The 54,892-nt window shown below is 70.4% G+C and carries 54 protein-coding genes, 1 rRNA gene and 1 pseudogene (1 of these 56 cut by a window edge); 27 read left to right on the forward strand and 29 right to left on the reverse strand.

Features of this window, described 5'->3' with window-relative positions; translation table 11 throughout:
• Together BFN33_RS47215 and BFN33_RS47220 are read right to left on the reverse strand one after the other, a co-directional pair.
• Positions 1-188: ribosomal RNA gene (locus BFN33_RS47215) — 16S ribosomal RNA — on the reverse strand; the annotation flags it as partial.
• Positions 189-681: 493 nt separating this feature from the next.
• The gene (locus BFN33_RS47220) at positions 682-1,323 is read right to left on the reverse strand and encodes a DNA-3-methyladenine glycosylase (RefSeq protein WP_069766402.1); all 642 of its coding nucleotides are present in this window, start codon (positions 1,321-1,323) and stop codon (positions 682-684) included.
• Positions 1,324-1,465: 142 nt separating this feature from the next.
• Here BFN33_RS47220 and BFN33_RS47225 point away from each other — a divergent pair, with 142 nt between their 5' ends.
• The 3 genes from BFN33_RS47225 (at position 1,466) to BFN33_RS47235 (ending at position 3,489) form a co-directional block, all read left to right on the forward strand.
• Complete coding sequence (locus BFN33_RS47225; protein ID WP_069766403.1) at positions 1,466-2,248, forward strand: sporulation protein; 783 nt, start codon at positions 1,466-1,468, stop codon at positions 2,246-2,248.
• A 43-nt stretch (positions 2,249-2,291) separates the two neighbouring features.
• Positions 2,292-2,831, forward strand: a complete 540-nt coding sequence (locus tag BFN33_RS47230; protein ID WP_069766404.1) for a YbhB/YbcL family Raf kinase inhibitor-like protein — start codon at positions 2,292-2,294, stop codon at positions 2,829-2,831.
• 151 nt (positions 2,832-2,982) lie between these two features.
• Positions 2,983-3,489, forward strand: a complete 507-nt coding sequence (locus BFN33_RS47235; RefSeq protein ID WP_069766405.1) for an HNH endonuclease — start codon at positions 2,983-2,985, stop codon at positions 3,487-3,489.
• Between the two features lie 154 nt (positions 3,490-3,643).
• Here the strand turns inward: BFN33_RS47235 and BFN33_RS47240 are convergent, their stop codons facing one another.
• The 3 genes from BFN33_RS47240 to BFN33_RS47250 form a co-directional block, all read right to left on the reverse strand.
• Entirely contained in the window at positions 3,644-4,582 is a 939-nt protein-coding gene (locus BFN33_RS47240) for an SPFH domain-containing protein (protein ID WP_069766406.1), read from the reverse strand.
• Between the two features lie 130 nt (positions 4,583-4,712).
• The gene (locus BFN33_RS47245; RefSeq protein ID WP_069766407.1) at positions 4,713-5,144 is read right to left on the reverse strand and encodes an NfeD family protein; all 432 of its coding nucleotides are present in this window, start codon (positions 5,142-5,144) and stop codon (positions 4,713-4,715) included.
• A gap of 94 nt (positions 5,145-5,238) precedes the next feature.
• A complete protein-coding gene (locus tag BFN33_RS47250; RefSeq protein ID WP_057618172.1) occupies positions 5,239-6,036 on the reverse strand; it encodes an ABC transporter ATP-binding protein in 798 nt (265 codons plus the stop codon).
• 139 nt (positions 6,037-6,175) lie between these two features.
• On the opposite strand from BFN33_RS47250, the gene BFN33_RS47255 reads away from it, so the two are divergent.
• The gene (locus BFN33_RS47255; protein ID WP_079141421.1) at positions 6,176-6,964 is read left to right on the forward strand and encodes a hypothetical protein; all 789 of its coding nucleotides are present in this window, start codon (positions 6,176-6,178) and stop codon (positions 6,962-6,964) included.
• A gap of 201 nt (positions 6,965-7,165) precedes the next feature.
• Here BFN33_RS47255 and BFN33_RS47260 read toward each other — a convergent pair whose 3' ends face one another.
• The 4 genes from BFN33_RS47260 to BFN33_RS47275 all read right to left on the reverse strand — a co-directional run bounded on the left by BFN33_RS47260 (position 7,166) and on the right by BFN33_RS47275 (position 9,777).
• Positions 7,166-7,405: a chaplin family protein gene (locus BFN33_RS47260; protein WP_069766409.1), complete on the reverse strand. Its 240-nt coding sequence runs from the start codon at positions 7,403-7,405 to the stop codon at positions 7,166-7,168.
• A gap of 192 nt (positions 7,406-7,597) precedes the next feature.
• Positions 7,598-7,840: a chaplin ChpE gene (chpE, locus tag BFN33_RS47265; RefSeq protein WP_069766410.1), complete on the reverse strand. Its 243-nt coding sequence runs from the start codon at positions 7,838-7,840 to the stop codon at positions 7,598-7,600.
• Between the two features lie 157 nt (positions 7,841-7,997).
• The gene (locus tag BFN33_RS47270) at positions 7,998-8,639 is read right to left on the reverse strand and encodes a response regulator transcription factor (RefSeq protein ID WP_069766411.1); all 642 of its coding nucleotides are present in this window, start codon (positions 8,637-8,639) and stop codon (positions 7,998-8,000) included.
• On the reverse strand, positions 8,632-9,777 hold the full coding sequence (locus BFN33_RS47275) for a GAF domain-containing sensor histidine kinase (RefSeq protein WP_069766412.1): 1,146 nt from the start codon (positions 9,775-9,777) through the stop codon (positions 8,632-8,634). The genes BFN33_RS47270 and BFN33_RS47275 overlap by 8 nt, the downstream gene beginning before the upstream one ends.
• Before the next feature lie 186 nt (positions 9,778-9,963).
• On the opposite strand from BFN33_RS47275, the gene BFN33_RS47280 reads away from it, so the two are divergent.
• The 3 genes from BFN33_RS47280 (at position 9,964) to BFN33_RS47290 (ending at position 12,783) form a co-directional block, all read left to right on the forward strand.
• Positions 9,964-10,659: an SDR family oxidoreductase gene (locus BFN33_RS47280; protein WP_069766453.1), complete on the forward strand. Its 696-nt coding sequence runs from the start codon at positions 9,964-9,966 to the stop codon at positions 10,657-10,659.
• Positions 10,656-11,729, forward strand: a complete 1,074-nt coding sequence (locus BFN33_RS47285; RefSeq protein ID WP_069766413.1) for an S-adenosylmethionine:tRNA ribosyltransferase-isomerase — start codon at positions 10,656-10,658, stop codon at positions 11,727-11,729. Before BFN33_RS47280 ends, BFN33_RS47285 begins: the two co-directional genes overlap by 4 nt.
• A gap of 298 nt (positions 11,730-12,027) precedes the next feature.
• Entirely contained in the window at positions 12,028-12,783 is a 756-nt protein-coding gene (locus BFN33_RS47290; protein WP_069766414.1) for a transglycosylase SLT domain-containing protein, read from the forward strand.
• A 75-nt stretch (positions 12,784-12,858) separates the two neighbouring features.
• Here the strand turns inward: BFN33_RS47290 and BFN33_RS47295 are convergent, their stop codons facing one another.
• The gene (locus tag BFN33_RS47295) at positions 12,859-15,423 is read right to left on the reverse strand and encodes an FHA domain-containing protein (RefSeq protein ID WP_069766415.1); all 2,565 of its coding nucleotides are present in this window, start codon (positions 15,421-15,423) and stop codon (positions 12,859-12,861) included.
• A gap of 239 nt (positions 15,424-15,662) precedes the next feature.
• Between BFN33_RS47295 and BFN33_RS55135 the strand changes: the two genes are divergently transcribed.
• Entirely contained in the window at positions 15,663-18,482 is a 2,820-nt protein-coding gene (locus tag BFN33_RS55135) for a streptophobe family protein (protein ID WP_305144245.1), read from the forward strand.
• 388 nt (positions 18,483-18,870) lie between these two features.
• Positions 18,871-20,085: a phosphoserine phosphatase SerB gene (serB, locus tag BFN33_RS47305; RefSeq protein WP_069766454.1), complete on the forward strand. Its 1,215-nt coding sequence runs from the start codon at positions 18,871-18,873 to the stop codon at positions 20,083-20,085.
• 73 nt (positions 20,086-20,158) lie between these two features.
• Here serB and BFN33_RS47310 read toward each other — a convergent pair whose 3' ends face one another.
• The 4 genes from BFN33_RS47310 to BFN33_RS47320 form a co-directional block, all read right to left on the reverse strand.
• Entirely contained in the window at positions 20,159-20,677 is a 519-nt protein-coding gene (locus tag BFN33_RS47310; protein WP_069766416.1) for a histidine phosphatase family protein, read from the reverse strand.
• Between the two features lie 65 nt (positions 20,678-20,742).
• Positions 20,743-20,949, reverse strand: a complete 207-nt coding sequence (locus tag BFN33_RS47315; RefSeq protein WP_069766417.1) for a hypothetical protein — start codon at positions 20,947-20,949, stop codon at positions 20,743-20,745.
• A 182-nt stretch (positions 20,950-21,131) separates the two neighbouring features.
• A complete protein-coding gene (locus BFN33_RS55140; RefSeq protein WP_088245544.1) occupies positions 21,132-21,248 on the reverse strand; it encodes an SGM_5486 family transporter-associated protein in 117 nt (38 codons plus the stop codon).
• Between the two features lie 48 nt (positions 21,249-21,296).
• Positions 21,297-22,655 (reverse strand): CynX/NimT family MFS transporter, encoded by a 1,359-nt coding sequence (locus BFN33_RS47320; protein WP_069766418.1) that lies wholly within the window; start codon positions 22,653-22,655, stop codon positions 21,297-21,299.
• Between the two features lie 70 nt (positions 22,656-22,725).
• Between BFN33_RS47320 and BFN33_RS47325 the strand changes: the two genes are divergently transcribed.
• Entirely contained in the window at positions 22,726-23,421 is a 696-nt protein-coding gene (locus tag BFN33_RS47325) for a FadR/GntR family transcriptional regulator (RefSeq protein ID WP_069766419.1), read from the forward strand.
• Here BFN33_RS47325 and BFN33_RS47330 read toward each other — a convergent pair.
• From BFN33_RS47330 to fabG, 3 genes are all read right to left on the reverse strand, one after another.
• Positions 23,396-23,749 (reverse strand): hypothetical protein, encoded by a 354-nt coding sequence (locus BFN33_RS47330; protein WP_069766420.1) that lies wholly within the window; start codon positions 23,747-23,749, stop codon positions 23,396-23,398. The genes BFN33_RS47325 and BFN33_RS47330 overlap by 26 nt on opposite strands.
• A 152-nt stretch (positions 23,750-23,901) precedes the next feature.
• On the reverse strand, positions 23,902-24,669 hold the full coding sequence (gene fabI, locus BFN33_RS47335) for an enoyl-ACP reductase FabI (RefSeq protein WP_057618187.1): 768 nt from the start codon (positions 24,667-24,669) through the stop codon (positions 23,902-23,904).
• A gap of 5 nt (positions 24,670-24,674) precedes the next feature.
• Complete coding sequence (gene fabG, locus BFN33_RS47340; RefSeq protein WP_069766421.1) at positions 24,675-25,379, reverse strand: 3-oxoacyl-[acyl-carrier-protein] reductase; 705 nt, start codon at positions 25,377-25,379, stop codon at positions 24,675-24,677.
• 250 nt (positions 25,380-25,629) lie between these two features.
• Here fabG and BFN33_RS47345 point away from each other — a divergent pair, with 250 nt between their 5' ends.
• Genes BFN33_RS47345 through tyrS form a run of 3 tightly spaced genes read left to right on the forward strand, consistent with a single transcriptional unit; the run spans position 25,630 to position 29,870 of the window.
• A complete protein-coding gene (locus BFN33_RS47345; RefSeq protein WP_069766422.1) occupies positions 25,630-27,153 on the forward strand; it encodes a TldD/PmbA family protein in 1,524 nt (507 codons plus the stop codon).
• Positions 27,150-28,544, forward strand: coding sequence for a metallopeptidase TldD-related protein (locus BFN33_RS47350; protein WP_062038808.1), 1,395 nt, complete (start codon positions 27,150-27,152; stop codon positions 28,542-28,544). The genes BFN33_RS47345 and BFN33_RS47350 overlap by 4 nt, the downstream gene beginning before the upstream one ends.
• Before the next feature lie 57 nt (positions 28,545-28,601).
• Positions 28,602-29,870, forward strand: a complete 1,269-nt coding sequence (gene tyrS, locus BFN33_RS47355) for a tyrosine--tRNA ligase (protein WP_069766423.1) — start codon at positions 28,602-28,604, stop codon at positions 29,868-29,870.
• Positions 29,871-29,933: 63 nt separating this feature from the next.
• Here tyrS and BFN33_RS47360 read toward each other — a convergent pair whose 3' ends face one another.
• Positions 29,934-30,215, reverse strand: coding sequence for a GlsB/YeaQ/YmgE family stress response membrane protein (locus BFN33_RS47360; protein ID WP_069766424.1), 282 nt, complete (start codon positions 30,213-30,215; stop codon positions 29,934-29,936).
• Between the two features lie 247 nt (positions 30,216-30,462).
• On the opposite strand from BFN33_RS47360, the gene BFN33_RS47365 reads away from it, so the two are divergent.
• A complete protein-coding gene (locus tag BFN33_RS47365) occupies positions 30,463-30,861 on the forward strand; it encodes a DUF3099 domain-containing protein (protein WP_176742658.1) in 399 nt (132 codons plus the stop codon).
• A 190-nt stretch (positions 30,862-31,051) separates the two neighbouring features.
• The gene (locus BFN33_RS47370; protein WP_069766426.1) at positions 31,052-31,270 is read left to right on the forward strand and encodes a hypothetical protein; all 219 of its coding nucleotides are present in this window, start codon (positions 31,052-31,054) and stop codon (positions 31,268-31,270) included.
• 2 nt (positions 31,271-31,272) lie between these two features.
• Here BFN33_RS47370 and moaA read toward each other — a convergent pair whose 3' ends face one another.
• The 3 genes from moaA to BFN33_RS47385 all read right to left on the reverse strand — a co-directional run bounded on the left by moaA (position 31,273) and on the right by BFN33_RS47385 (position 34,391).
• Positions 31,273-32,262, reverse strand: coding sequence for a GTP 3',8-cyclase MoaA (gene moaA / locus BFN33_RS47375; RefSeq protein ID WP_069766427.1), 990 nt, complete (start codon positions 32,260-32,262; stop codon positions 31,273-31,275).
• Positions 32,263-32,418: 156 nt separating this feature from the next.
• Positions 32,419-34,038 carry a cation acetate symporter gene (locus tag BFN33_RS47380; RefSeq protein WP_069766428.1) on the reverse strand — a complete coding sequence of 540 codons (1,620 nt, stop codon included), beginning with the start codon at positions 34,036-34,038 and terminating at the stop codon, positions 32,419-32,421.
• The gene (locus BFN33_RS47385) at positions 34,035-34,391 is read right to left on the reverse strand and encodes a DUF485 domain-containing protein (protein ID WP_057618197.1); all 357 of its coding nucleotides are present in this window, start codon (positions 34,389-34,391) and stop codon (positions 34,035-34,037) included. Before BFN33_RS47385 ends, BFN33_RS47380 begins: the two co-directional genes overlap by 4 nt.
• Before the next feature lie 253 nt (positions 34,392-34,644).
• Here BFN33_RS47385 and BFN33_RS47390 point away from each other — a divergent pair, with 253 nt between their 5' ends.
• The 4 genes and pseudogenes from BFN33_RS47390 (at position 34,645) to BFN33_RS47405 (ending at position 40,317) form a co-directional block, all read left to right on the forward strand.
• On the forward strand, positions 34,645-36,201 hold the full coding sequence (locus BFN33_RS47390) for a S8 family serine peptidase (RefSeq protein WP_069766429.1): 1,557 nt from the start codon (positions 34,645-34,647) through the stop codon (positions 36,199-36,201).
• A 47-nt stretch (positions 36,202-36,248) separates the two neighbouring features.
• Positions 36,249-37,814 carry a S8 family serine peptidase gene (locus BFN33_RS47395; RefSeq protein WP_069766430.1) on the forward strand — a complete coding sequence of 522 codons (1,566 nt, stop codon included), beginning with the start codon at positions 36,249-36,251 and terminating at the stop codon, positions 37,812-37,814.
• Positions 37,815-37,875: 61 nt separating this feature from the next.
• Positions 37,876-39,198: pseudogene (locus BFN33_RS47400) on the forward strand (CoA transferase).
• A 111-nt stretch (positions 39,199-39,309) separates the two neighbouring features.
• Entirely contained in the window at positions 39,310-40,317 is a 1,008-nt protein-coding gene (locus BFN33_RS47405; protein WP_069766431.1) for a CopD family protein, read from the forward strand.
• Between the two features lie 17 nt (positions 40,318-40,334).
• Here BFN33_RS47405 and BFN33_RS47410 read toward each other — a convergent pair whose 3' ends face one another.
• From BFN33_RS47410 to BFN33_RS47425, 4 genes are all read right to left on the reverse strand, one after another.
• The gene (locus BFN33_RS47410; protein ID WP_069766432.1) at positions 40,335-41,378 is read right to left on the reverse strand and encodes a zinc-dependent alcohol dehydrogenase family protein; all 1,044 of its coding nucleotides are present in this window, start codon (positions 41,376-41,378) and stop codon (positions 40,335-40,337) included.
• A 36-nt stretch (positions 41,379-41,414) separates the two neighbouring features.
• Complete coding sequence (locus BFN33_RS47415) at positions 41,415-42,116, reverse strand: lysoplasmalogenase (protein WP_069766433.1); 702 nt, start codon at positions 42,114-42,116, stop codon at positions 41,415-41,417.
• Positions 42,113-42,979, reverse strand: coding sequence for a sterol desaturase family protein (locus tag BFN33_RS47420; protein WP_069766434.1), 867 nt, complete (start codon positions 42,977-42,979; stop codon positions 42,113-42,115). The genes BFN33_RS47415 and BFN33_RS47420 overlap by 4 nt, the downstream gene beginning before the upstream one ends.
• 134 nt (positions 42,980-43,113) lie before the next feature.
• Positions 43,114-43,827, reverse strand: coding sequence for a VIT family protein (locus BFN33_RS47425; RefSeq protein ID WP_069766435.1), 714 nt, complete (start codon positions 43,825-43,827; stop codon positions 43,114-43,116).
• 88 nt (positions 43,828-43,915) lie between these two features.
• Between BFN33_RS47425 and BFN33_RS47430 the strand changes: the two genes are divergently transcribed.
• The 3 genes from BFN33_RS47430 (at position 43,916) to BFN33_RS47440 (ending at position 46,077) form a co-directional block, all read left to right on the forward strand.
• Positions 43,916-44,899, forward strand: a complete 984-nt coding sequence (locus BFN33_RS47430) for a DEDDh family exonuclease (protein WP_069766436.1) — start codon at positions 43,916-43,918, stop codon at positions 44,897-44,899.
• Between the two features lie 98 nt (positions 44,900-44,997).
• A complete protein-coding gene (locus tag BFN33_RS47435) occupies positions 44,998-45,231 on the forward strand; it encodes a hypothetical protein (protein ID WP_079141422.1) in 234 nt (77 codons plus the stop codon).
• A 48-nt stretch (positions 45,232-45,279) separates the two neighbouring features.
• Positions 45,280-46,077: an SURF1 family protein gene (locus BFN33_RS47440; protein WP_069766437.1), complete on the forward strand. Its 798-nt coding sequence runs from the start codon at positions 45,280-45,282 to the stop codon at positions 46,075-46,077.
• Between the two features lie 283 nt (positions 46,078-46,360).
• On the opposite strand, the gene BFN33_RS47445 is transcribed toward BFN33_RS47440, so the two are convergent.
• From BFN33_RS47445 to BFN33_RS47460, 4 genes are all read right to left on the reverse strand, one after another.
• Entirely contained in the window at positions 46,361-47,308 is a 948-nt protein-coding gene (locus BFN33_RS47445; RefSeq protein WP_069766438.1) for a hypothetical protein, read from the reverse strand.
• 62 nt (positions 47,309-47,370) lie between these two features.
• Positions 47,371-47,559, reverse strand: coding sequence for a YbdD/YjiX family protein (locus BFN33_RS47450; protein WP_069766455.1), 189 nt, complete (start codon positions 47,557-47,559; stop codon positions 47,371-47,373).
• Positions 47,560-47,567: 8 nt separating this feature from the next.
• Entirely contained in the window at positions 47,568-49,667 is a 2,100-nt protein-coding gene (locus BFN33_RS47455) for a carbon starvation CstA family protein (protein ID WP_256123082.1), read from the reverse strand.
• A 98-nt stretch (positions 49,668-49,765) separates the two neighbouring features.
• The gene (locus BFN33_RS47460) at positions 49,766-49,981 is read right to left on the reverse strand and encodes a DUF3311 domain-containing protein (protein WP_069766440.1); all 216 of its coding nucleotides are present in this window, start codon (positions 49,979-49,981) and stop codon (positions 49,766-49,768) included.
• Positions 49,982-50,147: 166 nt separating this feature from the next.
• On the opposite strand from BFN33_RS47460, the gene BFN33_RS47465 reads away from it, so the two are divergent.
• The 5 genes in view from BFN33_RS47465 to BFN33_RS47485 are tightly spaced (at most 33 nt apart) and all read left to right on the forward strand, a layout consistent with a single transcriptional unit that may run on beyond the window.
• Positions 50,148-51,680 carry a sodium:solute symporter gene (locus tag BFN33_RS47465; protein WP_069766441.1) on the forward strand — a complete coding sequence of 511 codons (1,533 nt, stop codon included), beginning with the start codon at positions 50,148-50,150 and terminating at the stop codon, positions 51,678-51,680.
• The gene (locus BFN33_RS47470) at positions 51,677-52,237 is read left to right on the forward strand and encodes a sigma-70 family RNA polymerase sigma factor (RefSeq protein ID WP_069766442.1); all 561 of its coding nucleotides are present in this window, start codon (positions 51,677-51,679) and stop codon (positions 52,235-52,237) included. Before BFN33_RS47465 ends, BFN33_RS47470 begins: the two co-directional genes overlap by 4 nt.
• Positions 52,237-52,512: a hypothetical protein gene (locus BFN33_RS47475; RefSeq protein WP_069766456.1), complete on the forward strand. Its 276-nt coding sequence runs from the start codon at positions 52,237-52,239 to the stop codon at positions 52,510-52,512. The genes BFN33_RS47470 and BFN33_RS47475 overlap by 1 nt, the downstream gene beginning before the upstream one ends.
• Before the next feature lie 33 nt (positions 52,513-52,545).
• Positions 52,546-54,330, forward strand: a complete 1,785-nt coding sequence (locus BFN33_RS47480; RefSeq protein WP_069766443.1) for a glycoside hydrolase family 15 protein — start codon at positions 52,546-52,548, stop codon at positions 54,328-54,330.
• A 5-nt stretch (positions 54,331-54,335) separates the two neighbouring features.
• On the forward strand, positions 54,336-54,892 hold the 5' portion of the coding sequence (locus tag BFN33_RS47485) for an SDR family oxidoreductase (protein ID WP_069766444.1). The gene runs 199 nt beyond the window's last position; the window shows 557 of its 756 coding nt (coding positions 1-557); the start codon lies at positions 54,336-54,338; its stop codon lies beyond the right edge, outside the window.

Consider the following 54,892-nt stretch of genomic DNA (forward strand, 5'->3'; position numbering starts at 1 on the left):
ATGCCTGCGGTAGTGGTATCCGGTATTAGACCCCGTTTCCAGGGCTTGTCCCAGAGTGAAGGGCAGATTGCCCACGTGTTACTCACCCGTTCGCCACTAATCCCCACCGAAGTGGTTCATCGTTCGACTTGCATGTGTTAAGCACGCCGCCAGCGTTCGTCCTGAGCCAGGATCAAACTCTCCGTGAATGTTTACCGGTAATCCGGTCGACACACACGAGAGCGGAGCGACCACCGGAATAAGGCGGTCGCTCACAGCGTCCTCGCTGTGTTTTCTTCAAAGGAACCTCGCCACCGGAACAAGTCCGATGGACGGGGTATCAACATATCTGGCGTTGATTTTTGGCACGCTGTTGAGTTCTCAAGGAACGGATGCTTCCTTTGTACTCACCCTCTCGGGCTTTCCTCCGGGCTTTTCCCTTCGGTCTTGCGTTTCCGACTCTATCAGATCCTTTCGGGCCTGATTCCCTGTCGGCGGGGCCTTTCGACATTCACTACGTTAGCCGACTCCCTCGGCAACTCATAATCGAGTCCGCGAGTTCGAATTCAAACGTGCGAGCACGCCGAAGTCGCCCCCGCTGAGGGGATGTCGTAGGTAGTGGTTTGGCCGCTCTCGGCTGCTGGCGATCGCCGTAACCGGTTCAAGCGGCTCGGGCCACGTTACGCATCTTCCAAGAGCGAGTCAACTTGAGCGGCGCCTCGGCACATGGGCCCGATAGGGGCTCACCGTCGGATCATTGGCGATCCGGAACCGCCAGGGGTGCACGCCCCCGTCGCCGGCCACTCCGGTCCGCGGACCGTTGAGTACCTGGTCGGAGGCGACCGGGGTGCCGGTGAGCATCCTCAGAGGGGTCTCACCGGACGCGCACGCGTCCGTGCCGTCCAGGGCCCGGTCCACGCCCAGGGCTGTGGCCAGGCGGGCCGGCCCTTTGGCCAGTTCCGTGTCATTTCGGGCCGAGAGTCGACGTTTGCGCGCCAGATCCGCCCCTTCGAGGACCTCGCCGGCGCGGAGCAGGACGGCGCTCGCCCGGCCCTCCGGCCCGCACACCAGGTTCATGCAGAACCACATGCCGTAGGTGAAGTAGACGTACACATGCCCAGGCGGACCGAACATCACCTCGTTGCGGGCCGTGCGGCCGCGATAGGCGTGGGAGCCCGGGTCGTTCGGACCGTCGTAGGCCTCGACCTCTGTGAGGCGCACGGTGATCGGCCCGTCCGGAGTCGTGCGGACAAGCGTGCGGCCGAGGAGGTCGGGGGCGACTTCCAGTACAGGGCGGTCGAAGAACTCTCGTGGCAGTGGCGTACGGTCCGGGGGCGTGATCATGGCGTACGAGCGTAGTCCAGACGGGTGTGTGCCAAGGGGTGGTCAAGGGTTCGTCCGCTTGCCAGGGTGATGGCGCGGAACCGACCACGGCCGGATCGCGTTTGTAGGGATCAGGAATCCGCGCGTTCTTAAGAGGAGAGACATGGCGTTCAAGAAGCTGCTCGCGAGCCTGGGGGCCGGCGGGGCTTCGGTGGAGACGGTGCTGACCGAGGTCAACGTCGTCCCGGGTGGTGTCGTCCAGGGCGAGGTCCGGATCCAGGGTGGGTCCGTCGACCAGGAGATCGAGGGGCTGTCGGTCGGGCTCCAGGCCAAGGTCGAGGTCGAGAGCGGCGACCAGGAGTACAAGCAGGACATCGAGTTCACCAGGGTCTCGCTCGGCGGTGCCTTCACGCTTCAGGCGAACGCGGTGCACGCGGTGCCGTTCGGTCTGGAGATCCCCTGGGAGACGCCGATCACGACGATCGACGGCCAGGCGCTGCGCGGCATGAACGTCGGTGTGACCACCGAGCTGGCGATCGCGCGAGCCGTGGACTCCGGTGACCTGGACCCGGTCAGCGTGCACCCGCTGCCCGCGCAGAAGGCGATCCTGGACGCGTTCGTCCAGCTGGGCTTCCGTTTCAAGAACGCGGATCTGGAGCGCGGCCACATCCGTGGAACGCGGCAGCAGCTGCCGTTCTACCAGGAGATCGAGTTCTTCCCGCCGCAGCAGTATCGCGGGCTCAACCAGGTCGAGTTGAGCTTTGTCGCGGACGGCAACGCGATGGACGTCGTGCTGGAGATGGACAAGAAGCCGGGGCTGTTCAGCGAGGGCAGTGACACCTTCCGGTCCTTCCAGGTGGGTCTGCACGACTACCAGAGCACCGACTGGGCCGCCTACCTCAACCAGTGGCTGTCCGAGGTCGGCAGCAAGCGCAACTGGTTCTAGGCTCGGAACTGCTGATTCCGGTAATCGACCAGGAGGTACCGAGGTGACCGAGCTCAAGCGGCGGCCGCTCCCCCATGACTTCCATCCGCCCGTACCGTCGTTCACGGTGACGAGCGAGGACGTGCAGGACGGCGGCAAGCTCAAGGACGCTCAGGTCTACGCGGCCGACAACACCTCTCCGCAGCTGCGCTGGGAGGGTTTCCCGCCGGAGACCAAGAGCTTCGCCGTGACCTGCTACGACCCCGACGCGCCCACGGGCAGCGGGTTCTGGCACTGGGTCGTGTTCGACATCCCGGCCTCGGTGACCGAGTTGCCGGTGGGCGCGGGCGGCGGCAAGTTCGAGGGGCTGCCGGAGGGTGCCGTACAGGCGCGGAACGACTACGGGTCGAAGGGCTTCGGTGGGGCCGCTCCGCCGGCCGGGGACGGGCCGCACCGGTACGTCTTCACCGTGTACGCGGTGGACCAGGAGAGGCTCGGGCCCGATTCCGATGCCTCTCCTGCCGTTGTGGGTTTCAACCTGCGTTTCCACGCGATCGCGCGTGCTCACCTGATCGGTGAGTACGAGGTGCCCGCCGAAGACTGACGTTCACTGAGCGTTTGCCCGCCTCTGGTCTTGGAATTGATCAGGGGCGGGCACTTTTTATTGCGTTGTCCATCTCGGCGTGCCCGGCCAGAGTTGATCCAAGCCCAAGCCCGCCAAGGGGTGGGCCGGTGCGCACGGGAGGTGGGCTGGTATGCGGGACACGCTGGTACTCAACGCGAGCTTCGAGCCGCTGTCGACGGTGACGTTGAACCGAGCCGTCGTTCTGGTGCTTCAGGACAAGGCCGTCGTCGAGCAGTCCCACCCCGAACTGCGCATGCGCGGGGCCGCGGTCGACATACCGGCGCCCCGGGTGATCAGGCTGTGCAGGTATGTACGGGTGCCCTTCCGAAGACAAGCCCCATGGTCTCGGCGGGGTGTTCTGGTGCGTGACCGGAACAGGTGCGCGTACTGCGGGCGGCGGGCGACGACCGTGGACCACGTGGTGCCGCGGTCTCAGGGTGGTCAGGACACCTGGCTGAACACGGTGGCCTCCTGCGCGGAGGACAACCACCGCAAGGCGAACCGGACTCCGGCGGAGGCGGGGATGCCGTTGCTGCGGGAGCCGTTCGAGCCGACTCCGGCCGACGCGATGCTGCTGTCGCTGGGGCACGAGGACTTCTCCGCGCTGCCGGAGTGGTTGGCGCGGGACGCCGCCTGAGCATCTGCCGGCATCGGTTTGTTGGCGCGGGTTCGTCGTGGCTTGTCGCGCCCCGCGGCGGAGCCGCATGTCGATACAGCCCCGCGCCCCCAAGTACGTTGGGGCCCGCCTTCGTTGGGAAGGCGGGCCCCTTTGTCGTACGGGAATTCCTGTTTCAGTCGATCTTCGGGGTCTCCCGGCGGTCCGAGCCGCCGTTGCCTCCGCTCGAACCACCGCCGAAGTTGCCGAAGTTGCCCATGGCTCCGGAGAGGCCCTTGAGGGCGTCGCCGATTTCGCTGGGGACGATCCAGAGCTTGTTGGCGTCGCCCTCGGCGATCTTGGGGAGCATCTGGAGGTACTGGTACGACAGGAGCTTCTGGTCGGGGTCGCCGGCGTGAATCGCTTCGAACACCGTGCGGACCGCCTGGGCCTCGCCCTCGGCGCGCAGGGCCGCGGCCTTGGCCTCGCCCTCGGCGCGCAGGATCTGGGACTGCTTCTCACCTTCAGCGGTGAGGATCGCGGCCTGTCGCGTACCTTCGGCGGTGAGGATCGCGGCGCGCTTGTCACGGTCGGCGCGCATCTGCTTCTCCATCGAGTCCTGGATGGAGGTCGGGGGCTCGATGGCCTTCAGTTCCACGCGGTTGACGCGGATGCCCCACTTGCCGGTGGCCTCGTCGAGGACGCCGCGCAGGGCCGCGTTGATCTCCTCGCGGGAGGTCAGAGTGCGCTCCAGGTCCATGCCACCGATGATGTTGCGGAGCGTGGTGACGGTGAGCTGCTCGATGGCCTGGATGTAGCTGGCGACCTCGTAGGTCGCGGCCCGGGCGTCGGTCACCTGGTAGTAGATGACAGTGTCGATGTTGACGACCAGGTTGTCCTGGGTGATCACCGGCTGCGGCGGGAACGGCACGACCTGTTCACGCAGGTCGATGCGGTTGCGGATGGTGTCTATGAACGGGACGACGATGTTGAGGCCCGCGTTGAGTGTCCGCGTGTAGCGGCCGAACCGCTCCACGATCGCGGCACTCGCCTGCGGGATGACCTGGATCGTCTTGATGAGGGCGATGAAGACCAACACCACCAGGATGATCAAGACGATGATGACCGGTTCCATCGTGCTCCCCGTGCCCTTCTCTGCCTCGGCGTTCTCGGAAGATCTTATGGTTGTTGAAGATCTTGCTGGTCGAGTCTGACAGACCGTCCCGTAACTCGTGGTGCGTTCCGTTCAGTTGCATCCTGCGAGGTCACATGACGATCGCCGTGGCTCCCTCGATGTCCACGACATCCACTTCCTGGCCCGCTTCGTAGGCCCGGCCGGTGTCCAGAGATCGGGCCGACCAGACCTCGCCGGCGAGCTTGATCCGGCCGCCCGCGTGGTCGACGCGTTCCAGGACGACGGCCTGTTTCCCCTTCAACGCGTCGACGCCCGTGACGAGTTGGGGCCGCTGGGAGCGGTGCCGGGTCGCGATGGGTCGTACGACGGCGATGAGGGCCACCGAGACGACGGCGAAGACGAGCACCTGGACGACGATGTCACCGCCGAGTCCGGCCGCGATCGCGGCGGCGGCGGCGCCGACCGCGAGCATGCCGAACTCCGGCATCGCGGTCACCACGAGCGGGATTCCGAGCGCAGCCGCGCCGACAAGCCACCACACCCATGCGTCGATGTCGTTCACATGGGTCATGGTAGGTGCGGCAGACCGCTGCGGACAGGGCGCGATGGGGCGGGAAGGGGCTTCTTACCCGTGTTTTTGCGGGGACTTCACGTGATCACGACAGAGGCAGGCCCTGCGCGGTCCAGCGTTCGCCGACCTGCTCGACGACAAGGGGGAGGCCGAAGCAGAGAGAAAGGTTGCGGGAGGTGAGTTCGAGCTCCAGGGGGCCTGCGGCGAGCACCTTGCCCTGGCGGATCATGAGGACGTGGGTGAAACCGGGGGCGATCTCCTCGACGTGGTGGGTGACCATGAGCATCGAGGGGGCGATCGGGTCGCGGGCGAGCCGGCCGAGGCGGCGGACCAGGTCCTCGCGGCCGCCGAGGTCGAGGCCGGCGGCGGGCTCGTCGAGGAGGAGGAGCTCGGGGTCGGTCATCAGGGCGCGGGCGATGAGGGTGCGCTTACGCTCGCCCTCGGAGAGGGTGCCGAACTTCCGGTCCAGGTAGTCGGTCATGCCGAGGCGGTCGAGGAAGGCGCGGGCGCGCTGCTCGTCGATGTCCTCGTACTCCTCCTGCCAGCCCGCGGTCATGCCGTACGCCGCCGTCAGCACGGTCTCCAGGACGGTCTGGCGTTTGGGGAGCTTGTCGGCCATTGCGATGCCGGCCATGCCGATGCGGGGGCGCAGTTCGAAGACGTCGGTGCCGGGCTTGCCGAGGGTTTCGCCGAGGATGGTGGCGGTGCCCTTGCTGGGGTAGAGGTAGCTGGAGGCGAGGTTCAGGAGCGTGGTCTTGCCGGCGCCGTTGGGGCCGAGGATGACCCAGCGCTCGCCCTCCTTGACCGACCAGGAGACCTGGTCCACCAGAGCCCGGTCCTCACGGACCACGGATACGTCCTGAAGCTCCAGAACATCGCTCATGAGCGCGTTGTCTCCCCTTGCAGTGTGACCGGTGTCGGCGTCTCGGCTGTCGCGTGCGCGTTTTGGGCGCAGCCCTCGAAGAAATCTACGCCACCGGTCGGCCGCTCCCATCCATCGGTCCGGTCCTTAGGCTGGGGGCATGCTCTCGGAACCGCGCTCTGGACGCCTTGCCGCTTGGGGAAACAGTCTTTTGGCCGGACTTGTCTCGCCGGACGACGCCGTGCTGGCGATCGTCGGTGACGATGCCGTGCACCGGGTCGAAGGGCTGCCGGGTGAGACGGCGGCCGTCGGTCTGACGCTGGCGCTGGGGCGGCTGCGGTCGCTCGGCGTGACGGGTCTGCGGGTCGCGCTGCCCGCGCCCGGGCATCCGCTGGGGCTGAGCGGGCCGCCGGATTTCAACGCGCGGGCGTTGGAGGCGGAGGAGGCGGTGGTCTGTCACGGCGTCGCGCTGGGGCTGGTGCCGGAGGTGTACGAGGCCGGGCCGTCGGGTGATGTGCATGTCGAGGTGGTGTGGCATGTGCTGCCGGTGCGGGAGGCTCCGCCGGCGGACGTTCCCTCGCTGGGTGAGGCCGAGCGGGAGCTCGCGGAGGCGCTCCGGGAGGCGACCGAGGTGTTGTCGGGGCTGGACCTGGCCGGCTCGGGGCCGGTGGCGGAGGCGGCGATCGATGCGTACCGGGCCCGGGCCGAGCGGGGGCGGGAGGTTCTGGCGCCGGGGTATCCGCCTCGGGCGGTACGGGTGTTGGAGCTTGCTCAGCGGGTGGGTTTGTTGGTGTCGCTGGCCTATGAGAACGGGCACGGGGGTGCGGTCAGCTCCGCCGAGATGCGGGCTCGGGGGGAGGCGTTGCGGCCGGTGGAACGGACGGGGCGGCGGGCGCAGGTGGCTGCGTACAACGCGTATGTGGAGGAGTTGGAGCGAGGGGTGCGGTGAGCTGCGCCTGAGGATGTGCCTCGCTGTGCCGTCGTGCGGGTGCGGGTGGTTCGTGGCTGGTCGCGCAGTTCCCCGCGCCCCTGGGTGGGTGCAGCCGAGGCTCGCACGACCGCACCCAACTGCTTTTAGGGGCGCGGGGAGCAACACCAAGGGCCCCACAAGTCGCGTTGACTTATGAGGCCCCGTCGCTCAGACCCGACGTCAGTCGTTCGCGCCCGCGTTGCCGAAGGCGGGGTTGAGCGCGCCGATGAGGTTGGCGGTGTTGCCGACCACGTTGACCGGGACGTGCACCGGGACCTGGACGAGGTTGCCCGAGACGGCGCCCGGCGACTTCACGGCCGCGCCGTCGGCACCCGCGTCGGCGACAGCGGCACCGGCAGCGGCACCCGTGGCGATACCGGCGACGGTCAGGGCCACGGCAGCCTTCTTGGCGATGTTCATGAGAAGCGTTCCTCCTGCGTTTGCGAGTCCGACCCGGCCGAGGGTCGTGCGCTGATCAACGCGGCAGAGAGAAGGGACGGTACGCAGATACGAGCAGGAGTGCCCGTTCGGATCATTCGCACGACAAACGGACCGGCCTCCCGGGTGCGTGGCGCACCCGGGAGGCCGAAGTCACTGCCCGCTCGGGGGAAGTCAGTGGTTGACGCCGAGGTTGCCGAAGGCGGGGTTCAGCGCGCCGATGACGTTCACGCTGTTGCCGACCACGTTCACCGGGACGTGCACCGGGGCCTGGATGAGGTTGCCCGAGACGACGCCGGGCGAGCCCACGGCCTTGCCGTCGGCGTGCGCGTCGGTGGCGGAGGCCATGCCGGCGCCGGCTGCGACCAGTCCGCCGGCCACCATCGTCACGGCCGCTACCTTCTTCAGGTTCTTCACTTCTAAGCCCTCCCTAGCGATTGCCGCGGCAGCCGCCGCAGCACGCACTGGAGAACGGCGGAGATCCACGAAGGATGCGCCATCCGGGGGACATTCCCACGACGGTATGAATCTCAGTCCGGAGCGGAACCCTCCGTGTTGCCACGTGTCTCGTGGATCAACCGGCCACACCGTGACGAACCGCCCACAGGGCCGCCTGTGTCCGGTCCGCCAGGTCGAGTTTCATCAGGATGTTCGAGACGTGTGTCTTGACGGTCTTCTCGGAGAGGACCAGCGCCCGGGCGATCTCCCGGTTGGAGCGGCCGTCCGCGATCAGCCCGAGGACCTCGCGCTCCCGCTCGGTGAGTGAACCGCCTCTGCCGTGGCCGGAGTTGTTCTCCTCCTGGGACAACAGGGCGACGGCGACCTCGGGTTGGAGCAGGATGTGGCCGGCGTGCACGGAGCGGATGGCTCCGGCGAGGGCGTCGGGGTCGACGTCCTTGTAGACGTATCCGGCGGCGCCGGCGCGCAGGGCCGGGACCACGGTGCGCTGTTCGGTGAAGCTGGTGACGATCAGCACGCGCGCGGGGTTGTTCAGTTCGCGGAGCTTGCGCAGGGCGTCGATGCCGTCCATGCCCGGCATCTTGACGTCCATGAGGACGATGTCGGGCTTCAGTTCCTCCGCGCGCTCGACGCCCTCGGCGCCGTCGGCCGCCTCGCCCACGACCTCTATGTCGTCCTGCACTTCGAGGAAGGTGCGCAGGCCCCGGCGGACGACCTGGTGGTCGTCGACGAGCAGGACCTTGATCGCGTCAGCCACCGGGTACCTCCATCTCGATCGTGGTGCCCTTGCCGGGCGTCGATTCCACGGTCAGCTTGCCGCCGACCCCGCTGGTGCGGTCCCGCATGGAGACCAGACCCAGGTGGCGTCCCGCGCGGCGTACGGACTGCGGGTCGAAGCCGCCGCCGTCGTCCGTCACGCGCAGGACGGCTCCGCCGCCGCGCCGGTCCACGGTGACGTCGACGTGGGCCGCGCCCGAGTGCCGCAGCGCGTTGTGCAGGGCCTCCTGGGCCACGCGGAGCATGGCCTCCTCCTGGGCCGCGGGCAGCGCGCGGAAGCTGCGGGCGGCGAAGGTCACGCGCGCGGTGTGGGCGCGGTCCAGGACCTGGACGTGGGTGCGCAGGGTGGCGGTCAGACCGTCCTCGTCCAGGGCCGCGGGGCGCAACTCGACCACGGCGGCGCGCAGTTCGTCGGTGGCCTCGGCGGCGAGCGTGGCCACCTGCTGCATCTCGTCCTTGGCGCGGGAGGGGTCGCGGTCGACGAGGGCGGCGGCGGCCTGGGCGGTCAGGCGCAGGGAGAAGAGCTTCTGGCTGACCGCGTCGTGCAGTTCGTGAGCCAGGCGGGAGCGCTCCTCGGCGATGGTGAGCTCGCGGCTGCGTTCGTAGAGGCGGGCATTGGTGAGGGCGATCGCCGCGTGCTGGGCGAGGATCCCCAGGAGTTCCTCGTCCTCCTCGGTGAAGCCGCAACTGCCCTCGGGCTTCGGGCAGTTCTTGTTGGCGAGGAAGAGCGCGCCGATGACCTCGTCGCCGTCGCGGATCGGCAGGCCCAGGAAGTCGACCATATCGGGGTGGGCGGACGGCCAGCCCTCGAAGCGGGGGTCCTTGCGGACGTCGGCGAGGCGCTCGGGTGTGGCCTCGTGCAGCATCGCGGCGAGGATGCCGTGCTGGCGCGGGAGGGGGCCGATGGCCTTCCACTGGGCGTCGCTGACACCGTCGACCACGAACTGCGCGAAGCCGCCGTGGTCGTCGGGGACGCCCAGGGCGGCGTACTGCGCGTCGAGCAGCTCGCGGGCCGAGGAGACGATCGTCTTGAGGACGTCGCGCACCTCGAGGTGTCTGCTCATGGCCAGCAGCGCGGAGCTCACCGCGGCGAGGCCGGACCGGGGGCCTTGACTCATGACCTCAGAGTACGGGCGGGGTGTGACAGCGCGGATCGGTCCTGTGACGGCCCTGGGCTAGGGCGAGCGACCTAGGGCGAAGGGCCTCGCCGCTTTGCGGCCCGCGTCCGAGGCGGCCGGGACGGCTTCGTTCCTACGTTGGGGGCACGCCGATCAGGAGGCGTGGAGGACGAGGGGACGTGTGTCATGCCGGTAGCGATCATCACGGGGGCCTCGAAGGGGCTGGGACGGGCGCTCACCGAGGCGCTGGCCGCGCGGGGGTGGGACCTGGTGCTCGACGCGAGGACGGTGGAGGTCCTGAAGGAGACGGCGGCCGCGCTCACCGGGCACGGGATCCAGGTGACGGCTCTGCCGGGGGACGTCACGGACCCGGTGCACCGCTCGGAGCTGGTGGCCGCGGCCTGGCGGCTCGGTGGCGTGGATCTGCTGGTGAACAACGCGAGCGCGCTGGGCGCCGAGCCGCTGGTGCGGCTCGAGGGGCTGTCCCTGGACGGGCTGCGCCGCGCACTGGAGGTGAACGTGGTGGCCGCGCTGGGGCTGGTCCAGGAGGCGCTGCCGCTGTTGCGGGCGTCGGAGGCCGGCACGGTGATCACGGTGAGTTCGGACGCCGCCGCCGAGGCGTACGAGACGTGGGGCGGCTACGGGGCGTCGAAGGCCGCCCTGGACCACCTCGCGGCGGTGCTGGGCGAGGAGGAGCCGCGGCTGCGGGTGTGGGCCGTCGACCCCGGGGACATGGCGACGGACCTGTACGCGGCGGCCGTACCGGAGGACGGGGATCCGCGGCCGGAGCCGGCGAGCGTGGTGCCGGCCTTTCTGCGGTTGCTGGACGAGCGGCCGGCGAGCGGCCGGTACGGGGCGCCCTCGCTGCTGGAGGGGCGATGACGCTCGCGGTGCGCGTACGGGAGCTGTCGGCGCGGCTGCCCGCCGAGCAGCGCGGGCCGGGGCTCGACCGGGACGCCGTACGGCTGCTGGTGTCGCGGGGTACGGCGGTGTCGCACCACTCGTTCGGAGAGCTTCCGAAGCTGCTGCGGGCCGGGGACCTGCTCGTCGTGAACACCTCCCCCACGCTGGCCGCGGCCGTCGACGGGCGGATCGGGCACGCGCGTGTGGTGGTGCACTTCTCCACGCGCGGGGACGACGGCAGGTGGGCCGTCGAACTGCGGGATCCCGACGGAAGGGGCACCACGCGCGCGCGTGCGGGTGGGCCCGCGGGGACGGAGGTGCGGCTGCCCGGCGGCGGGCGGCTGGTGCTGGAGGAGGCGGTGAGCGAGCGTCTGTGGTGGGCGCGGGTGTGCGGCGGTGAGGTTCCCGGGCTGTTGCGGGAGCACGGGCGGCCCATTCGGTACTCCTATACGGAGCGTGACCAGCCGTTGTCCGTCTATCAGACGGTGTTCGCGCTGCCGTCGCCCGACGGGTCGGGCAGTGCGGAGATGCCCAGTGCGGCGCGTCCCTTCACCGCGCGGCTGGTGGCGGAGCTGGTGAGCCGGGGCGTGCAGTTCGCGCCGGTCACGCTGCACACGGGGGTGGCCTCGGCGGAGGCGCACGAGCCGCCGTACCCGGAGCGGTTCTCGGTGCCGGAGGCCTCCGCGCGGCTGATCAACGCGGTGCGGGCCGGGGACGGCAGGGTCGTCGCCGTCGGGACGACCGCCGTGCGGGCCGTGGAGTCGGCCGCCGGGGCCGACGGGGTCGTACGCGCGCGTGAGGGATGGACGGATCTCGTCGTGACCCCCGAACGCGGGGTGCGGGTGGTGAACGGGCTGCTGACCGGGCTGCACGAACCGGAGGCCTCGCATCTGCTGATGCTGGAGGCGGTCGCGGGGCGGGCGGCGGTCGACCGCGGCTACGAGGAGGCGCTGTGCCGGCGCTACCTGTGGCACGAGTTCGGGGACGTGCATCTGCTCCTCCCCGACAGGGGTTCTCACGCAGAGCATTGCTCAAGCAACTGCAAGTGAGAACGCTGTGCAGGTGGTGTGAGCCCGCGCATAGGGCGCAGATCACGTACGAAGAGACATAGGAGACAAAGGCTCCCGGCATGAACGGGAAAGACGTTCCAGTCTGTCCGTTTTTGTCCTCCCCCGGTCCACTATCCGGGGTCGTACGTCACACCTTTGCCCGGACGTTTTGCGCCAGCTAAGAATGGCCAACGTCGCTCAGCGCCGCGGATTCCGACCGCGGCGTTTGTGCCGGAAGCACCCGTGTCCAGCAGGACAGCGAGCGACCTCCCGCGCTATTCGAAGAGGTCCATCCCGCATGCCCAAGAACCCTTTCACCCGTGGTCATCGTCGCGAGCTGAGCAAGCGCCACAAGATCGCCGTCGCCGGCGTCGCCACGCTCGGTGCCGCCGCCGTCGTGTTCAGCGCGGTTCCGGGCAACGCGGAGACCACCACGTCCGAAGCCACCGTCTCCTCGGCCCCGGTGAAGTACTCCTCCGAGCAGCTCAAGATCCGCCAGGCCGACGTCAGCGAGCAGCTCGCCGCCAAGGCCCTGCAGAGCAAGGCCGCCGCAGAGGCCAAGGCAGCGAAGGCGCACGCCGAGGCGAAGGCCAAGGCCAAGGCCGCGGCCGCCGCGAAGAAGAAGGCCGCGCACGCCGCCGCAGCCAAGAAGGCCGCGCAGGCGCGCAAGGCCAAGGCCGCGAGCCGGGCCGCGCATCGCGCCAAGCTCAAGGCCGCGGTGCACAAGAGCTACGCCAACAACCTTGACGGCTGGATCAAGGAGTCCCTGGACATCATGAAGTCCAAGGGCATCCCGGGCTCCTACAACGGCCTGCACCGCAACATCCTCCGGGAGTCCTCGGGCAACCCGAACGCGATCAACAACTGGGACATCAACGCCATCAACGGCATCCCGTCGAAGGGTCTGCTCCAGGTCATCCCGCCGACGTTCCGGGCGTACCACGTCGCGGGCACGTCCTGGAACATCTACGACCCGGTCGCCAACATCACCGCCGCCGCGAACTACGCGGCCGACAAGTACGGCTCGATGGACAACGTGAACAGCGCGTACTGAGGCCGCGCGGACCTCTTCTACGCACAAGGGCGGCACCCTGTCGGGGTGCCGCCCTTCACCGTCGTACGACAGTGATCACTTGCGCATGACCTCGGGCTCGTGGCGGCGCAGGAAGCGGGCCACGAAGAAGCCGCAGACCACGCCGATGGCGATGAGGGCGATCATGTCGAGGCCCCAGACGCCGACGGTGTGGTTCCACAGCGGGTCGGTCGAGTCGCCCGGTTTGACGGGCGGGTTGACCTTGTTGAAGTCCAGCGTGGCGCCCGCGGCGGCGACCGCCCAGCGTGACGGCATCAGATACGAGAGTTCGTTGACGCCGAGCGTGCCGTGCAGGGTGAACAGACAGCCGGTGAAGACGACCTGGACGATCGCGAACATGACCAGCAGCGGCATGGTCTTCTCGGACGTCTTCACGAGGGCGGAGATGATCAGGCCGAACATCATCGAGGTGAACCCGAGGCCCATGATCGGCAGACACAGCTCCGCGAGGGTGGCGTTGCCGAGGACCAGGCCCTCCTTCGGGAGGCCACGGCTGGCGAAGCCGATGACGCCGACCAGCAGCCCTTGCAGGACGGTGATCACACCGAGCACGAACACCTTGGACATCAGGTACGCCGAGCGGGACAGCCCGGTGGCGCGCTCCCGTTCGTAGATGACCCGTTCCTTGATCAGTTCACGGACGGAGTTGGCGGCGCCGGCGAAGCAGGCGCCGACCGCCAGGATCAGCAGGACGGTGGTGGCCGTGCTGTTGGGTTCGGGGAGCTTCGTCCTGGGGTCGACCGGCTTGGGCAACAGCGGGTCGCCGAAGTCGATGAGCAGGCTCACCGCGCCGAGGACGAGCGGCAGGATCACCGTCAGGGCCAGAAAGCCCTTGTCGGACGCTATGACCGAGACATAGCGGCGCACCAGTGTCCCGAACTGGCCCACCCAGCCCTGCGGCTTCGGCGGTTTCATCGCCTGCATCGGCGGCAGCTGTACGGACTGTGCGGCAACGGCGTCGATGTCCGCGGCGTACATCTGGTAGTGCTGTGAGCCCTTCCAGCGTCCGGCCCAGTCGTAGTCGCGGTAGTTCTCGAAGGCGGAGAAGACGTCGGCCCAGGTGTCGTAGCCGAAGAAGTTCAGCGCCTCCTCCGGCGGGCCGAAGTAGGCGACCGCGCCGCCCGGGGCCATCACGAGGAGTTTGTCGCACAGCGCTAGTTCGGCGACGGAGTGGGTGACGACGAGGACCGTACGGCCGTCGTCGGCGAGGCCGCGCAGCAGCTGCATGACATCGCGGTCCATACCCGGGTCGAGGCCGGAGGTCGGCTCGTCCAGGAAGATCAGGGACGGCTTGGTGAGCAGCTCCAGGGCCACGGAGACGCGCTTGCGCTGGCCGCCGGAGAGGGAGGTGACCTTCTTCTCCTTGTGGACGTCGAGCTTCAGCTCGCGCAGCACCTCGTCTATGCGCGACTCGCGCTCGGCGCCGGTGGTGTCGGCCGGGAAGCGGAGTTTGGCCGCGTACTTGAGGGCCTTCTTGACGGTCAGCTCCTTGTGCAGGATGTCGTCCTGCGGGACCAGACCGATGCGCTGGCGCAGCTCGGCGAACTGCTTGTAGAGGTTGCGGTTGTCGTAGAGGACGTCGCCCTGGTTGGCGGGCCGGTAGCCGGTGAGTGCCTTGAGCAGCGTCGACTTGCCGGAACCGGACGGTCCGATGACCGCGATCAGAGACTTCTCCGGGACGCCGAAGGAGACGTCCTTGAGGATCTGCTTGCCGCCGTCGACCGTGACCGTCAGATGGCGCGCGGAGAACGTCACCTCACCGGTGTCGACGAACTCCTCGAGGCGGTCGCCGACGATCCGGAACGTGGAGTGGCCGACGCCGACGATGTCGCTCGGGCCGAGCATCGTCGAGCCGCCCTTGGGGATCGGCTGGCCGTTGACGTACGTGCCGTTGTGGGAGCCGAGGTCGCGGATCTCCATGCGGCCGTCGGGCGTCGAGTGGAACTCCGCGTGGTTGCGGGAGACCTGCAGGTCGGAGACGACCAGGTCGTTCTCCAGAGCACGGCCGATGCGCATGATGCGGCCGATGGTGAACTGGTGGAACGTGGTCGGGCTGCGGTCGCCGTAGACCGGCGGCGCGCCCGCGCCCGCGCCGGGGCCCTGCTGCTGCGGGATCTTCTGCGGCGGCTGGTGCGAGTACGGCTGCGGCTGTTGCTGGGGCTGTGGCCAGCCGGACGGCGAGGCCTGCTCAGGGTGCGCGTGCGGTGCCTGCTGTGGTGACTGCTGCGGTGTCTGCTGGGCCCAGCCGGGGTTCGCGCTCTGCGCGACGAACGGCTGCTGCCGGGGCTGGGGCTCGGCGACCGGGGCCGCGGTGCCGGACAGGCTCAGCAGCGGGCCGTCGCTCGCGTTGCCGAGGTGGACCGCCGTGCCGGGGCCGATGTCCCTCTGATGGATCCGCTGGCCCAGCACGAACGTGCCGTTGGTGCTGCCGTGGTCCTCGATGACCCAACCGCGCCCGCTCCAGCTGATCGTGGCGTGCCGCCAGGACACCCTGGCGTCGTCGAACACGATGTCCCCCTGCGGATCGCGTCCAAGGCTGTACGGCCTGGACGGATCGAGCGTCCAGGTACGTCCATTCGCTTCCAGTACGAGTTCCGGCACTCCAAGCCCCACTGAGTAGTCCCCCGAATTGCCCCCGTCACAGGGAGTGTAGGGATGTCGAACATCGTCGGGAACTATTTCAGGATCCACCTCCTGACCGAAAGTCGAGCCCTGAGAACACCACGTTCGCGCGCTTCGGCCGGTTCCGTTGACGGGGTTGAAACCGACCCGGAGAGTGGGTAATCCACGCGAGGGGGACGAGCGCGGTCTTGTCCGTGCCGCGGATCGGGGGGTCTGCCATGAGTGCGTCCATGAGCGCCGAGACGGCGAAGCACGGCGTGAGGCTGCCGTGGGGTGACATCCTGCTGTCCGCCATAGCCTCCGTGAGCTGGGCGTTGATCGGGATGGCGGGCGTGGCCGCGCTCGGTCTGCATCTGCTGGAGGCCGATTCCGCGGCCTCGCTGGGGCCGATGACCGCGGCGGTTGTGGCCCTTGCGGCGGGTGGTTCGGTGACACCCTCCGGTGACGTGTCCGCGTTCGGGCTGACGGGGGCGCAGGCGGCCACCGCCATCGAGATCACGCCACTGGGCGTCAGTCTGGTCGGCGCGGTGCTTTTGTCCTGGTTCTTCCTGCGGTCCCTGCGGGGCGCCGGAGCGGTGATCGCGCCGTCGGAACTCCTCGCGCGCGGGGGCTCGGTGGTCGCGTTGTTCACGGCGATGATGGGCGGGCTGGCCTGGGCGGGGCACGACGTCATCACGATCGACGGGGGCGCGCTGGGGCTCGACAAGCTGCCCGGCGCGGGCGGGAGCGGCGGCCTCGACATCCCCGGACTGGGGGACGTCGGGGACATCGGCGGGCTGCTGCCCGGCCGGATCGGCGACCTCGTCGACGCGAAGGCCGCGGTCGGCTTCACGGTGGACACCGCGCCGACGCTGCTCGGCGGGCTCGGCTGGTCGGCCGGGATCCTGCTGGTCGCGCTGCTGGCGTCCCGCCGTACGCCGCTGCCGCGCGGCTGGGAGGCCGTGCACCGCGTGGTACGGCCGGCCGTGTCCGCCGTCGTGACGGTGCTGCTGGTCGCGGTGGCCGCGGGGCTCGCGGCGGCGGCGTACGCGGCGATCGGCGACGACCACCCCAAGCGGATCGCGGGAGCGGCGCTGCTCGGGGCGCCGAACGGGGTGTGGCTGGGCATCCCCATCGGCCTGTTCGTCCCCTTCGACGGCCGGGCCACGGGCGTGCTGACGAACTTCCTCCCGGACCCCCTGGACCGACTCCTCAACTCGGACTCCGACCAGTCGGTGTCCCTGGGACGCCTGGCGGAGCTGGACGGGCGGGTGTGGCTGCTTGGGGTGGCCGCGGCGCTGATGATGCTGCTGGCGGGGGTGCTTACCGCTGTGCGGACGCCGGTGGGGGTTCGGGGGGATGCGGTGGTTGGTGGTGGGGCTGCTGGGGCGGGTGACGGGCGGGGGTGGGGTTCCGGTGCTGCGGGTGCAGGCCGGGGATGGAGCCACGGTTCCGCGGGGGTGACGGGAGCGCCCGATGGTGGAGCTGCTGGGGCTGGTGGCGGGCGCGGGTGGAGCTCCGGTTCCGCGGGGGCGGCGGAGGCGGGCTCTGAGGTCGTACGGGATCCTGGGGCGCTTCGTTTCGCGGGGCGGTGTGCGGTGCGGCTGGGGCTGGCCACCGCGTTGGCGCTGCCGTTGCTCGCCTGGCTGACGGAGGTGTCGGTGGACGCCTCGCTGTCGGTGCTGGGGTTCGACGCCTTCGGCGCCGGGGTCCGGTTGCGGGGGCAGCTCGGCATGGCACTGCTGCTCGGGGCGCTGTGGGGCGCGGGTGCGGGCGCCGCGGGGGCGTTGCTGGCCCGGGCGACGGGGGCGGCGGGGTCCCGGGCGGCGGGGCTGGCACTGGGTGACTTGGCAGGGGGCGGTGCGAGGGCAGGGGCTGTGGGAGTGCAGTCGGTTGGGCCTGCCGGGGGTTCACCGTATGGCGCTGCGGGTGGGGCGTATCAGCGGGCGGACGGGCCGTATGGGAGTGGGGGCGGGCCCGGTGGGGCGGGGGGCCCGGCCTATGGGAGTGGGAGCGGGACGGGCGGGAGTGGGGGTCCGGCCCACGGAAGCGGCGCCGGACCGTACGACAGCGGGGGCGCCGCCCACGGGAGCCGAGGCGGGCGGGGCGGGAACGAGGGCGCGGCCTACGGGAGCGGAAGCGGGAGGAGCGCGAGTGAGGCTCAGGCCCACGGGAGCGGCTCCGGAGCGCACGAGAGTGGAGGCGCCGCCCACGGGAGCCGAGGCGGGCCAGACGGGAACGAGGGCGCGGCCTACGGGAGCGGAACGGACGGGAGTGGGGCTCAGGCCCGCAGAAGTGACGCCGGACCGTACGAAAGCCGAGGCGCCGCCTACCAGAGTCGAGGCGGGCCAGGCGGAAGCGAGGGCGCGGCCTACGGGAGCGGAAGCGAGACGGGCGCGAGTGAGGCTCCGGCCCACGGGAGTGGCCCCGGACCGTACGACAGCGGAGGCGCCGCCTATCGGAGTGACGCCGGGCCGCGCCGAAGTGGTGGTGGGGCGGAGCGGTACGGCGGAGAGGCGGGGGCCTACGGCGGTGAGGCGGGGCCGCATGGCCGGGAGGCGGGGCGCCCTGGCCGAGAGGCGGGCCCACGTGGCCGAGAAGCGGAGTCCTACGAGGGTGGGCCAGGGCACTACGGCAGTGAGCCGGAGTCATACGGCAGTGAGCCGGGCCCCTACGTGCAGGGGGCGCCTCATCGGCCTCCGAACCCGGCGACGAACCCGTATCTGCGGGTGCCGGATGAGTTGCAGGGGCCCGAGGATGCGCGGCCCGGTGGCGACGGTTGGCAAGGGCCGGCGCCTGAGGACGGTCCGCGAGAACCGGACTCCCGGCCGTCGGGCGAACCGCGTCGGCCCGTGGGGTCACCACCGTCCGGCAACGTCTACGGCGCCCCCACGGTGGCCCGACCGATCGACGAGCCCCCTCGTTCACCGCAACGCCCTCCCAGGCAGCGCCCGGGTGGCCGACGATCGTCCTCCGGGGACGAGGCCCGTCAGTCGCCACCACCGCCTCCTCCCCCACCACCGCCACCGCCGCCGGGGAAGCCGAAGGGGCGGCGCTGATACGGCGCCTGCCGCAGGGCCTGGTCCGAGCGCGGGGCCTGTGGGGGGACGGCGTGGGTCGCCACCCCGGCGTTCCCGGCGAGAGCCGGCCGTTCCCACCGTGCGGTGAGGTCGTTCGGAGCCGGCACCCTCGCGGGGGCGTAGGACACGGCCGGTCGCCGTCTGCATCCCTGGCCGGAAGGCTGGGCGTCTCGGGAGCGTAGGAAGGCGGGTCGCTGCCGACCACCGGACCGGGACCCCTCCCCCGGCGACCGACTCCCACGCCCGCCGCACCCAAGCCGTGTCCCGTATGTAAGGATCTCGCCACCCGCCCGACACCGAGTGTTCCGTGTCCGTCAGACGGACCGCGGGCGCAGAGGCACTGGGTGCCGGATACGGTGGGAACACCATGAGCGCTTCACAGACCTCGTCCTCCGACGTCCCCACCCTTCTCGTCAAGATCTTCGGGAAGGACAGGCCGGGCATCACGGCCGGCCTCTTCGACACCCTTGCCGCGTACTCGGTCGACGTGGTCGACATCGAGCAGGTCGTCACGCGTGGCCGAATGGTGCTGTGCGCGCTCGTGACCGCGCCGCCCCGCGCGCTGGAGGGCGACCTGCGGGCGACCGTCCACAGCTGGGCCGAGTCGATCAAGATGCAGGCCGAGATCATCTCCGGTCTCGGCGACAACCGGCCGCGAGGCCTGGGGCGTTCCCTGGTCACCGTGCTCGGTCACCCGCTCACCGCGGAGGCCACCGCCGCGATCGCCGCCAAGATCGCCAAGGCGGGCGGCAACATCGACCGTATCTTCCGGCTGGCCAAGTATCCGGTCACGGCCGTCGAGTTCGCGGTGTCCGGCGTGGCGACCGAAGCGCTGCGCACCGCGCTCGTCACGGACGCCGCCAAACTCGGCGTCGACGTGGCCGTCGTCGCGGCCGGTCTGCACCGCCGGGCCCAGCGGCTCGTCGTCATGGACGTGGACTCCACGCTCATCCAGGACGAGGTGATCGAGCTCTTCGCCGCGCACGCCGGCTGCGAGGACGAGGTCGCCGAGGTGACCGCGGCCGCGATGCGCGGCGAGCTGGACTTCGAGCAGTCGCTGCACGCGCGCGTGGCGCTGTTGGAGGGGTTGGACGCTTCGGTCGTCGACAAGGTGCGCTCCGAAGTGCGGCTGACGCCGGGCGCGCGGACCCTGATCCGTACGCTGAAACGGCTTGGCTTCCAAGTGGGTGTCGTCTCGGGCGGGTTCACCCAGGTCACCGACGACCTCCAAGACCGGCTGGGGCTGGACTTCGCCCAGGCCAACACGCTGGAGATCGTCGACGGGAAGCTGACGGGCAAGGTCACCGGGGAGATCGTGGACCGCGCGGGCAAGGCGCGGTTGCTGCGCCGGTTCGCCGCCGAGGCGGGGGTGCCGCTGTCCCAGACGGTGGCGATCGGCGACGGCGCCAATGACCTGGACATGCTCAACGCGGCCGGACTCGGGGTCGCCTTCAACGCCAAGCCGGTGGTGCGGGAGGCCGCGCACACGGCGGTGAACGTGCCCTTCCTGGACACGGTGCTGTACCTGCTGGGCGTCACCCGCGAAGAGGTCGAGGCGGCGGACGCGCACGAGGAGGACTGAGCGGCACATCGGCAGGGCCCGGCACCGTGACGGTGCCGGGCCCTGCCGTGTCACACGCGGTGGGAGGTCGCCGTCAGTCGGACGGCGCCCAGTAGTCGGCGAGGGTGGCCACGCCCGGCTCCAGGGACTTCCAGGGACCGCTGAACGACAGGACGGCGAAGGCGGCGGCCGGGAAGCCGCGCGCGCTCATCCGCCGGCGGGCGTCATCCTCGGCGGCGCCGGCGAGGACATCGGCGAGACCCTGCACACCCGGGTTGTGGCCGATCAGGACGACGTTCTGCATGTCGTCCGGGGTCTCGTTCAGCACGGCGATCAGCTCGCCGGGAGAGGCCTCGTAGATCCGCTCCTCGTAGACCGTTTTCGGCCGGTGCGGGAACTCCTGCACGGCGAGCTTCCAGGTCTCACGGGTCCGGGTCGCGGTGGAGCAGAGGGCCAGGTCGAAGGGGATGCCGGAGTCGACCAGTCGTCGTCCGGCCTCCGCTGATTCTTTGCGGCCACGGTCGGCGAGCGGCCGCTCATGATCGGTCACCTGCGGCCAGTCGGCTTTCGCATGCCGGAAAAGGACAATCCTGCGGGGTTCTGCGACGCTCATGGGATCCAGCTTCGCACGAAACAGGCCATGGGGCGCAGGGAGTTGACGGGCGGCTTTATGGGTGCTCAGCGCGCTATCAGCTGCTGTACACGCTCCAGGAACTGGGTGACGGCCGGGTCGCCGGAGGCCGCGTGCGCGTCGGCGGGGTTGAGGATGAGGGCCAGGAGCACCACGAAGGCAAGTGTCGGCAGGGCGAGGGCCCACCAGGGCAGCCGGATGTCGACGCCGCCCCGGGACGCCGGGTGGGGCGGGGTGTGCGTAGGGGCCGACATGGGTGCCTCCGCTGTCTTCGAGTGGCCGGTGGGCGGTGACCGGTGTGGCGCGGTCACATCTCGAAGTTACGGAACCGGGGGCCCTCAACCCATCCGGAGATCCACCCAGTTGACCCTGACACTCACCCCCTAGGGGACAGGGGGTTAACCCCACCGTCGGACCGGGGAAACGGGTGTCCGGATCAGGGCGAGGCGATCGTCGCGATGATCGCGATGACGATGAAGATGGCGAAGAACGAGCCGAAGACCAGCAGCATCTTCTTCTGGCCGTTCTGGGGATTCGGATCGAGCACTGGCATACGGCCAGTCTCGCACCCCGGTCTCTTGCCGAAACTGCCGGGGTGACCTCACCGGGCCGCCTCGTCCTCCACCGTGCGGTCGCGGCCCGCGAGCACCCCGACCGCCATCTGCGGGATCATCAGGCCGACCATGAGCGCGATCGGCAGGCCCCAGCCGCCGCTGTGCTGGTACAGCACACCCACCAGGAGCGGTCCGGGGATGGAGATCAGATAGCCGGTGCTCTGTGCGAAGGCGGACAGTTGGGCCACGCCCGCGCCGGTCCTTGCCCGCATCCCGACCATGGTGAGGGCCAGCGGGAAGGCGCAGTTGGAGACGCCGAGCAGAACGGCCCAGGCCCAGGCGCCGGCGGCCGGGGCGAGGTACAGGCCCGCGTATCCGGCGAGACCGCAGGCGCCGAGCGCGATCACGATCGGGCCCTGGTGCGGCAGCCGCGTGGCCAGGCGCGGGATGACGAAGGCCAGCGGGACGCCCATCACCATCGTGACCGCCAGCAGCAGCCCTGCGGTGCCGGCGGACACGCCCGCGTCCCGGAAGATCTGCGCCATCCAGCCCATGGTGATGTAGGCGGCGGTGGCCTGGAGCCCGAAGAACACGGCGAGCGCCCAGGCGGTCCGGCTCCGGGTGATCCGCAGCGTGGGCGGCTCCACCCGCGCGTGCACCTGCCGGACCGGGCCCGCCCCGTCCACGCGCGCGTGGACATGCGTCAAGACCTCTTGCCCGGCCTCCCGCTCCGCCGGGGCGGCTCCCCGGTCCCGCACGAGCGGGATCCAGGGCAGTACGGCCGCCGCGGCCAGGCCCGCCCACACCGCGAGCCCGGACTGCCAGCTCCCGCCCAGTGCCTCGGTCACCGGCACGGTCACGGCGGCCGCGGCGGCGGTGCCGAGAGCGAGGGCCATCGAGTACAGGCCGGTCATGGAGCCGACCCGGTCGGGGAACCAGCGCTTGACGATGACCGGCATCAGGACGTTGCTGACGGCGATGCCCATGAGGGTGAGTGCGCTGGCGGCCAGGAAGCCCGCCGTGGAGCCCGTGTACGGCCGTATGAGCAGACCTGCCGTGATGGCGACCATGCCCGCGCACACCACTGCCCCCGCGCCGAAACGGCGGGCCAGACGCGGGGCCATGACACCGAAGACGGCGAAGCACAGCGGGGGCACCGAGGTGAGCAGGCCGGCCATGCTGCCGCTCATGCCGAGTCCGTCGCGCACCTCTTCGAGGAGGGCGCCGAAACTGGTGATGGCGGGGCGGAGGTTGAGAGCGGACAGCACGATGCCGACGACGACCAGGCGCACGGCCCACGCGCGCGTGGCGGGCACCAGGGGTTCCCCATCGGGCGGGGTCGCGGAACTGCGTGCGGTCGTGGACTTCAGTGTCCGGGTTTCCTCGCTTGCCATGCCACCCATCATAGAATCATGGGATGATTGGTTGTCCATCCCCGGGGCGTCCTCGTTCGTCCCGCCCGTGCGAAGGTGTGCCATGCCCCTGAGCCATCCCCGCCGCTCGGCGCTGTCCGAGCAGGTCATCGCCGCGCTGCGCAACCAGATCACCTCGGGCGAGTGGCCGGTCGGCTCCCGGATCCCGACCGAGCCCGAACTGGTCGAGCAGCTGGGGGTCGCCCGCAACACCGTCCGCGAGGCGGTCCGCGCGCTCGCGCACAACGGCCTGCTGGACATCCGCCAGGGCTCGGGGACGTACGTCCTGGCCACCAGTGAGCTGGCCGGCGTGATGCACCGCCGGTTCGCCGACGCGGAACCCCGGCACATCGCCGAGCTGCGTTCCACCCTGGAGTCGTCCGCGGCGCGGCTGGCCGCCGAGCGGCGCACCGAGAAGGACCTCAAGCAGCTCGACGCGCTTCTCGTACGACGCGAACAGGCCTGGGGATCGGGCGACACGGAGGCCTTCGTGACCGCGGACGCCACCTTCCACCTGGCCGTGGTGGCCGCCTCCCACAACGACGTGATGACCGAGATGTACGCGGACCTCGGCGAGGTGCTGCGGGACTGGCTGCGTGAGGACGTCGGCGAGGAGCTGACGCCGGAGACCTACATGGACCACGCCCGGCTCGTCGACGCGATCCGCGCGGGCGACGTGGCGGCGGCTGCCGAAGAGGCGGCCGGCTACCCCTTCCTGTGCCGTCCGGGACGGTTCAGCGCGCCAGCTTCCGGTGGCTGACCCACACCGAGCGGACCTCCTTCCAGCACCGGCCGGTCAGCCGCACGGTCTGCGCGGGCCCGGCCTCGACCTCGGCGCCGTCGGTGTCGAGGTCCCACCAGCGGTCGCACTCGATGTGCAGGCGGACGCCGTCGGTGCGCGGATAGGGGTTGTGGCAGTAGGTGGTCACCCGGGAGCCGGTGACACTGCTGCGGCAGGAGGCGCCGAACAGCTCCGAGGCCGCGGCTCGGGGCGCATCCACGCGTGCGTGCGGCTTCGCTTCGTACGGAAAGGAGATCACGAGACAGACGGCTGCGGTCACTGAGGCCAGACTGCGGGACAGGCGCACAAGGGGACCTCCTCGGCCGTGCTGGGGAGGGAATCGCAGGTGAACGCGTAATCCAGCGTGCCCAGTTGCAGGCCGTGCGCGCCCGGCCTGGTAGGCCGAACGGGGGACGCCCCGCTCCCTGGGGGAACGGGGCGTCGACGACGTATGGGAGATCAGGCTCCGATGGCGTGCAGGCCGCCGTCCACGTGGATGATCTCGCCGGTGGTCTTCGGGAACCAGTCGCTCAGCAGGGCGACGATGCCCTTGCCGGCCGGCTCCGGGTCCTTGAGGTCCCACTCCAGCGGGGAGCGGTTGTCCCACACGGCGGCCAGGTCGCTGAAGCCCGGGATGGACTTGGCGGCCATCGAGGCGAGCGGGCCGGCGGAGATGAGGTTGCAGCGGATGTTCTGCTTGCCCAGGTCGCGCGCGACGTACCGGCTGGTGGCCTCCAGGGCGGCCTTGGCCGGGCCCATCCAGTCGTACTGCGGCCAGGCGTACTGCGCGTCGAAGGTGAGGCCGACGACCGAGCCGCCGTTCTGCATCAGCGGCAGGCAGGCCATGGTGAGCGACTTCAGGGAGTACGCCGAGACGTGCATGGCCGTGGCCACGGACTCGAACGGCGTGTTCAGGAAGTTGCCGCCGAGCGCGTCCTGCGGAGCGAAGCCGATGGAGTGCACGACGCCGTCGAGGCCGCCGAGCTCCTCGCCGACGATGTCGGCCAGTCGGCCGAGGTGCTCGTCGTTGGTCACGTCGAGCTCGATGACCTTGGTGGGCTTGGGAAGCTTCCTGGCGATGCGCTCGGTCAGCGTGGGCCGCGGGAACGCGGTCAGGATGATCTCGGCGCCCTGCTCCTGGGCCAGCTTGGCGGCGTGGAAGGCGATGGAGGACTCCATCAGCACACCGGTGATCAGGACGCGCTTGCCCTCGAGAATTCCACTCATGGTGTTCAGTGACCCATTCCCAGTCCGCCGTCAACGGGGATGACGGCTCCAGTGATGTACGAGGCGTCGTCCGAGGCCAGGAACCGCACCGTCGCGGCGACCTCCTCGGGCTGCGCGTAACGGCCGAGCGGCACCTGCTTCACGATGCCCTCGCGCTGCTCGTCGGTGAGCACCTTGGTCATGTCGGTGTCGACGAAGCCGGGCGCGACGACGTTGAAGGTGATGTTGCGCGAGCCCAGCTCACGGGCGAGGGAGCGCGCGAAGCCGACGAGGGCGGCCTTGGAGGCGGCGTAGTTGGCCTGTCCGGGGCCGCCGTAGAGGCCGACGACCGAGGAGATCAGGACGACCCGGCCCTTCTTGGCGCGCAGCATGCCGCGGTTGGCGCGCTTGACCACGCGGAAGGTACCGGTGAGGTTGGTGTCGACGACCGAGGTGAAGTCCTCCTCGGACATCCGCATCAGGAGCTGGTCCTTGGTGATGCCGGCGTTGGCGATCAGGACCTCGACCGGGCCGTGCTCGGCCTCGATCTCCTTGTAGGCCTGCTCCACCTGCTCGGTGTCGGTGATGTCGCACTTGACCGCGAGGAAGCGGGCCGGCGGCTCACCCGAGCGGTACGTGATCGCGACCTTGTCGCCGGCGTCGGCGAATGCTTGGGCGATGGCGAGGCCGATGCCCCGGTTGCCTCCGGTGACGAGAACCGAGCGGCTCAACGGATCACCCTTTCCATAGGGGTCTGACACATCCGCCCGAGCACGTGGATGACAGGCGGCTTCCCCGAAAACCTATCGGGCCGGTCGCTGTCGGGGACATTCGGGCACCGACAGTGGCTTACGGGACTCGCTGTCGGGTCCCTACAGAAAGTTGCCGGCAGCGGTCACAAACGTGTGGTCTGCGCACCGGTCGCCGCGACATGATCGGGGCAGCCCTTCGCCCACCTCATGCCCACAGGAAGAGACCCAGGTGCCTCATACCATCGACGAAGCCTTCACAGCGCTTCCCCTACGTGCCCTCGCCGACGCCGCGCTGGCACGCGCGCGTGCGCTCGGCGCCGAGCACGCGGACTTCCGGTTCGAGCGGGTGCGCAGCGCGTCCTGGCGCCTCAGGGACGCCAAGCCCTCCGGGTCCTCGGACACCACCGACCTCGGGTACGCGGTGCGGGTCGTCCACGGCGGCACCTGGGGCTTCGCGTCCGGCGTGGACCTGACCCTGGACGCCGCCGCCAAGGTCGCCTCGCAGGCCGTGGCCATGGCGAAGCTCTCCGCCCAGGTGATCCGCGCGGCCGGGTCCGACGAGCGTGTGCAGCTGGCCGGGGAGCCCGTGCACGCCGACCGTACGTGGATCTCGTCGTACGAGATCGATCCGTTCTCCGTGCCCGACGAGGAGAAGGCGGCGCTGCTCGCGGACTGGAGCGCTCGGCTGCTGGCGGCGGACGGGGTCAACCACGTCGACGCGTCGCTGCTCACCGTGCACGAGAACAAGTTCTACGCAGACACCGCCGGCACGGTGACCACGCAGCAGCGGGTCCGGCTGCACCCGCAGCTGACCGCGGTGTCCGTCGACGATTCCAGTGGCGAGTTCGACTCGATGCGGACCATCGCGCCGCCGGTCGGCCGCGGCTGGGAGTACCTCACGGGCACCGGCTGGGACTGGGAGAGCGAGCTGGAGCAGATCCCGGAGCTGCTCGCCGAGAAGATGCGGGCGCCCAGTGTCGAGGCGAGCCTGTACGACCTCGTCGTCGACCCGTCGAACCTGTGGCTGACGATCCACGAGTCCATCGGGCACGCCACCGAGCTGGACCGCGCGCTCGGCTACGAGGCGGCCTACGCCGGCACCTCCTTCGCCACCTTCGACCAGCTCGGCAAGCTCAGGTACGGCTCCGAGCTGATGAACGTCACCGGTGACCGCACCGCCGAGCACGGCCTCGCGACCATCGGCTACGACGACGAGGGCGTCGAGGGCCAATCCTGGGACCTGGTGAAGGACGGCACCCTCGTCGGCTACCAGCTGGACCGCCGGATCGCGAAGCTGACGGGGTTCGAGCGCTCCAACGGGTGCGCCTACGCCGACTCCCCCGGGCACGTGCCCGTGCAGCGCATGGCCAACGTGTCGCTCCAGCCCGACCCGGCCGGGATGTCGACCGAGGACCTCATCGGGAGCGTGGACCGCGGCATCTATGTCGTCGGGGACCGGTCCTGGTCGATCGACATGCAGCGCTACAACTTCCAGTTCACCGGCCAGCGGTTCTTCAGGATCGAGAACGGGCGGATCACCGGGCAGCTGCGGGACGTCGCCTACCAGGCGACCACCACCGACTTCTGGGGCTCGATGGCCGCGGTGGGCGGCCCGCAGACCTATGTCCTCGGCGGCGCCTTCAACTGCGGCAAGGCCCAGCCCGGCCAGGTCGCGGCCGTCTCGCACGGCTGCCCGTCGGCCCTCTTCAAGGGCGTCAACATTCTGAACACCACTCAGGAGGCCGGTCGATGAGCGCCCGCACCAACAAGCCGCACGAAATCGTCGAGCGGGCCCTCGCGCTGTCCCGGGCCGACGGCTGTGTCGTGATCGCCGACGAGCAGTCGACCGCCAACCTGCGCTGGGCGGGCAACGCGCTCACCACGAACGGCGTCACGCGCGGGCGCACGCTCACGGTCGTCGCGACCGTCGACGGCAAGGAGGGCACCGCCTCCGGCGTGGTCTCCCGGTCCGCGGTGACCGCGGACGAGCTGGAGCCGCTGGTGCGGGCCGCGGAGGCCGCCGCACGCGGTGCCGCGCCCGCGGAGGACGCCCAGCCGCTGGTCACGGGTGTACCGGAGTCCCCGGACTTCACGGACGCGCCCGCCGAGACCTCCTCGGCGGTCTTCGCCGACTTCGCGCCGGCGCTCGGCGAGTCCTTCGCACGCGCGCGTGCGGGCGGCCGCGAGCTCTACGGCTTCGCCAACCACGAGCTCGTGTCGACGTATGTGGGCACGTCCACGGGGCTGCGGCTGCGCCACGACCAGCCCAACGGCACGCTGGAGCTCAACGCCAAGTCGCCGGACCGGACCCGCTCGGCCTGGGCCGGACGCTCCACCCGGGACTTCAAGGACGTCGACCCGGCGGCGCTGGACGCCGAGCTCGCCGTACGCCTGGGATGGGCCGAGCGGCGCCACCAGCTGCCCGCCGGGCGGTACGAGACGCTGCTGCCGCCGACCGCGGTCGCCGACCTGCTGATCTACCAGCTGTGGTCGGCGTCGGGCCGGGACGCGGCCGAGGGGCGGACGGTGTTCTCCAAGCCGGGCGGCGGCACCCGGGTCGGCGAGCGGCTGACCGAGCTGCCGCTGACCCTGCGCAGCGACCCGAACGAGCCGGGCCTGGAATCCGCGCCCTTCGTGGTCGCGCACTCCTCCGGGGGCGACCAGTCGGTGTTCGACAACGGTCTGCCGGTCGCCGCCACCGACTGGATCCGGCAGGGCGAGCTGGCGCATCTGATGACGACCCGGCACAGCGCGGGCCTGACCGGGCTGCCCGTCGCCCCGGCGGCCGGCAGCCTCGTCCTCGACGGAGGCTCGGACCTGTCGCTGGAGGAGATGGTCGCGAACACCACGCGCGGGCTGCTGCTGACCTGCCTCTGGTACATCCGCGAGGTCGACCCGGCCACCCTGCTGCTCACCGGGCTGACCCGGGACGGCGTGTACCTCGTCGAGAATGGCGAGGTGACCGGCGAGGTCAACAACTTCCGGTTCAACGAGTCGCCGGTCGGCCTGCTGGGGCGGGCGACGGAGGCGGGGCGGACGGAGAAGACGCTGCCGAGGGAGTGGAGCGACTACTTCACCAGGGCCGCGATGCCGGCGCTGCGGGTGCCGGATTTCAATATGAGTTCTGTCAGTCAGGGCGTATAACCTCGTAGCCGGTAGTCACTCGACTGCCCGAGGACCTTTCGAGGAGATACGAGAACCGTGACGGACATCGTCGACGAGCTGAAGTGGCGTGGGCTGTGGGCCCTGTCCACTGACGAGGACGCTTTGCGCAAGGCGCTCGCGGACGGTCCCGTCACGTTCTATTGCGGTTTCGACCCCACGGCGGCCAGCCTGCACGTCGGTCACCTGGTGCAGGTCCTCACCATGCGCCGGCTCCAGCAGGCGGGTCTGCGTCCGCTCGCGCTGGTGGGCGGCGCGACCGGCCAGATCGGCGACCCGCGTCCCACGGCGGAGCGCACGCTGAACGACCCGGAGACGGTCGCGAACTGGGTCTCCCGGCTGCGCTCGCAGATCGAGCCGTTCCTGTCCTTCGAGGGCGAGAACGCCGCGGTCATGGTGAACAACCTGGACTGGACGGCCGGGATGTCGGCCATCGAGTTCCTGCGGGACATCGGCAAGCACTTCCGCGTCAACAAGATGCTCACCAAGGACTCGGTCGCGCGCCGGCTGGAGTCCCAGGAGGGCATCAGCTACACGGAGTTCAGCTACCAGCTGCTCCAGGGCATGGACTTCCTTGAGCTGTACCGGCGGTACGGCTGCACGCTGCAGCAGGGCGGCAGCGACCAGTGGGGCAACCTCACGGCGGGGCTCGACCTGATCCACAAGCTGGAGCCCGAGGCCGAGGCGCACTGTCTCGCGACGCCGCTGATGGTCAAGGCGGACGGCACCAAGTTCGGCAAGACCGAGGGCGGCGCCGTCTGGCTCGACCCGGAGATGACGACGCCGTACGCGTTCTACCAGTTCTGGCTGAACGTGGACGACCGGGACATCTCGACGTACCTGCGCATCCTGTCCTTCCGGTCCCGCGAGGAGCTCGAGGAGCTGGAGAAGCAGACCGAGGAGCGTCCGCAGGCCCGGGCCGCGCAGCGGGCGCTGGCGGAGGAGCTGACGACGCTGGTGCACGGCGCCGACCAGACGGCCGCCGTGATCGCCGCGAGCCGTGCCCTGTTCGGGCAGGGTGAGCTGGCGGAGCTGGACGAGAAGACGCTGACCGCGGCGCTCTCGGAGGTGCCGCACATCCGGGTCGCCGAGCTCGGTGCCGTCGTGGATCTGTTCGCGGAGGTGGGACTCGTGGCCAGCAAGTCGGCCGCGCGGCGGACGGTGAAGGAGGGCGGGGCCTACGTGAACAACGTCAAGGTGTCGGCCGAGGACGCGGTGGTCGCCAAGGAGGACCTGCTTCACGGTCGCTGGCTGGTGCTGCGCCGGGGCAAGAAGAACCTGGCCGCGGTCGAGGTCACCTCGGCCTAGGTCCTGAGCACGGCAGAAGGGGGCGCCTCTCCCGAGGGAGGGCGCCCCTTCGTCGTACGGCTCTCAGGTCCGCCGCTGTTTCCTCTTGCCCAGCGTCGCCATGTAGAGCATGTCGCCGAAGCCGACGATGATGATCGCGGCGATGAGCTGGAAGACGTGGCGGCTCCAGTCGATGCCGGGGGTCTCGTCCACGCCGAACCCGCGTGCCATGGCGTTGCCGGCGACGGCGCCGAGCATGCCGAAGATGGTGGTCAGCCAGAGGGGGCTGTGCTGTTTCCCGGGGATGATCGCCTTCGCGATGAGGCCCAGCACGAATCCCACGATGATCGCCCACAACCAGCCCATGGCTGCCTCCTCGTGCGGCTCGACGTGAGCATTACGGCAAGTGTCGGTCCGTTCGGGCTACGCCGCATGCCGGGCACGGCCGTACGTGCCGGGAGCGAGCCCGTTCGCCCAGGCGGGAGGTGCCCCGGTCTCGTAGACGGCGCAGACGCGGCGTAACGTGGAAGCTGTCCGGGCCCGGTACCTCCACCGGGTACGGAGTGGTTGCGGGGAACGGGGAGAGTCCGATGCGGGCGGATGGTGGAATGTGATGCGGAAGCAGCATGGCGGCGGCAGCGCCCAGGTGTTCCGGATCACCGGAGCCAGGACGAGCCTTCAGGAGGACGTGCGCGGACGTCAGCGCCGGTACGTCATCTCGATGACGGTGCGTACGATTTCCGTGGTGCTCGCGGCCACGCTCTGGAACGTCGAACGGCATGTCGCGATCGTGGCGCTGGTGCTCGGGGCGGTTCTGCCCTATATCGCCGTCGTCATCGCCAACGCGGGGCGGGAGAACGCGCCCTCACTGCCGACGACCTTCGTGACCGCACCGACCCCGCCGATGATCATGCCGCCGCGAGCCGATGACGACTTCGCGGAACCCGTGCCGGAAGGCGGTGCGGGCGGGGCGGCGTCGGGTGCGCGGGGGGAACCGCGCGAGCGGACGTGACAGGTGTTCCCGGCACCAAGCTCAAGAAAAGCTCAGATCAATCATGTTGTTCCAGTGCCGGGCCAAGGGTTACCCGTGACATACTTCGTACGCGCTCCGCATCCCCCGTCGGAGCGACAGACCGACGCCGGGCAGCTCCCCCCGTGGCTGCTCGGCGTCGCCTTTTCCCCCCGCTTGTGAGACGAAATCCGTGAGTGACGAGACCCCGATCTGCTCCGCGAAGGGCTGCCGCGAAGACGCCGAGTGGGTGCTCGCGTGGAACAACCCGAAGATCCACACGCCGGAGCGGCGCAAGACGTGGCTGGCCTGTGAGGAGCACCGGGAGCATCTGTCGCAGTTCCTCGGGGTGCGGGGCTTCCTCAAGGATGTCGTGAAGTTCGAGGACTGGAAGGCGCCCGAAGGGGCCTAGCCCTAGCCGCCGATCGCCGACATGGGCCGGTCCGGCTGGACGAACGTCGGGTCGTCCAGGCCCGCTCCCGCCTTCTTGCCCCACATCGCCTCGCGCCAGATTCGGGCGACCTCCTCGTCACCGGCGTCGGAGCGCAGTGCCGCTCGGAGGTCCGTCTCCTCGCGGGCGAAGAGGCAGTTGCGTACCTGGCCGTCGGCTGTGAGGCGGGTGCGGTCGCAGGCCGCGCAGAACGGGCGGGTGACGGAGGCGATGACACCCACTACGTGAGGACCGCCGTTCACTGTCCAGCGTTCCGCGGGGGCTGAGCCGCGCTTCTCCGAGCCCTCCTCGGTGAGGTCGAACCGGGTGCGCAGGGAGGTCAGGATGTCCCCGGCGGTGATCATGCCGTCGCGCTTCCAGCCGTGCTGGGCGTCCAGGGGCATCTGTTCGATGAAGCGCAGCTCGTAGTCGTGCTCCACGGCCCAGGCGAGGAGGTCGGGGGCCTCGTCGTCGTTCAGGCCGGGCATCAGGACGGAGTTGACCTTGACCGGGGTCAGGCCCGCCTCGCGGGCGGCGTCCAGGCCCTCCAGGACGTCCTGGTGGCGGTTGCGGCGGGTGAGGGTCTTGAAGACGTCCGGACGCAGGGTGTCCAGGGAGACGTTGACCCGGTCCAGGCCGGCGGCCTTCAGGGCTTTCGCCGTGCGCTTGAGGCCGATGCCGTTGGTGGTGAGGGACATCTGGGGGCGCGGCTCAAGAGCCGCGACGCGCTCGACGATGCCGACCAGGCCGGGGCGCAGCAGGGGCTCACCGCCGGTGAAGCGGACCTCCTCGATCCCGAGGGAGGTCACGGCTATGTCGATCAGGCGGACGATCTCGTCGTCGGTGAGCAGATCGGGCTTGGCCAGCCACTGCAGGCCCTCTTCCGGCATGCAGTACGTGCACCGCAGATTGCAGCGGTCGGTCAGCGAGACTCTCAGGTCGGTGGCCACCCGGCCGTAGGTGTCGATGAGCACGTGGGCCCCCTCCCTCGTCGCGGATCAGTGCCGACTCCATCGGTTTCCGTCACTTGCGAGCCTACGTGACGTCGCTGACAACGACAGTGCCCGATCCCACGACGTACGAAGCGGCCGTGTCGTAGAGATCTACGACACGGCCGCTCCGGGGGCGTGTCAGTGGGCGCCGGTACCGGTCAGCGACCGGACCTCCAGCTCCGCGTACTTGCCCTTGTCCGGCTCCTCCTTGGAGAGGTAGGTGCCGATGATGCCGAGCAGAAAACCGACCGGGATCGAGATGAGACCCGGGTTCTCCAGCGGGAACCAGTGGAAGTCGACGTCCGGGAACATCGAGGTGGGCTTGCCGGAGACGACCGGCGAGAACAGCACCAGGCCGACCGCCGTGACGAGGCCGCCGTAGATCGACCACAGGGCCCCGGAGGTGGTGAACCGCTTCCAGAAGAGGCTGTAGATGATCGTCGGCAGGTTCGCCGAGGCGGCGACCGCGAAGGCGAGCGCGACGAGGCCTGCGACGTTGAGGTCGCGGGCGAGGGCGCCCAGCAGGATGGAGACCGCGCCGATCCCGACGGTCGCCCAGCGGGCCGCGCTCATCTCCTGCTTCTCTGTGGCCTGACCGCGCTTGATGACGTTCGCGTAGATGTCGTGCGCGAAGGACGACGACGAGGCCAGGGTGAGGCCGGCGACGACCGCGAGGATCGTCGCGAAGGCGACCGCCGAGATGGTGGCCAGCAGGATCGCGCCCCAGTTGGAGTCGACGCCGCCCAGATGCAGTGCCAGCAGTGGCGCCGCCGTGTTGCCCGCCTTGTTGGAGGCGATGATCTCGTCCGGCTTGATCAGGGCCGCGGCGCCGAAGCCGAGGGCGAGGGTCATCAGGTAGAAGGCGCCGATGAGGCCGATGGCCCAGATGACCGACTTACGGGCGGCCTTGGCGGTGGGCACCGTGTAGAAGCGGATCAGGATGTGCGGCAGGCCGGCGGTGCCGAGGACCAGGGCGATGCCGAGCGAGATGAAGTCCAGCTTGGTGGTGCCCGTGGCGCCGTACTTCAGACCGGGCTCCAGGAAGGCCGCGCCCTTGCCGCTGTTGTCGGCGGCGGAGCCGAGGAGGTCGGAGACGTTGAAGTCGAACTTCAGCAGCACCAGGAAGGTCAGCAGCAGGGCGCCCACGATCAGGAGCACGGCCTTGACCATCTGAACCCAGGTGGTGCCCTTCATGCCGCCGATGGTGACGTACACGATCATCAGGACGCCGACCAGGGCGACGATGCCGATCTTGCCGCCGTCGCTGGTGATGCCGAGCAGCAGGGAGACCAGGACGCCGGCGCCGGCCATCTGGGCCAGCAGGTAGAAGATCGAGACCACGATGGTGGAGGTGCCGGCCGCCGTGCGGACCGGGCGCTGGCGCATCCGGTACGCGAGGACGTCGCCCATCGTGTACCGGCCGGAGTTGCGCAGCGGTTCGGCGACCAGGAGCAGGGCGACGAGCCAGGCGACCAGGAAGCCGATGGAGTAAAGGAAGCCGTCGTAGCCGAAGAGGGCGATGGCGCCCGCGATGCCGAGGAAGGACGCGGCGGACATGTAGTCGCCGGAGACGGCGAGGCCGTTCTGGAAGCCGGTGAACTGGCGGCCGCCCGCGTAGAAGTCGGAGGCGTCCTTGGTCTGTCGTCCGGCCCAGATCGTGATGACGAGGGTGGCGAGGACGAAGACCGCGAACAGGCTGATGATCAGCCCTCGGTGCTCGCTGGCCTCGCCGGCCGCCAGGGTGATCGCGGGGCTCATGCGCCGCCCTCCATCCGGGACTTGATCGCCTCGGCCTTGGGGTCGAAGCGGGCGGCAGCGGTGCGCGCGTACCACCAGGCGATGAGGAACGTGGTGAGGAACTGGGCGAGGCCCAGGACCAGCGCGATGTTGATGTTGCCGACGACCTTGGTGCCCATGAAGTCGCCCGCGTAGTTGGACAGCAGGACGTACAGCAGGTACCAGGCGATGAAGCCGACGGTCAGCGGAAAGGCGAAGGAGCGGTAGGAGCGGCGCAGTTCACCGAACTCAGCGCTCTCCTGCACCTCGGTGAACTCCTCGGTGGTGGGGAGTTTGTGGGTCTCTTTCGAGGGTGGCGGTGCGTCGGTGGCCACGGAGTCTCCTCGCGTTGCGGGTGCGGTTGTGACGGGGTTCGGGCGCGAGTGTCCTCGCGTTCCCTGCCCAAGGTCACGGCGGCACGCTCGGACCGGTTCAACTCGCTTTGCTTCTTTCCGAACTCACCTTGGGGAAGTCATTGCTGGCCAGCGACTTCGGGAGATAGCTTCGGCCTGCACCACCCGTCATGTACCTGCCCGAGCGACACCTGTGTCTCGGGCCGGTTTCGTTTCCGGATGATGTGGAGACCCCATGTCCCAGCCGCGTTCCAGACCTTCGAGACGTTCGATACGTTCAAGAAGGCGTCTCGCGCTCGCCGTGCCCGTCGTGCTGTCCCTCACGGCCTCGCTCGGCTTCCTGCCCTCGGCGGCCTCGGCCGCTCCTGCCACGGGGTCCGTGGCACAGGCAGCGGACGCGACGAACCTGTCGTACGTCGTCAACACCAAGGTGGACCACCGCACGATCGCGTCGGTGCGGAAGGCGATATCGGCGGCCGGCGGCACCGTCGTGATCGCGTACGAGAAGATCGGCGTGATCGTCGTCCACTCGTCCGCGCCGGACTTCGCCCAGAAGATCCGCAAGGCACGCGGGGTGCAGTCGGCCGGTGCCACCCGCACCTCGCCGCTGACCCCGGCGGGCACGACCGACGAGGGCGCGGTCCAGGTGCTGTCGGACGCGCAGGCCGCGAAGCTCACGAAGGCCTCGGCCGCCACGCCGGACAGCGAGCCCCTCGAGGCCGACCAGTGGGACCTGCGGGCGATGGGCGCCGACAAGGCCGCCAAGATCAACCCGGGCAGCCGCAAGGTGACCGTCGCCGTGATCGACACCGGCGTCGACGACACCCACCCCGACATCGCGCCGAACTTCTCCGCCGCGCAGTCGGCCAACTGCGACGGTGGTGTCCCGGACACCACCGCTGGTGCCTGGCGGCCGTACACCGCGGACGACTACCACGGCACGCACGTGGCCGGTGAGATCGCCGCGGCCCGCAACGGTGTCGGTGTGGCCGGTGTCGCGCCCGGCGTGAAGGTGTCGGCCATCAATGTGACCGACCGGAGCAACGGCCTCTTCTACCCGGAGAGCGTCGTGTGCGCTTTCGTGTTCGCCGCCGACCACGGCGTCGAGATCACGAACAACAGCTACTACGTTGATCCCTGGCTGTACAACTGCATGGACGACCCCGATCAGCGGGCCATTGTTGATTCGGTCAACAGGGCGCAGCTGTACGCGCAACACAAGGGCACGCTCAGCCTGGCATCGGCGGGCAACTCCAACGACGACCTGGACTCCGACGCGCTCGTCGACGCCTCCAGCCCCGACGACTCCACCGCGGTGGAGCGCACCGTCGATCCGCACGAGTGCTTCGACGTGCCGACACAGCTGCCCGGTGTCGTCACGGTCAGCGCGACGGGCGTCAAGAACCTCAAGTCGTACTACTCCTCGTACGGCAAGGGCGTCATCGACGTCGCGGCCCCCGGTGGCGACCGGCTCTACCAGATCCCGGACACGCCGTCGCAGAACGGCCGCATCCTGTCCACCCTGCCGAACGGCCAGTACGGCTTCCTGCAGGGCACCTCGATGGCCTCGCCGCACGCCGCGGGCGTCGCCGCGCTGCTGAAGTCGACGCATCCCAAGGCGAGCCCGGCCCAACTGCAGGCGCTGCTCAAGGCGCAGGCGGACGCCACCGGCTGCCCGGCCTCCTACGACCAGGACGGCGACGGCACACAGGACGCGGTGTGCGAGGGCGGCACCCGGGCCAACGGGTTCTACGGCTTCGGCATCGTCAACGCGCTGCGCGCGGTCAAGTGACCTCCCCGCACCGCTTGTCCCGCATACGAACTGGAGAGAGTCTCATCATGACAGGGCCCCACCCGCGCCATCGGCGCGCGCTCGCGCTCCCGCTCGGTATGGCCATGGCGACAGCCATGGCGTTCCTCCCGGGCGCCACGGCGTCCGCGGCCGGCCTGCCCGGCAGCTCGGCCGGTGTCACCGGTGCCGTCAGCGATGTCCTCGCCTCCGCCGACGCGGACGGCACGGCGCTCAGCTACGTCGTCAACGTCCGTCCCGGGCACGGTCCTTCCACCCAGGTGAAGAAGGCCATCGCCGCGGCCGGCGGCACGATCGTGACGTCGTACGACCAGATCGGCGTGATCGTCGTCCACTCGTCGAACGCCGACTTCGCCAGGACGATCCGCAAGGTCCGCGGGGTCGAGTCGGCCGGCAACACGCGCAACGCGCCGCTGCCCGCGCAGTCGACGACCGACGAGGGGACGCCCAAGGCGCTCAACTCGGCGCAGCTGGCCGCCGCACAGGCCGCCGCCGACGCCGGCCAGGACCCGCTGGAGTCGTTGCAGTGGGACCTGCCCGCCATCAAGGCGGACAAGGCGCACGAGAAGTCGCTCGGCAGCAGCAAGGTGACCGTCGCCGTGATCGACACCGGCGTGGACGACACCCACCCCGACCTCGCGCCGAACTTCGACCGGGCCGCGTCGGTCAACTGCGTGACGGGCAAGCCGGACACCACCGACGGGGCATGGCGACCGAGCGCCGCGGAGAGCCCGCACGGCACGCACGTGGCAGGTGAGATCGCGGCCGCCAAGAACGGCGTCGGTATGACGGGGGTCGCGCCCGGCGTGAAGGTGGCGGGCATCAAGGTGGCGACCACCGACGGCTACTTCTACACGGAGGCCGTGGTCTGCGGCTTCGTGTGGGCGGCCACGCACGGGGTCGACGTCACCAACAACAGCTATTACACCGACCCGTGGTACTTCAACTGCACCGACGACCAGGACCAGAAGGCCCTCGTGGACGCCATCACCCGGGCCTCGCGGTACGCGGAGAAGAAGGGCGTGGTCAACGTCGCCGCGGCCGGCAACGAGAACTACGACCTCGCGGCCGACGAGATCACCGACCCGGTCTCGCCGAACGACGGCACGCCCTCGGACCGGGTGATCGACCCGTCGAAGTGCTTCGACATACCGACCCAGCTGCCGGGTGTCGTGACGGTCGCGGCGACCGGCGCCAAGGGCATCAAGTCGTCCTTCTCCAACCACGGCCTGGGTGTCATCGACGTCGCCGCGCCCGGCGGTGACTCGACGGCGTACCAGACGCCTGCGCCGCCCGCGACCAGCGGACTCATCCTGGGTACGCTGCCCGGCGGCAAGTGGGGCTACATGGCCGGTACGTCGATGGCCTCGCCGCACGTCGCGGCCGTGGCCGCCCTGATCAAGTCGACGCACCCGTACGCCCCGCCGGCCCTGGTGAAGGCGCTGCTGTACGCCGAGGCCGACGCCACGCCGTGCACGGATCCCTACGACATCAACGGCGACGGCAAGGTCGACGCGGTGTGCGAGGGATCCAAGAACCGCAACGGCTTCTACGGCTGGGGCACGGTGGACGCACTGGACGCGGTGACGAAGTAGCAGTGAAGGACGATCAAGGTCCCTCCATATATTGATTGCGTCAATACTGCATAGTGCAGTCATGACGGGAATCAAGTTTGTGGTGCGGGAGGGCGCTCTGCAGGGGCGCCTTCCCGCACAGCAGCTGGCGCGGACCTGTGTGGGCGAGTGCGCACTGGCCGCCGCCGAACTGGGGGCGCTGCGGGCCGGGCTCGCCGAGGTGCCGGCGGTGCGGGTGGACGACGGTGCGGTCGCCACCGCTTTCCTGAGCGAACGTCATCTGTTGATCAATGGTCGCGCTCCGGTCAACTTCGCGCCGCTCTCCCGGTTCTGGCGCACGGCGGACGGATGGGTCCGCACGCACGCGAACTATCCGCACCACCGCGCGCGGCTGCTCCGGACGCTGGGCGTGCCTGAGGACCCGGCGGCCGTGGAGGCGGCGCTGGCCGAGCGGTCCGCCCTGGACGTCGAGGAAGCCGTGTACGCGGCCGGGGGTCTCGCCGTCGCCCTGCGCTCTCCCGAGTAGTGGGCCGCGCACCCGCAGGCGGCCGAGGTGGCGAAACGGCCGCTGGTCGAGCGGGGGCGGCTGGACACGGCACGCGCGCGTGCGTTCGCGCCGGTCGGTACCTCTCCCCTGCTGCCGGCCGCAGGCCTGCACGTCCTGGACCTGACGCGGGTTCTCGCGGGACCGGTCGCCACCCGCACCCTCGCCCTGCTCGGCGCCTACGTCCTGCGCCTGGACGCGCCCCAGCTGCCCGAACTGCCGGACCAGCACGCCGACACGGGCTTCGGGAAACGGTCGGCGACGCTCGACCTGGCCGCCGACCGGCGGACGTTCGAGGAACTGCTCGCGGCGGCGGACGTGGTCGTCACCGGATACCGGCCGGGCGCGCTGGACCGGTTCGGACTGTCACCCGAGGCGCTGGCGGAGCGGCGGCCCGGGGTGGTCGTGGCGCAGTTGTCGGCGTGGGGCGGATACGGGCCATGGCATGAACGGCGAGGCTTCGACAGCCTCGTGCAGGCGGCCACCGGGATCGCGGTGCTGGAGGGTTCACCGGATCGGCCGGGCGCGCTGCCCGCGCAGGCCCTCGACCACGGGACGGGTTATCTGCTGGCGGCAGCCGTGCTGCGGGCGCTGATCGAGCAGTCGTACGAGGGCGGGAGCCGGTTCGTGCGGCTGGCGCTGGCACGGACGGCCCAGTGGCTGACCGACGGCATGGACGGGAGCGCGGCGGTTGACGCCGTGAGCGAGCCGTACGACGGCCCCGATCCCTGGTTGGCGGAGACGGACAGCGCGCTCGGGCGGCTGCGGTACGCCCTCTCGCCGGTCTCCTTCGAGGGCGGTCCTGCGGACTGGGCTCGGCCGCCGGTGCCGTGGGGCACGGATGCCGCGCGCCTGCGCTGAGCGGGCCGGAACCGAGCGCGGCGCCGGGAACGTACCTATGGGTGGAATGCCTTGCCACCACTTGTTTCGCTGCAGTTGCCCGGTTCTGTCCGTTGTGGTCAAGATCGTGGGGTGACCTTGATAAGACCCACCTCCGAGGCGACCGACGCGGGGGGCCCCACCCGGCGTCCCGGCACCGGCCGGGCGGTCGCCGTCCTTGTCCTGGCGGTACTGGCCATGGCGATACCCCTGTTCGGGCCGTCCGCCGCGCTGCACGGCACCGGGGAAGCCGCCGCGCCCGGGGCCGGCGGGGTGGCCCTCTTGCGGGCGGTGCTGTTCGCGGCGCTGTGTGTGCCGCTGGGCGAGCTGTTCGTGGGCCTGCTGGCCCGCTCCGTGCCCGATGCCCCGACGGACGTGCCGCGCTCCTGGGCCCCGTATGCGGCCGCCGCCGGTTTTCTCGCCGCGCTGGGTCTGGCGTCGGTCGTGGCGACCGGCAATCTGGTACCGCACAGCCTCTCCGAGATCAATATCGGCGGCCTGTACGAGTCCCGGGACGGCAAGTTGGCGCTCCTGGAGGTCAACGCGTTCCTGGTGGCCGGCCTCTGCGCCCGCTCTGCCCGCCCGGCCACCCAGGTGTGGCCCCTGGCGGCCGTGGTCGTGGCGGAGGCCCTGCGCGCGCATCCCCCGACCCAACAAGGTCCGCTGACCGGCTCCGGACTGACGCTGGTTCATCTGACGTGCGCGGCGCTGTGGGCGGGCGGACTGCTGCGGGTGCTGCGGACGCTGCGCCGCTGGGGCCCCGGGGAGCCGGGCTCGGCGCTGCTCGGGCTCTACGCGCGCGTGGCGGCCGTTCTGCTCGCCGCCATCACCGCGACCGGTGTGTGGAGTTCGCTGCGCCGGATGCCGCCCGGCACGATTCTGGACCAGCTGACGGACACGGCCTACGGGCGCACGCTGCTCGCCAAGGTGCTCCTCGTGGCGGTCGTCGCCGCTCTCGCCCTGTGGGCCCGGATCCGGCTGCGCCGCGCCCCCACGTCGCTGACCGCCTGCGCCCCCGCACGTGCGGAGGTCGTCGCCCTGGGGCTCGTGGTCGTGGTGTCGGGGCTGCTGACGGCGCTGCCGCTGCCGATCCGCTGGTGAAAGCCGCCTGGTGAGCGCTAGTTGGTGACGAGGACCTTGAGGGCGGTGCGCTCGTCCATCGCCTTGTAGCCGTCGGGGACGCCTTCCAGGTCGACGGTCATGTCGAAGACGGGTGAGGCGTCGACGGTGCCGTCCAGGACGTCGGGGAGCAGCTCGGGGATGTAGGCACGGACCGGCGCCACCCCGCCGCGCAGCGCGATGTTCCGGTCGAACAGGACACCGAGGTCGACGCCGGTGCCGCTGCCGTGCGGCACACCGACGAAGCCGATGGCACCGCCGTCGCGGGTGATGCCGACAGCCGTCCGCATGGACTGCTCGGTGCCGACGGCCTCGACGACGGCGTGCGCGCCCTGGCCGCGGGTGAGTTCGCGGACGGCCTCGACGGCCGCGTCCCCGCGCTCGGCGACGACGTCGGTGGCGCCGAAGCGGCGCGCGAGGTCGGTGCGGACCTGGTGACGGCCCAGGGCGATGATCCGTTCGGCGCCGAGCCGCTTGGCCGCGAGCACCGCGCACAGGCCGACGGCCCCGTCGCCGACGACGGCGACCGTGGCGCCCGGGCGGGCTCCGGCGCCGAGGGCCGCGTGGTGGCCGGTGCCCAGGACGTCGGAGAGGGTCAGCAGGGAGGACAGCAGGCGGTCGTCGGAAGCCGCCTCCTTCGGCAGCCGTACGAGGGTGCCGTCGGCGAAGGGGACGCGCACGGCCTCACCCTGGCCGCCGTCGTAGCCGACGGACCCCCAGAATCCGCCGTGCTCGCAGGAGGTGGTCAGTCCCTCGCGGCAGTAGTCGCAGACGCCGTCGGACCACATGAAGGGCGCGACGACGAGGTCACCGCGGCGGACCGTACCGACCTCCGAGCCGGTCTCCTCCACGAAGCCGAGGAACTCGTGGCCAATCCGCTGCCCCGGCTTCCGGGCCGCCTCTCCGCGATAGGCCCACAGGTCACTGCCGCAGATGCAGGCGCGCAGCACCCGGAGCACGGCGTCGGTCGGCAGCTGCACCACGGGCTCGGGCACGTCCTCCACGCGCATGTCGTAGGGGGCGTGGATGGTGGTGGCGCGCATGGCGAGGGTCCTTCTCGTGCGAGTGCGTGGCGGCGCTCAGGGGGTGGTCGAGCGCACCTCACCGTACGTCGCCATCGGTCCCGGGCGTGCTTCGAGGGCTCGCAGTGTGCCGCCGGCCAGCAGGAACTGCCCGGCGAGATACGTGAGCATGATCCAGAAGTCGGGCCGTGGGAGCTGGGGCCGGTCGGCGACGCCGGTCGCGATGAGCGTGTCCGAGAGGAGGAAGAGCGCGCCGCCGAGTCCGGTGAGCGCCCCGAACCGCACGGCCGACGCGCACGCCATGGTCGTGAGCAGGACGCTGTAGCCGGCGACGGGCACGCGCAGTCCGGCGGGCAGGTCCGGCCACAGGGCCACGACGGTGACGACGAGTGCGGTGGCGTAGGCGGGTGCGAGGAGGCCGACACGCGCGCGTGGGCTGCCGTACGCCTGGAAGAGCGCGAGGTAGCAGACGTGGCCCGCCGCGAAGGAGGCCATGCCGGCGAGGAAGGCGGGATCGGAGTCGGACAGCAGCAGGACGTCGCCGCCCCAGCCGCACAGAAGGGCGGCGACCAGGAGCCGGGGTGCCGCGGACGCGACGGAGTAGGCGGCCAGGAGGGGCATCAGAAAGGGCTTGGCGACGGCGTGCCCGGGAGCGAAGCCGGTGGCCAGGCAGGTGAGGTCGACGGCGGCGGCGAGGGCGAAGACCGCGAGGAGTGCGCGGCGGGTGCGGTGGGTTCCGTGGGCGCTCGGGATTCTCACGCGGGCACGGTTTCCTCGGCCGTCTCCGGTACCGGTGCCGGTGCCCAGCCCGGCCCCCTGAAGACCCGCCCCGCCCGCTCGCGCCAACTCCGTGCTTTCTTGACGTCCTTGATGATCGCTACGTACTCATGGGTGGCCACCTTGATCGGGTTGAACGTGTTGATGTTCTTGGTCAACCCGTAGACGGGCCGTTCGGTCTCGGCGACGAACGAGCCGAAGAGCCGGTCCCAGACGATGAGGATCCCGCCGAAGTTGCGGTCCAGGTAGCCGCCCTGGGAGGCGTGGTGGACGCGGTGGTGGGACGGGGTGTTGAGGACGAACTCGAACCAGCGGGGCATCTTGTCGATGCGTTCGGTGTGGATCCAGAACTGGTAGACGAGGTTCGCGGAGGAGCAGAAGGCGAGGGCGGCCGGGTGCACGCCGGCGGCGACGAGGGGGACGTAGAACGGCCAGACGGTCAGGGTGGTCCAGGGCTGGCGCAGCGCGGTGGTGAGGTTGAACCTCCGGCTGGAGTGGTGGACGACGTGGCAGGCCCACAGGATGCGGATGACGTGGTGGCCGCGGTGGGACCAGTAGTAGAAGAAGTCCTGCCCGAGCAGCATCAGGGGGACCGTCCACCACAGGACGGGGACGCGGAGCGGGGTGAGCTCGTACAGGGCCGTGTAGAGGGCCACGATCGGGATCTTCCACAGGAAGTCGAAGAAGAGGCTGCCCAGTCCCATGCCGATACTGGTGGCGGCGTCCTTCGTCTCGTAGCCGGCCGCGTCCTCGTCGGGATGGACGCGGACGCTGATCATCTCGATGACGGTGAGCAGGACGAAGGCGGGTATGGACCAGACCACGACGTCGGGGAGGTTCGGCATGCGTGCACCGTAGAACCGCCGGTCGGGCGCGGCTAGACGTTGTTACCCACAAGTATTACCGGTGGTACGCGCTTGCTTCTTGGCGATCTCCGCCAAGGGGTGTCAATAGGAGGTTGTTCCGGACCGCCTCCACGTCAACTGACCCCCGCCGCCCCCAACAACACCCCCACGCCGTACGTGACCCCCATCGCCAGCACCCCGCCCACCACGTTGCGCACCACCGCCCGCCCCGCAGCCGCCGACCCCAACCGTGCGCTGCTCCAGCCGGTCAGGACCAGCGCCGCCACCACCGACACCACCGTTACCGGGACCCGCCATCCCGACGGTGGCAGCACGATGGCGAGCAGGGGCAGCAACGCCCCCGCCGTGAACGCCAGGAAGCTCGCCCAGGCCGCATGCCAGGGGTTCGTGAGGGCGTCCGGGTCAATGCCGAGCTCCACGCGCGCGTGGGCCCGCAGTGCGTCACGTTCCGTCAGTTGTTCCGCCGCCTCACGGGCCACGTCGCGTGACAGCCCCCGTTCCTCCAGAAGTTCCGTCAACTCCTCCAGCTCGGCCTCCGGCTGTTCCCTCAACTCCCTTTTCTCCACCGCCAGCGCGGCCATCTCGGAGTCGCGCTGGGTCGACACGGACACGTACTCCCCGGCCGCCATGGACATCGAGCCGGCCAGCAGGCCCGCCAGACCCGCCGTCAGCAACGCCGCGCGGTCGCTCGTCGCGCCGGCCACGCCGACGACCAGTCCCGCCGTGGAGACGATGCCGTCGTTGGCGCCGAGGACGGCCGCGCGCAGCCAGTTGAGGCGGGCGCCGAGCGCGCCGCCGTGGGCCTCGTCGTGCGTCGGTTCGGTCATCTCCGGAGGATGGCACCCCGGTCGCCGCGAGCCGGGCACCGACGCCACGGTGAGGGACTGTCAGTCGCGGCCCGTATCCTCATTGACCATGCTCGAAGACCAGACGACCGCAGCGTCCTCCCCCACAACGTGGCCGGCCGTGTATCCGCAGGGATACGCGGTCGTCGACGTGGAGACCACCGGCCTGGCCCGGGACGACCGGATAATCTCCGCCGCCGTCTACCGGCTTGACGCGCGCGGCGAGGTCGAGGACCACTGGTACACGCTGGTCAATCCGGAGCGCGATCCCGGCCCGGTGTGGATCCATGGGCTCACGAGCGAGGCACTCGAAGGCGCGCCTCTCTTCCAGGACATCGCCGACGAGTTCTCGACCCGTCTCGACGGTCGCGTGCTCGTCGCGCACAACGCCGTCTTCGACTGGCAGATGATCGCCCGCGAGTACGCGCGCGCGGGACGGGTGCCGCCGGTGAGTCAGCGGCTGTGCACCATCGTCCTGTCCAAGGAGCTGGGGCTGCCGCTGCCCAACCACAAGCTGGAGTCGCTGGCGGCGCACTTCGGCGTCGTACAGCAGCGGGCGCACCATGCCCTCGACGACGCGCGCGTGCTCGCGGAGGCGTTCCGGCCGAGTCTGCGGGCGGCGGCCGCGCGAAGCGTGCGGCTGCCCCTGCACGAGTGCCGGCCGCTGACCGAGTGGACGGACCGGGCGGTGCCCAGGCAGTCGGCGGGCTACGGCAGTTACCGGCCGACGAGTTGGCGGCCCGCGCGCAGGCGGCCCGCGTGCCCCTACCCCAACCCGGGGCGCTACGAGGACGGCAGGCCGCTCAAGCAGGGCATGCGGATCGCGTTCTCCGGGGACACCTCGATCGAGCGCGACCTCCTGGAGGACCGGGCGGTCGAGGCCGGGCTGCATGTCGCCACCAGCATCTCCCGGCTGACCAGTCTGCTCGTGACGAACGACCCGGACTCGGGCACGTCCAAGGTGGTCAAGGCCCGGCAGTTCGGCACACCGGTCGTCGACGAGGCGGCCTTCGGGCAGCTTCTCAGGGATGTGGAGCCCGCGTCGGAGGGATGACCGTACGGACGGGGCGGACCGTACGGACGGGTGATTTGCCGTACGACTCGCCCCGCGCCGACCCGTCCGCGCGGTGCCGACGGCCCACCCTGTGGCGCATGGCGACTTGCGAAGTTTGCGGCAATAACTACGGCATGACCTTCGAGGTGCACGCACAGGGCGCGGTGCATGTCTTCGACTGCTTCTCCTGTGCGATCCACCGGATGGCCCCGATCTGCGAGCACTGTCGTGTGCAGATCATCGGGCAGGGTGTGGAGGTCGAGGGCCACTGGTTCTGCGGGGCGCACTGCGCCCGTGCGGAGGGAAGGGCGGGCATCGTCGACCGGGTCTGACCACACCCCTGTGCGAACACCCCACGGTCCGAGTTGTACGGTCGTGGGGTGTACCGCTTCCTGTTGTCCCGGCAGTGGGTGATCCTCACGCTGGTCGCCCTGCTCCTCATCCCCACGATGATCAGGCTGGGCATCTGGCAGATGCACCGCTACGAGGAGCGCACCGCCCGCAACCAGCTGGTCTCCGAGGCGATGTCCGCGAAGCCGGTGCCCGCGGAGCAGATGACCTCGCCGGGACACACCGTCACGACCCACGACCGGTATCGCAGCGTGACCGCGAAGGGTCACTTCGACACCGACGACGAGGTCGTGGTCCGGCGCCGCACCAACTCCGACGACGAGGTCGGGTACCACGTCCTGACCCCCTTCGTCCTGGACGACGGCAAGGTGCTGCTGGTCAACCGGGGGTGGATCCCCTCGGACGGCCCGACCCAGACCGCGTTCCCGAAGATCCCCGCTCCCCCGAAGGGTGAGATCACCGTCACGGGACGGCTGATGCCCGACGAGACGACCGCGGCGAGCGGCATCAAGAACCTCAAGGGACTGCCCGACCGGCAGGTCATGCTGATCAACAGCGAGCAGGAGGCCGAGCGGCTGGGCGCCACGGTGCTCGGCGGCTACATCGCCCAGACGGCACCCGAGCCGAAGGGCGACAGCCCGGAACTGATGGGCGCCAACCCGGGCAAGGAGGACGCCGCGCTGAACTACGCCTACGCCATCCAGTGGTGGCTGTTCGCCGTCGGCGTTCCGATCGGCTGGGTGGTCCTGGTGCGGCGGGAACTCCGCGACCGGCGGGAGAAGGCGGAGCAGGACAGCACGACGAGTGCGGAGCCGGCCGCGGTGTGACACCGGCACGGCCTTACGCCGACCGCGGTGTGACGCCGCCCCGGTCCCAGGCCCGACGGGGGTGTGACACCGGCCCGGCCCCCAGGCGGACCGCAGTGTCGTCGACCGGCCCCGCCCCACGTCAGCCACGGGGTGACGCCCCTCCCGCCCCCACACCGCCGGCCCCGCCGCCACCAGCCCCGTACCCCAGACCGCCGACCACAACGTGACCAGTGGCCCGGCCCACCGCACCGCCCATGTGCGCCCTCGCCCCGGCCTGGACGCACCCACCACAGCGTCCGCCTCACCGGCCCGGACGGCCCCCGTCCCGGTCCCGCCAATAGAGAAACGTGCGCTCCGGCTCGGGCAGCAGCTCCCACGGATGCGGGGTCATACGGCGGCCGATCCGCCGGAACACAGGCGCCGTGTCGGCCGGGCGGTGCGCGCGGACGAGTGCGAAGGCCAGGATGTTGAGGTCGGCGACGGCCTCGGCGTGCGGTGCGGCGGTGGTGTGGAACCAGTCAGTCAGGGCCGACTCGATCTCGGCGCCGGCCAGGGGTTCGTTCCAGTGGCTGTCGGCCCCGAGGGACGTCTGCCGTTGCCGGTGGGCGACGAGTTCGACGCGGGCCGCCACGGGGAGCAGGGCGAGGGGCGATCCGTGCGGGGCGCGGGCGGCACCCTGCCGGGCGAAGTCCATCATGTCGGCGACCGAGCCGTGACCGCGCGGGGACAGATAACTCAGCAACCGGTGGTAGGCGCCCCGGTGCCACGGGGCACGGGTGACGGCCTCGGTCCAGACGGGCACGGCGTCCCGGACCGGTACGGCGAGGGAGTGCATCAGGTCGAGGAGGGCCAGCCAGGGTGTCGGATCCTCGGGGCAGACGTCGGCGGCACGCAGACACGCCCGCTCGGCGTCCCGGACAGCGGCCCACCCGTCGGCCGGGACCCGCCGTACACACCGGACACAGGCCCACAACGCCAGCGCGTCCCCGTCTCCGGGCCGTTCGGTGATCCACCGCTCGGACACCGAGACCGGCAGCCGGTCCGCCAGTACGGACATCCGGTGCCACCGGCGATCCCAGTCCCGCCCCGTGTCCCGCAGCAGGTCGGCGACCGGCTGCCACAGTGGACGGCTGGAACCCGCGCCGAGGCCGTGCAGCTGAGGGGTGGGCCGGAGTTCGGTCAGCGTCGCGTGCAGCGCGTCGTCGTCGAGGGCGGGGTGGACCAGCAGGGCGGTACGGCGTCTGAACATCTCGGTCCCGAAAGGTGAGTGGGGCGGGCGGTGTGCCCGCCCCGTGGTCCACGACGGCGGCGTCAGCAGCACCGCCCCTGCGGGTGAGCCTCCCGGTGCCGGCTGCGCAGCACCTCGTACTCCCGTCGGGTCGGTACCGGTGCGAGCGGATGGTGGCGCAGATGCCGCTCGCGGTAGCGGTCGTACTCCGCCTCCCCGGTCAGCTCCCGCAGGTACCACCGGACGGCCCGCGCCCACCGCCGCGCCGTCACGGTCACCGTCACGAGCGCACTCCCACGAGCTCCTCACCGGCCTGCTCGGGCACATCGATCCGTGACTCGACGTACGGCGCCTCGGTGGTCGGTGACGCGCCCGGCGCCCGGACGGCCCGTGCGCACACCACGCCCGCGTTGACGATCACGACCGCGACCAGCAGCAGGAACACAGCGATCAGCACCCCGTCGACCGTGGAGTTGGTGACCACCGTGTGCATGTCGTCGAGCGTCTTGGCGGGCGCGAGCACCTGGCCCGCGTCGATGCCGTCCGCGTACTTGGCCCGCTGGGCGAAGAACCCGACCCGCGGGTCGTCGGAGAAGATCTTCTGCCAGCCCGCGGTGAACGTGATCGCGACCACCCAGGCCAGCGGGACCCCGGTGACCCACGCCCATCGCAGCTTCCCGGACTTGACGAGGACGGTGGTGCACACGGCCAGCGCGATCGCCGCCAGCAACTGGTTCGCGATGCCGAAGAGCGGGAAGAGCTGGTTGATTCCGCCCAGGGGGTCGGTGGCGCCGGTGTAGAGGAAGTAGCCCCAGGCCGCCACCACCAGAGCACTGCACAGCCAGATGCCCGGCTTCCAGTTGACCCGGCCGACCGGCTTCCACACGTTGCCGAGCATGTCCTGGAGCATGAAGCGGCCGACCCGCGTGCCCGCGTCCACCGTCGTCAGGATGAACAGCGCCTCGAACATGATCGCGAAGTGGTACCAGAAGGCCTTCATGGCGGTCCCGCCGAACACCCCGGAGAAGATCTCCGACATGCCGACCGCGAGGGTCGGGGCGCCTCCGGACCGGGCGATCAGCGACTGTTCCTCGACCGCCTTGGCTGCCTGGGTCAGCTGGTCGGGCGTGATGGTGAAGCCGAGGCCCGCCACCGCGTGCGAGGCCGACTGGGCTGTCGTCCCCAGCAGTCCCGCCGGGGCGTTCATCGCGTAGTACAGGCCGGGCTCCAGGGTCGCCGCCGCGATCAGCGCCATGATCGCGACGAAGGACTCCATCAGCATGGCGCCGTAACCGATGAGACGGACCTGCGACTCCTTCTCGATCAGCTTCGGTGTCGTACCGGAGGAGACCAGCGCGTGGAAGCCGGACAACGCGCCACAGGCGATGGTGATGAACAGGAAGGGGAACAGTGAGCCCGCGAACACCGGCCCCGCGCCCGAGGTGGCGAAGTCGCTCACCGCGTCCGCGCGCAGCACCGGGGCGGCGACCACGACCCCCACGGCCAGCAGCGCGATGGTGCCGATCTTCATGAAGGTGGAGAGGTAGTCGCGGGGGGCCAGGAGCATCCAGACCGGGAGGACCGACGCCACGAAGCCGTAGCCGACCAGGCAGAAGACCAGGGTCGTCGGGCTCAGGGTGAAGGCGGAGGCCAGCGAGGAGTTCTGGACCCAGCTGCCGCCGGCGATCGCGAGCAGCAGCAGCGCGACGCCGATGAAGCTGGTCTCCACGACCCGGCCGGGTCGGATGCGGTGCATCCAGAAGCCCATGAACAGGGCGATCGGGATGGTCATGGCGACGGAGAAGGTGCCCCACGGGGAGTGCGCCAGGGCGTTGACCACGACCAGGGCCAGCACACCCAGCAGGATGATCATGATCGCGAAGACCGCGACCAGCGCGGCCGCGCCGCCCGCCCGGCCGATCTCGTCCCGGGCCATCTGCCCGAGCGACGTGCCGTCCCGCCGCATGGACAGGAACAGCACGACCATGTCCTGCACGGCCCCCGCGAAGATCACTCCGGCGACGATCCACAGCGTGCCCGGCAGATATCCCATCTGGGCCGCCAGCACCGGGCCGACCAGCGGTCCGGCGCCCGCGATGGCCGCGAAGTGGTGGCCGAGGAGCACCCGCTTGTCGGTGGGCTGGAAGTCGACGCCGTCCTCCAGGCGTTCGGCCGGAGTGGCGCGACGGTCGTCCGGTTTCAGGACACGGCGGGCGATGAACCGGGAGTAGAAGCGGTAGGCGATCGCGTACGAGCCGAGCGCGGCGACGACCAGCCAGACCGCGGAGATCTTCTCGCCCCGGGCCAGCGCGAGCACGCCCCAGGCGACCGCGCCGAGCAGCGCGACGACACACCACAGCAAGATCGACCGGGGTGACATACGTGATTTTTCAGGCGCCTCGAGGGCAGGCTGAAGGACGGTTTCGGGCATGGCGGCTCCTCACCGGAAACGGTGGAACGGGAAAGACACGAAGACAGTCAGCGGCGATGTCGGTCGGTCAGCGCATACGCGGCGAGCAGGCACAGACCGCACCCCGGCACCCAGGCGAGCTGGTACCAGTAGAAGAACGGCGTGCCCGCCAGGCGCGGCTCCGCACCGGCGTACAGCGGAACCCACAGCAGTCCCGCGGTGGGTGCGAGAAGCAGTACGGCGATCGCGACGCGCCGTAGCCGGTGATGACCGGTCCGTGCCATGACCTGCGCTCCTCTCCTCATCGCTGTGGGTCTGTGCAAGAGTTGCCCACCTCCCCCGGACGGTTGACAGCGAATTCCGGGGAGATTTCCCGCCGATGTCGGTCATCCGAACCGGCGGCCCGCGCAACTTATGCGCGAGGGCACAGACACACCAAGGACGGTGACCATGGCCGACAGCGCCATGACCGCGACGTTCCTCGCCGTGATCGGCGGAGCGTCGCTGCTCGCCGTGACCGCGCGCCGTCTGCGTCCCAGCGACCGGCTGCCGTCCCTGGAGGGCTGGGCGCTGGCCGACCGCAGTCTGGGGCCGGTGTGGACCTGGCTGCTGCTCGGCGGCACGATCTTCACCGCGTACACCTTCACCGCCGTACCGGGACTGGCGTACGGCAACGGCGCGGCCGCCTTCTTCGCGGTGCCGTACACGGTGATCGTGTGCCCGATCGCCTTCGTGCTGCTCAGCCGTCTGGGCGAGGTGGCCCGCCGGCACGGCTACATCACCGCCGCCGACTTCGTGCGCGGCCGCTACGGCTCGCCGCCGCTGGCCCTGGTGGTCGCGCTGACGGGGATCCTCGCGACGATGCCCTACCTGGCGCTGCAACTGCTCGGGATACGGGCGGTGCTGACCGCGGGGGGCGTGTATCCGCGGGGCGCGACCGGTGACCTGGTGATGGTGGCGCTGTTCGCGGGCCTCGCGGTGGCCACCTACCGGCACGGGCTGCGGGCGCCGACCGTGATCTCCGCGCTCAAGGCGGTCGCCGTGTTCGTCTCGCTCACCGCCGTCACCTGGCTGGTCCTGGAACGGCTCGGCGGACCGGGCGCGGTGTTCGACGGGGCCGCCGAGCGCCTGGGCGGACCGGCCCTGCTCCTCTCGCCGCAGCAGCAGCCCGCCTACGCCACCCTCGCCCTCGGCTCGGCCCTCGCCCTGCTGATGTACCCGCACGTCCTGACCGCGGGTTTCGCCGCCGACGGCCCACGCACCCTGCGCAAGGTCGTCGTGGCCCTGCCCGCCTGGACGGGGCTGCTCGCGCTCTTCGGGTTCCTGGGCATCGCGGCACTCGCGGCCGGGGTGCGGGCACCGGAGGGCGGCGCCGAGACCGCCGTACCGATGCTGGTGGACCGGTTGATGCCGGGGCCGCTGGCCGGGCTGGTGTTCGGGGCGATCACCGTGGGGGCGCTGGTCCCGGCGGCGGTCATGTCGATCGCGGCGGCCACCAGTTTCGTGCGCAACGTCTACGTCGAGTACGTGCATCCGACGGCCACGCCCAAACGGCAGGTGCGGATCGCCAAGGCGGTGTCGCTGACGGCGAAGGTGGGCGCGGTGGCGTTCGTGTTCGGGCTGCGCGACCAGGACGCCGTCAACCTCCAACTCCTCGGCGGCGTCTGGATCCTGCAGATCTTCCCGGCCGTCGCCGTGGGCCTGTTCACCGGGCGGCTGCATCCGCGGGCGCTGCTCGCCGGGTGGGGCGCGGGCATGCTGGCCGGCACCTTCCTGGTCGTCCGCGAGGGGTTCTCCTCGCTCGGCAGCGGGCCCTTCCAGATCTACGCCGGTCTCGTCGCCCTCCTGCTCAACCTGACCGTCGCCCTGGCCGGAACCGCGGCCCTCGAACGGCTCGGCGTCCCGCGCGGCGCCGACCTGACCGACCTACCGTCGCGCCTGACCGTCAGGCGGCGCCCTGAGACGGGAGCGAACAACCCGTGAGACAGCATCTGAGACACGGCACCCCCGGGCCCGTCCCGCTCGCCCCGGCGGCGGCCGACCCGGCCGAGCTGGAGCGCGAGGCCGGGGTGGCCCGCCTGTTCGAGCTGCACTACGCCTCCATGCTCCGCCTCGCCGTGCTGCTCGGCGCCGACGACCCGGAGAACGTGGTCGCCGAGGCCTACTACCAGATCTACCGCAAGTGGCGGCGGCTGCGGGACTCCGAGGCCGCGGAGGCCTATCTGCGCTCCACCGTCTGCAATCTGACGCGGATGCGGATACGGCACCTCCAGGTCGCCCGCAGACACGTCGAGGCCCCGTCCACGGAACTCGTCGCCTCCGCCGAGAGCACCGCGCTCCTCCACGACGACCAGCGTGTCCTCGTCGACGCGCTCCAGCAGCTGCCCGCCCGGCAGCGTGAGGCGCTGGTGCTCAGGCACTGGCTCGGGCTGAAGGAGAGCGAGATCGCCTCGGCGATGGGCATCTCCGGCGGCTCCGTCAAGACCCACACGGCACGCGGCCTGGCCGCCCTGACCCAGGCGATGGAGGCCCGGCGATGATGAACGACGCGAGTCCGGACCGCACCGAGCGGGAACTCCAGGAGGCCCTGGCCGCGCTGGCGGGCGGGGTGCACGCGGCACCCGACGCCTATCGCACGGCACGCGGCGAGTGGCTGCGCCGCGAGCGCCGCCGACGGCTCGTCCTCGCCGTGCTCGTCGCGGTCGTGTTCGCGCTGGCGACGCTGATCGGTCTGTGGGTGCTGAACCAGACTCCGGCCCATCCGGGGGTGATCTTCTCCGGCACTGCGGCGTCACTCCCCCGGCCCCACCCCTGATTGCCGTCTCGACCGGCCGGGAACCCGCTCTCCGTGCACCCCCGTATCGAGGACTACGCCCTCATCGGCGACGAACAGACCGCCGCTCTGGTCGGCATGGACGGCTCCGTCGACTGGCTGTGCCTGCCCCGCTTCGACTCGGGGGCCTGTTTCGCGAGGCTGCTCGGCGACGAGGAGAACGGGCACTGGCGGATCGCTCCGGAGAACGCCGACCGGTGCACGAGGCGCGCCTACCGCCCCGGCACCCTCGTCCTGGACACCGAGTGGGAGACCGACGAGGGCGCGGTGCGCGTCACCGACCTGATGCCGCAGCGCGACCTGGCCCCCGACGTCGTACGCGTCGTGGAGGGGCTCCGCGGCCGGGTCACCGTGCGCAGCACGCTCCGGCTGCGCTTCGAGTACGGCTCGATCGTGCCCTGGATGCGCAGATCCGACGGTCAGCGGGTGGCCGTCGCGGGACCCGACGCGATGTGGCTGCGCAGCGAGCCCCCGGTACGCACCTGGGGCGAACACCTCGCGACGCGCTCGGAGTTCACCGTCGAGGAGGGCGAGAAGGTCGCCTTCGTCCTCACCTGGCACCCCTCCCACGAGCCGCGGCCCCCGCTGACCGACCCCTTCGAGGCGCTCGAGAGCAGCGTGGCCGACTGGCAGGCGTGGGCGGCGCGCTGCCGCTACGACGGCCCGCACCGGGACGCCGTGGTCCGTTCCCTGATCACTCTGAAGGCGCTCACCTACCGGCCGACCGGCGGCATCGTGGCCGCGGCCACGACCTCGCTGCCGGAGGAGATGGGCGGGGTGCGCAACTGGGACTACCGCTACTGCTGGCTACGCGACTCCACCCTTACCCTGGGCGCCCTGGTGCAGTGCGGTTATCTGGAGGAGGCCGAGGCCTGGCGGAACTGGCTGCTGCGCGCGGTGGCCGGCGACCCGGCGGACCTCCAGATCATGTACGGCCTCGCGGGAGAACGGCGGCTGCCGGAGTTCGAGCTGCCGTGGCTGTCCGGCTTCGGCGGTTCCAGACCGGTACGCATCGGCAACGCGGCCGTGAAACAGCTCCAACTGGACGTGTACGGCGAGGTCATGGACTCGCTGTCGCTGGCCCGGCGGGCGGGCCTGCCCGCCAAACCGCACATGTGGTCCCTGCAGAGTGTCCTGCTGGACTTTCTCCGGTCCTCCTGGCGGCAGCCGGACGAGGGACTGTGGGAGGTGCGCGGCGACCGCCGCGACTTCGTCCACTCGAAGGTCATGGTGTGGGTCGCCGCCGACCGCGCCGTGCGCGCCCTGGAGGCCTTCCCGGATCTGACCGGCGACCCGGACGGCTGGCGAGCGCTGCGCGACGAGGTGCACCGTGAGGTCTGCGAGAAGGGCTACGACCCCGAACGCAACACCTTCACCCAGTACTACGGCTCGCGCGCACTCGACGCGTCCCTGCTGCTGATCCCGCGCGTCGGCTTTCTGCCGCCCGACGACCCCCGTGTCGTCGGCACCGTAGACGCGGTCCGCACGGAGCTGGACCACGGCGGATTCGTCCGCCGGTACAGCGCCGACGAGACGACGGTGGACGGACTGCCGGGCAGCGAGGGCACCTTCGTGGTGTGCTCGTTCTGGCTCGCCGACGCGCTCCACATGACGGGCCGTACGAAGGAGGCGCGGGAACTCTTCGAACGGCTGCTGGGACTGGCCAACGACGTGGGGCTGCTGTCCGAGGAGTACGACCCCGTGGCCGGCGCCCAGCTCGGCAACTTCCCGCAGGCGTTCAGCCACATCGGACTGGTGAACACCGCCCTCACGCTGTACGGCGACGAGGAGGCAGGATAGGAGCCATGGATCTTGGACTGAAGGACCGTGTGTACGTCGTCACCGGAGCGACCCGGGGGCTGGGCAACGCGGCCGCGACTTCGCTGGTCGCGGACGGGGCGAAGGTCGTGGTGACCGGGCGGGAGGAGAAGAGTGCGCTCGCTGCGGCGGCGGAGCTGGGGCCGAACGCCGTGGGGGTGGCCGTCGACAACGCCGATCCCTCGGCGCCGGAGCGGTTGATCGCCGCCGCGCGGGAGCACTTCGGGGGCTTCGACGGGGTGCTGATCAGCGTGGGCGGACCGGCGCCCGGGTTCGTCGCCGACAACACGGACGAGCAGTGGCAGGCCGCGTTCGAGTCCGTGTTCATGGGCGCGGTACGGCTGGCCCGGGCGGCTGCGGCGGAGCTGGAGGCCGGAGGTGTCATCGGGTTCGTGCTCTCCGGGTCCGTGCATGAACCGATTCCGGGGCTGACGATTTCGAACGGGCTGCGGCCCGGCCTTGCCGGGTTCGCGAAGTCGCTCTCCGACGAACTGGGGCCCCGGGGAATTCGGGTGGTGGGGCTGCTGCCGTCCCGTATCGACAC

The sequence above is a fragment of the Streptomyces sp. LUP47B genome, assembly GCF_001746295.1.
Taxonomy (GTDB): domain Bacteria; phylum Actinomycetota; class Actinomycetes; order Streptomycetales; family Streptomycetaceae; genus Streptomyces.

Bases quoted from the DNA above. Each gene is read 5' to 3' on its own strand.
- BFN33_RS47220 (WP_069766402.1), bottom strand. From the start codon at position 1,323: ATGATCACGCCCCCGGACCGTACGCCACTGCCACGAGAGTTCTTCGAC.
- BFN33_RS47225 (WP_069766403.1), top strand. From the start codon at position 1,466: ATGGCGTTCAAGAAGCTGCTCGCGAGCCTGGGGGCCGGCGGGGCTTCG.
- BFN33_RS47235 (WP_069766405.1), top strand. From the start codon at position 2,983: ATGCGGGACACGCTGGTACTCAACGCGAGCTTCGAGCCGCTGTCGACG.
- BFN33_RS47240 (WP_069766406.1), bottom strand. From the start codon at position 4,582: ATGGAACCGGTCATCATCGTCTTGATCATCCTGGTGGTGTTGGTCTTC.
- BFN33_RS47250 (WP_057618172.1), bottom strand. From the start codon at position 6,036: ATGAGCGATGTTCTGGAGCTTCAGGACGTATCCGTGGTCCGTGAGGAC.
- BFN33_RS47255 (WP_079141421.1), top strand. From the start codon at position 6,176: ATGCTCTCGGAACCGCGCTCTGGACGCCTTGCCGCTTGGGGAAACAGT.
- BFN33_RS47260 (WP_069766409.1), bottom strand. From the start codon at position 7,405: ATGAACATCGCCAAGAAGGCTGCCGTGGCCCTGACCGTCGCCGGTATC.
- BFN33_RS47275 (WP_069766412.1), bottom strand. From the start codon at position 9,777: ATGAGTCAAGGCCCCCGGTCCGGCCTCGCCGCGGTGAGCTCCGCGCTG.
- BFN33_RS47280 (WP_069766453.1), top strand. From the start codon at position 9,964: ATGCCGGTAGCGATCATCACGGGGGCCTCGAAGGGGCTGGGACGGGCG.
- BFN33_RS47285 (WP_069766413.1), top strand. From the start codon at position 10,656: ATGACGCTCGCGGTGCGCGTACGGGAGCTGTCGGCGCGGCTGCCCGCC.
- BFN33_RS47290 (WP_069766414.1), top strand. From the start codon at position 12,028: ATGCCCAAGAACCCTTTCACCCGTGGTCATCGTCGCGAGCTGAGCAAG.
- BFN33_RS55135 (WP_305144245.1), top strand. From the start codon at position 15,663: ATGAGTGCGTCCATGAGCGCCGAGACGGCGAAGCACGGCGTGAGGCTG.
- serB (WP_069766454.1), top strand. From the start codon at position 18,871: ATGAGCGCTTCACAGACCTCGTCCTCCGACGTCCCCACCCTTCTCGTC.
- BFN33_RS47310 (WP_069766416.1), bottom strand. From the start codon at position 20,677: ATGAGCGTCGCAGAACCCCGCAGGATTGTCCTTTTCCGGCATGCGAAA.
- BFN33_RS47315 (WP_069766417.1), bottom strand. From the start codon at position 20,949: ATGTCGGCCCCTACGCACACCCCGCCCCACCCGGCGTCCCGGGGCGGC.
- BFN33_RS55140 (WP_088245544.1), bottom strand. From the start codon at position 21,248: ATGCCAGTGCTCGATCCGAATCCCCAGAACGGCCAGAAGAAGATGCTG.
- BFN33_RS47320 (WP_069766418.1), bottom strand. From the start codon at position 22,655: ATGATGGGTGGCATGGCAAGCGAGGAAACCCGGACACTGAAGTCCACG.
- BFN33_RS47325 (WP_069766419.1), top strand. From the start codon at position 22,726: ATGCCCCTGAGCCATCCCCGCCGCTCGGCGCTGTCCGAGCAGGTCATC.
- fabI (WP_057618187.1), bottom strand. From the start codon at position 24,669: ATGAGTGGAATTCTCGAGGGCAAGCGCGTCCTGATCACCGGTGTGCTG.
- BFN33_RS47350 (WP_062038808.1), top strand. From the start codon at position 27,150: ATGAGCGCCCGCACCAACAAGCCGCACGAAATCGTCGAGCGGGCCCTC.
- BFN33_RS47360 (WP_069766424.1), bottom strand. From the start codon at position 30,215: ATGGGCTGGTTGTGGGCGATCATCGTGGGATTCGTGCTGGGCCTCATC.
- BFN33_RS47365 (WP_176742658.1), top strand. From the start codon at position 30,463: ATGCGGAAGCAGCATGGCGGCGGCAGCGCCCAGGTGTTCCGGATCACC.
- BFN33_RS47380 (WP_069766428.1), bottom strand. From the start codon at position 34,038: ATGAGCCCCGCGATCACCCTGGCGGCCGGCGAGGCCAGCGAGCACCGA.
- BFN33_RS47390 (WP_069766429.1), top strand. From the start codon at position 34,645: ATGTCCCAGCCGCGTTCCAGACCTTCGAGACGTTCGATACGTTCAAGA.
- BFN33_RS47395 (WP_069766430.1), top strand. From the start codon at position 36,249: ATGACAGGGCCCCACCCGCGCCATCGGCGCGCGCTCGCGCTCCCGCTC.
- BFN33_RS47410 (WP_069766432.1), bottom strand. From the start codon at position 41,378: ATGCGCGCCACCACCATCCACGCCCCCTACGACATGCGCGTGGAGGAC.
- BFN33_RS47420 (WP_069766434.1), bottom strand. From the start codon at position 42,979: ATGCCGAACCTCCCCGACGTCGTGGTCTGGTCCATACCCGCCTTCGTC.
- BFN33_RS47425 (WP_069766435.1), bottom strand. From the start codon at position 43,827: ATGACCGAACCGACGCACGACGAGGCCCACGGCGGCGCGCTCGGCGCC.
- BFN33_RS47430 (WP_069766436.1), top strand. From the start codon at position 43,916: ATGCTCGAAGACCAGACGACCGCAGCGTCCTCCCCCACAACGTGGCCG.
- BFN33_RS47435 (WP_079141422.1), top strand. From the start codon at position 44,998: ATGGCGACTTGCGAAGTTTGCGGCAATAACTACGGCATGACCTTCGAG.
- BFN33_RS47445 (WP_069766438.1), bottom strand. From the start codon at position 47,308: ATGTTCAGACGCCGTACCGCCCTGCTGGTCCACCCCGCCCTCGACGAC.
- BFN33_RS47455 (WP_256123082.1), bottom strand. From the start codon at position 49,667: ATGTCACCCCGGTCGATCTTGCTGTGGTGTGTCGTCGCGCTGCTCGGC.
- BFN33_RS47460 (WP_069766440.1), bottom strand. From the start codon at position 49,981: ATGGCACGGACCGGTCATCACCGGCTACGGCGCGTCGCGATCGCCGTA.
- BFN33_RS47465 (WP_069766441.1), top strand. From the start codon at position 50,148: ATGGCCGACAGCGCCATGACCGCGACGTTCCTCGCCGTGATCGGCGGA.
- BFN33_RS47475 (WP_069766456.1), top strand. From the start codon at position 52,237: ATGAACGACGCGAGTCCGGACCGCACCGAGCGGGAACTCCAGGAGGCC.